Annotated in this window: 51 protein-coding genes, 1 other RNA gene and 1 other annotated feature (2 of these 53 only partly in view); of the genes, 41 read left to right on the top strand and 11 right to left on the bottom strand. The window is 36.9% G+C overall.

All coding sequences use genetic code 11. The annotated features are described in order from the left end of the window. A protein-coding gene (locus AC6I0I_RS08195; RefSeq protein WP_262953872.1) for a DUF3427 domain-containing protein crosses the window boundary here: on the top strand, nt 1-1726 show its 3' portion. Its footprint begins 1097 nt before the window's first position; the window shows 1726 of its 2823 coding nt (coding positions 1098-2823); the start codon falls outside the window, past its left edge; the stop codon is at nt 1724-1726. 390 nt (nt 1727-2116) lie between these two features. Here the strand turns inward: AC6I0I_RS08195 and AC6I0I_RS08190 are convergent, their stop codons facing one another. Then, nucleotides 2117-2509, bottom strand: coding sequence for a (deoxy)nucleoside triphosphate pyrophosphohydrolase (locus AC6I0I_RS08190; RefSeq protein ID WP_161832651.1), 393 nt, complete (start codon nt 2507-2509; stop codon nt 2117-2119). A 26-nt stretch (nt 2510-2535) separates the two neighbouring features. Further along, nucleotides 2536-3408 (bottom strand): YitT family protein, encoded by an 873-nt coding sequence (locus AC6I0I_RS08185; protein ID WP_161832652.1) that lies wholly within the window; start codon nt 3406-3408, stop codon nt 2536-2538. A gap of 492 nt (nt 3409-3900) precedes the next feature. On the opposite strand from AC6I0I_RS08185, the gene dapB reads away from it, so the two are divergent. From dapB to nth, 5 genes are all read left to right on the top strand, one after another. Continuing rightward, nucleotides 3901-4611: a 4-hydroxy-tetrahydrodipicolinate reductase gene (dapB, locus tag AC6I0I_RS08180; protein WP_161832653.1), complete on the top strand. Its 711-nt coding sequence runs from the start codon at nt 3901-3903 to the stop codon at nt 4609-4611. Nucleotides 4612-4709: 98 nt separating this feature from the next. Further along, nucleotides 4710-5867: a CCA tRNA nucleotidyltransferase gene (locus AC6I0I_RS08175; RefSeq protein WP_161832654.1), complete on the top strand. Its 1158-nt coding sequence runs from the start codon at nt 4710-4712 to the stop codon at nt 5865-5867. Further along, nucleotides 5857-6336, top strand: coding sequence for a hypothetical protein (locus tag AC6I0I_RS08170; protein WP_262950434.1), 480 nt, complete (start codon nt 5857-5859; stop codon nt 6334-6336). Before AC6I0I_RS08175 ends, AC6I0I_RS08170 begins: the two co-directional genes overlap by 11 nt. A gap of 11 nt (nt 6337-6347) precedes the next feature. Continuing rightward, nucleotides 6348-7022 carry a DnaD domain-containing protein gene (locus AC6I0I_RS08165; RefSeq protein ID WP_262950435.1) on the top strand — a complete coding sequence of 225 codons (675 nt, stop codon included), beginning with the start codon at nt 6348-6350 and terminating at the stop codon, nt 7020-7022. A 17-nt stretch (nt 7023-7039) separates the two neighbouring features. Continuing rightward, nucleotides 7040-7690, top strand: a complete 651-nt coding sequence (gene nth, locus AC6I0I_RS08160) for an endonuclease III (protein WP_161832657.1) — start codon at nt 7040-7042, stop codon at nt 7688-7690. A gap of 45 nt (nt 7691-7735) precedes the next feature. Here nth and AC6I0I_RS08155 read toward each other — a convergent pair whose 3' ends face one another. The 4 genes from AC6I0I_RS08155 to recU all read right to left on the bottom strand — a co-directional run bounded on the left by AC6I0I_RS08155 (nt 7736) and on the right by recU (nt 12856). Then, entirely contained in the window at nt 7736-8626 is an 891-nt protein-coding gene (locus tag AC6I0I_RS08155) for an IS3 family transposase (protein WP_161832944.1), read from the bottom strand. Next, nucleotides 8581-9114, bottom strand: coding sequence for a helix-turn-helix domain-containing protein (locus AC6I0I_RS08150; RefSeq protein WP_338617908.1), 534 nt, complete (start codon nt 9112-9114; stop codon nt 8581-8583). Before AC6I0I_RS08150 ends, AC6I0I_RS08155 begins: the two co-directional genes overlap by 46 nt. Nucleotides 9115-9196: 82 nt before the next feature. Then, on the bottom strand, nt 9197-12250 hold the full coding sequence (locus AC6I0I_RS08145) for a PBP1A family penicillin-binding protein (RefSeq protein WP_262953847.1): 3054 nt from the start codon (nt 12248-12250) through the stop codon (nt 9197-9199). Nucleotides 12251-12271: 21 nt separating this feature from the next. After that, nucleotides 12272-12856: a Holliday junction resolvase RecU gene (gene recU / locus AC6I0I_RS08140; RefSeq protein ID WP_161832659.1), complete on the bottom strand. Its 585-nt coding sequence runs from the start codon at nt 12854-12856 to the stop codon at nt 12272-12274. Nucleotides 12857-13014: 158 nt separating this feature from the next. Between recU and rnpB the strand changes: the two genes are divergently transcribed. The 4 genes from rnpB to recA all read left to right on the top strand — a co-directional run bounded on the left by rnpB (nt 13015) and on the right by recA (nt 16283). Next, nucleotides 13015-13393, top strand: an RNA gene (gene rnpB, locus AC6I0I_RS08135) — RNase P RNA component class B. Between the two features lie 257 nt (nt 13394-13650). Then, on the top strand, nt 13651-14517 hold the full coding sequence (locus tag AC6I0I_RS08130; protein WP_161832660.1) for a helix-turn-helix domain-containing protein: 867 nt from the start codon (nt 13651-13653) through the stop codon (nt 14515-14517). Nucleotides 14518-14525: 8 nt separating this feature from the next. Continuing rightward, on the top strand, nt 14526-15107 hold the full coding sequence (gene pgsA, locus AC6I0I_RS08125) for a CDP-diacylglycerol--glycerol-3-phosphate 3-phosphatidyltransferase (protein ID WP_161832661.1): 582 nt from the start codon (nt 14526-14528) through the stop codon (nt 15105-15107). Between the two features lie 153 nt (nt 15108-15260). Then, the gene (recA, locus tag AC6I0I_RS08120; protein WP_161832662.1) at nt 15261-16283 is read left to right on the top strand and encodes a recombinase RecA; all 1023 of its coding nucleotides are present in this window, start codon (nt 15261-15263) and stop codon (nt 16281-16283) included. A 137-nt stretch (nt 16284-16420) separates the two neighbouring features. Here the strand turns inward: recA and AC6I0I_RS08115 are convergent, their stop codons facing one another. Both AC6I0I_RS08115 and AC6I0I_RS08110 read right to left on the bottom strand, forming a co-directional pair. Further along, nucleotides 16421-17176, bottom strand: a complete 756-nt coding sequence (locus tag AC6I0I_RS08115) for an ISL3 family transposase (RefSeq protein WP_338617909.1) — start codon at nt 17174-17176, stop codon at nt 16421-16423. Nucleotides 17177-17187: 11 nt separating this feature from the next. Further along, entirely contained in the window at nt 17188-17757 is a 570-nt protein-coding gene (locus AC6I0I_RS08110) for a transposase family protein (protein WP_338617910.1), read from the bottom strand. A 338-nt stretch (nt 17758-18095) separates the two neighbouring features. Between AC6I0I_RS08110 and rny the strand changes: the two genes are divergently transcribed. The 9 genes from rny (at nt 18096) to miaA (ending at nt 29824) form a co-directional block, all read left to right on the top strand. Next, entirely contained in the window at nt 18096-19649 is a 1554-nt protein-coding gene (gene rny, locus AC6I0I_RS08105; RefSeq protein WP_161831941.1) for a ribonuclease Y, read from the top strand. A 332-nt stretch (nt 19650-19981) separates the two neighbouring features. Next, nucleotides 19982-20773, top strand: coding sequence for a TIGR00282 family metallophosphoesterase (locus AC6I0I_RS08100; protein WP_161831942.1), 792 nt, complete (start codon nt 19982-19984; stop codon nt 20771-20773). A 91-nt stretch (nt 20774-20864) separates the two neighbouring features. After that, entirely contained in the window at nt 20865-21128 is a 264-nt protein-coding gene (locus AC6I0I_RS08095) for a stage V sporulation protein S (RefSeq protein WP_006785428.1), read from the top strand. A 170-nt stretch (nt 21129-21298) separates the two neighbouring features. Beyond that, the gene (gene miaB / locus AC6I0I_RS08090; RefSeq protein WP_262953651.1) at nt 21299-22807 is read left to right on the top strand and encodes a tRNA (N6-isopentenyl adenosine(37)-C2)-methylthiotransferase MiaB; all 1509 of its coding nucleotides are present in this window, start codon (nt 21299-21301) and stop codon (nt 22805-22807) included. Continuing rightward, entirely contained in the window at nt 22791-23141 is a 351-nt protein-coding gene (locus AC6I0I_RS08085) for a YlbF family regulator (RefSeq protein WP_161831944.1), read from the top strand. The genes miaB and AC6I0I_RS08085 overlap by 17 nt, the downstream gene beginning before the upstream one ends. A 147-nt stretch (nt 23142-23288) precedes the next feature. Then, nucleotides 23289-23831, top strand: coding sequence for an outer spore coat protein CotE (cotE, locus tag AC6I0I_RS08080; RefSeq protein WP_161831945.1), 543 nt, complete (start codon nt 23289-23291; stop codon nt 23829-23831). A gap of 410 nt (nt 23832-24241) precedes the next feature. Then, the gene (gene mutS, locus AC6I0I_RS08075) at nt 24242-26974 is read left to right on the top strand and encodes a DNA mismatch repair protein MutS (protein ID WP_262953652.1); all 2733 of its coding nucleotides are present in this window, start codon (nt 24242-24244) and stop codon (nt 26972-26974) included. Between the two features lie 7 nt (nt 26975-26981). Next, nucleotides 26982-28904, top strand: a complete 1923-nt coding sequence (gene mutL / locus AC6I0I_RS08070) for a DNA mismatch repair endonuclease MutL (RefSeq protein ID WP_262953653.1) — start codon at nt 26982-26984, stop codon at nt 28902-28904. An 8-nt stretch (nt 28905-28912) separates the two neighbouring features. Beyond that, entirely contained in the window at nt 28913-29824 is a 912-nt protein-coding gene (gene miaA / locus AC6I0I_RS08065; RefSeq protein ID WP_161831948.1) for a tRNA (adenosine(37)-N6)-dimethylallyltransferase MiaA, read from the top strand. A gap of 32 nt (nt 29825-29856) precedes the next feature. On the opposite strand, the gene lexA is transcribed toward miaA, so the two are convergent. Beyond that, nucleotides 29857-30504 carry a transcriptional repressor LexA gene (gene lexA, locus AC6I0I_RS08060; protein ID WP_161831949.1) on the bottom strand — a complete coding sequence of 216 codons (648 nt, stop codon included), beginning with the start codon at nt 30502-30504 and terminating at the stop codon, nt 29857-29859. Nucleotides 30505-30734: 230 nt separating this feature from the next. On the opposite strand from lexA, the gene AC6I0I_RS08055 reads away from it, so the two are divergent. From AC6I0I_RS08055 to AC6I0I_RS08045, 3 genes are all read left to right on the top strand, one after another. Next, the gene (locus tag AC6I0I_RS08055) at nt 30735-30977 is read left to right on the top strand and encodes a DUF896 domain-containing protein (RefSeq protein WP_161831950.1); all 243 of its coding nucleotides are present in this window, start codon (nt 30735-30737) and stop codon (nt 30975-30977) included. A 254-nt stretch (nt 30978-31231) separates the two neighbouring features. Continuing rightward, on the top strand, nt 31232-33211 hold the full coding sequence (tkt, locus tag AC6I0I_RS08050) for a transketolase (RefSeq protein ID WP_262953655.1): 1980 nt from the start codon (nt 31232-31234) through the stop codon (nt 33209-33211). Between the two features lie 205 nt (nt 33212-33416). Further along, nucleotides 33417-33638, top strand: a complete 222-nt coding sequence (locus AC6I0I_RS08045) for a YneF family protein (RefSeq protein ID WP_161831952.1) — start codon at nt 33417-33419, stop codon at nt 33636-33638. Between the two features lie 143 nt (nt 33639-33781). On the opposite strand, the gene plsY is transcribed toward AC6I0I_RS08045, so the two are convergent. Beyond that, nucleotides 33782-34366 carry a glycerol-3-phosphate 1-O-acyltransferase PlsY gene (plsY, locus tag AC6I0I_RS08040; RefSeq protein WP_161831953.1) on the bottom strand — a complete coding sequence of 195 codons (585 nt, stop codon included), beginning with the start codon at nt 34364-34366 and terminating at the stop codon, nt 33782-33784. A 249-nt stretch (nt 34367-34615) separates the two neighbouring features. Between plsY and parE the strand changes: the two genes are divergently transcribed. From parE to recO, 11 genes are all read left to right on the top strand, one after another. After that, nucleotides 34616-36550 (top strand): DNA topoisomerase IV subunit B, encoded by a 1935-nt coding sequence (parE, locus tag AC6I0I_RS08035; RefSeq protein ID WP_161831954.1) that lies wholly within the window; start codon nt 34616-34618, stop codon nt 36548-36550. Between the two features lie 3 nt (nt 36551-36553). Beyond that, a complete protein-coding gene (parC, locus tag AC6I0I_RS08030; protein WP_161831955.1) occupies nt 36554-38959 on the top strand; it encodes a DNA topoisomerase IV subunit A in 2406 nt (801 codons plus the stop codon). A 171-nt stretch (nt 38960-39130) separates the two neighbouring features. Continuing rightward, nucleotides 39131-39400: a YabP/YqfC family sporulation protein gene (locus AC6I0I_RS08025; RefSeq protein WP_161831956.1), complete on the top strand. Its 270-nt coding sequence runs from the start codon at nt 39131-39133 to the stop codon at nt 39398-39400. Then, nucleotides 39393-40523, top strand: a complete 1131-nt coding sequence (locus AC6I0I_RS08020) for a sporulation protein YqfD (RefSeq protein ID WP_161831957.1) — start codon at nt 39393-39395, stop codon at nt 40521-40523. The genes AC6I0I_RS08025 and AC6I0I_RS08020 overlap by 8 nt, the downstream gene beginning before the upstream one ends. A 12-nt stretch (nt 40524-40535) precedes the next feature. After that, nucleotides 40536-41504 carry a PhoH family protein gene (locus tag AC6I0I_RS08015; RefSeq protein ID WP_161831958.1) on the top strand — a complete coding sequence of 323 codons (969 nt, stop codon included), beginning with the start codon at nt 40536-40538 and terminating at the stop codon, nt 41502-41504. Nucleotides 41505-41517: 13 nt separating this feature from the next. Then, on the top strand, nt 41518-41991 hold the full coding sequence (gene ybeY / locus AC6I0I_RS08010) for an rRNA maturation RNase YbeY (RefSeq protein WP_161831959.1): 474 nt from the start codon (nt 41518-41520) through the stop codon (nt 41989-41991). After that, entirely contained in the window at nt 41969-42358 is a 390-nt protein-coding gene (locus tag AC6I0I_RS08005; protein ID WP_262950442.1) for a diacylglycerol kinase family protein, read from the top strand. Before ybeY ends, AC6I0I_RS08005 begins: the two co-directional genes overlap by 23 nt. 11 nt (nt 42359-42369) lie before the next feature. Continuing rightward, a complete protein-coding gene (gene cdd, locus AC6I0I_RS08000; protein WP_161831975.1) occupies nt 42370-42774 on the top strand; it encodes a cytidine deaminase in 405 nt (134 codons plus the stop codon). Beyond that, nucleotides 42774-43682, top strand: a complete 909-nt coding sequence (gene era / locus AC6I0I_RS07995; protein WP_161831961.1) for a GTPase Era — start codon at nt 42774-42776, stop codon at nt 43680-43682. The genes cdd and era overlap by 1 nt, the downstream gene beginning before the upstream one ends. Nucleotides 43683-43795: 113 nt before the next feature. Continuing rightward, a complete protein-coding gene (locus AC6I0I_RS07990) occupies nt 43796-43954 on the top strand; it encodes a YqzL family protein (RefSeq protein WP_161831962.1) in 159 nt (52 codons plus the stop codon). A gap of 1 nt (nt 43955) precedes the next feature. Next, entirely contained in the window at nt 43956-44696 is a 741-nt protein-coding gene (gene recO / locus AC6I0I_RS07985) for a DNA repair protein RecO (protein ID WP_161831963.1), read from the top strand. Between the two features lie 96 nt (nt 44697-44792). Here the strand turns inward: recO and AC6I0I_RS07980 are convergent, their stop codons facing one another. Then, nucleotides 44793-46079 carry an ISL3 family transposase gene (locus AC6I0I_RS07980; RefSeq protein ID WP_497993564.1) on the bottom strand — a complete coding sequence of 429 codons (1287 nt, stop codon included), beginning with the start codon at nt 46077-46079 and terminating at the stop codon, nt 44793-44795. Between the two features lie 636 nt (nt 46080-46715). Here AC6I0I_RS07980 and AC6I0I_RS07975 point away from each other — a divergent pair. The 8 genes from AC6I0I_RS07975 to AC6I0I_RS07940 all read left to right on the top strand — a co-directional run. After that, nucleotides 46716-48089: a glycine--tRNA ligase gene (locus AC6I0I_RS07975; protein WP_161831964.1), complete on the top strand. Its 1374-nt coding sequence runs from the start codon at nt 46716-46718 to the stop codon at nt 48087-48089. 54 nt (nt 48090-48143) lie between these two features. Beyond that, nucleotides 48144-49943 carry a DNA primase gene (gene dnaG, locus AC6I0I_RS07970; RefSeq protein ID WP_161831965.1) on the top strand — a complete coding sequence of 600 codons (1800 nt, stop codon included), beginning with the start codon at nt 48144-48146 and terminating at the stop codon, nt 49941-49943. Nucleotides 49944-49956: 13 nt separating this feature from the next. Beyond that, complete coding sequence (rpoD, locus tag AC6I0I_RS07965) at nt 49957-51339, top strand: RNA polymerase sigma factor RpoD (RefSeq protein ID WP_161831966.1); 1383 nt, start codon at nt 49957-49959, stop codon at nt 51337-51339. Nucleotides 51340-51350: 11 nt separating this feature from the next. After that, the gene (locus AC6I0I_RS07960; protein ID WP_161831967.1) at nt 51351-52034 is read left to right on the top strand and encodes a tRNA (adenine(22)-N(1))-methyltransferase; all 684 of its coding nucleotides are present in this window, start codon (nt 51351-51353) and stop codon (nt 52032-52034) included. Beyond that, on the top strand, nt 52031-53137 hold the full coding sequence (locus AC6I0I_RS07955; RefSeq protein WP_161831968.1) for a Nif3-like dinuclear metal center hexameric protein: 1107 nt from the start codon (nt 52031-52033) through the stop codon (nt 53135-53137). Before AC6I0I_RS07960 ends, AC6I0I_RS07955 begins: the two co-directional genes overlap by 4 nt. 73 nt (nt 53138-53210) lie before the next feature. Beyond that, nucleotides 53211-53418 (top strand) — a binding site (T-box leader). 44 nt (nt 53419-53462) lie between these two features. Continuing rightward, complete coding sequence (pheS, locus tag AC6I0I_RS07950; RefSeq protein ID WP_161831969.1) at nt 53463-54491, top strand: phenylalanine--tRNA ligase subunit alpha; 1029 nt, start codon at nt 53463-53465, stop codon at nt 54489-54491. A gap of 23 nt (nt 54492-54514) precedes the next feature. Continuing rightward, the gene (pheT, locus tag AC6I0I_RS07945; protein WP_262953918.1) at nt 54515-56932 is read left to right on the top strand and encodes a phenylalanine--tRNA ligase subunit beta; all 2418 of its coding nucleotides are present in this window, start codon (nt 54515-54517) and stop codon (nt 56930-56932) included. Between the two features lie 115 nt (nt 56933-57047). Next, on the top strand, nt 57048-57671 hold the 5' portion of the coding sequence (locus tag AC6I0I_RS07940) for a bifunctional 3-deoxy-7-phosphoheptulonate synthase/chorismate mutase (RefSeq protein WP_161831971.1). The gene runs 438 nt beyond the window's last position; the window shows 624 of its 1062 coding nt (coding positions 1-624); its start codon is at nt 57048-57050; its stop codon lies off the right edge, out of view.

Here is a 57671-nt window from a genome sequence, read left to right as displayed (position 1 = left end):
TGCGCTTGAGCAACGTTTAATTGTACCCTTTCACTATTTTGGGATTCGTGATATCGACGGTGTTGATTTGAGTAATATTAAGGCAGACCAAATTCACGAATTAACTAAACGTTTAAAAGTAAATGAACGTGTTTCTTTTATTTTAGAGCAGATGGATTTATACGGGCATGATGGTCGCTATCGTAAGGGAATTGGTTTTTGCGCAAGTATTGAACATGCTGAGTATATGACGAAGAAATTTAATGAAGCATCAGTTCCGAGTGTCTGTTTAACGGGGAATCATTCTCCGAAAGAGCGCCAGGTGATGATGAATCGCCTAGCTTGCGATGAGGATCCTCTTGAAATGATTTTCACAGTAGATATTTTTAACGAGGGAATCGATATTCCGAGCATTAATACGGTGTTAATGCTTCGCCCAACGCAATCTCCGATTATTTTTATTCAACAGTTGGGAAGGGGACTGCGGAAAAATGAAGATAAAGAATTTTTAACGGTTCTTGATTTTATTGGAAATCATAAAAAGTCCTTTTTAATGGCAATTGCACTTAGTGGAGATCGTTTTTATGATAAGGATAGTTTAAAAGTAGCTGTGGCGACTAACTTTGCGGGACATTTAGGAGATAGTTTTGTCACTTTAGACGCAATTTCTAAAGAGCAAATCCTTAGTCAACTAGAGAACGAAAAATTTAATTCGATGATGTACCTCAAAGAAGCATATGCCGAGTTTAAGCGGATGAAACGCGGGCAGATTCCGTACATGTTATGTGATTATTTAGGGTGTGAGGGAGCCCCCGATCCGTTAGCTTTTGTCAAAAAATCTAAGACATATTTACAGTTTATTTATCAGGTAGAGAAGGATTTATTCTTAGAATCTGTACTAAGTCACGACACCTTTGTAAAGGTTTTAAAGGAGTGGTCATCTCAACTGCCATTAAAGAGACCTTATGAGTTTATTCTCATGAAATATTTGTTAAATCACCGGGAAGTGATGACATTAAACCAGGAACTAGCAACACGGGAAATTTTAAAATATGTGGATTCTGTTTCACCAACAAGTGTCACTCATGCCCTTGAATGCCTCGGACAAACCTATTATGATCTGAGTGATCAGGCTCAATATGTTCAAACATTTGATTGGATAGGTGGGACATTAGTGACCTTACCCGTTTTTAATCAATTACGATCAGTTCCGCATTTTAAAACTTACTTAGATGATGTGTTGACCTATGGTCTTGTTCGTTACCAGGAAGAATTTTCAACCGCTGATTATGGGGACCCTTTTTTAAAGCTGTATGAAACGTATTCTATGCGGGAGGTTGCTAAGGTGGCTAATTATAATAAGAAACATAGTGCCTTTCGTGGGAGCGGCTTGTTGACGTATAAGAATAATTTCTTTTTATTTGTTGAGTTGCATAAAGAAAAAGATATTAAGGAAAGCATTAATTATGATGATCGTCTGACGTCATCTCGGACATTTCAGTGGCAATCTCCAAATAAAACAACCCAGGAGTCTCCGCAAGGACAAAATTTAATTAAAAATGTAGAGCGTCAGATTCACCTGCATTTATTTGTAAGAAAATTTAAAAAACTTGATGGCGATGTTCAGCCGTATATTTATTTAGGAAAAGCCAATACCCTGTCAGCAAGTGGAAATAATCCAATTACTCTTCAACTAGAATTGGAACATGAAATTCCACCACAACTCTATCGCGAACTTAGTTATTAAATGAAATAGAGAGGATGGAGGGCTCATGAAAAATTAACGTTGCTAGCCTCAGTTATTTTGGGTGATTCCAAAAAACGAGGCTAGTGATGGATAAATAAAACGGCTTTTGTAGGTATGTAAAAAAACTAGACGTCCTTCTTATGGAAGGCATCTAGTTTTTTGTAAATTAGTTTGATGATATAAGAAAACAGAGAAAAATCTATTATTTAGGGGGGGGTTAGATTTCTCCTTGGATTGATTTTATTATAGCATATTTTCCACCATTTTCAAGCATCCTTCTACATTTTTTGAGAAAAATAGAGAGAGTTTCCAATGAAAATGATGGAGAGTGTAAGCGATGGGCTAAATGAAAAGACTCTATTCGATTTATTCGAAATAGAGTCTTTTCATTTAATTGTTTAAAAGTCGTTTTACGGCCGGAATATCGGCAGGTGCCCAACGGAGTTTTTCGAGTTGATCGACGTCTACCCACATGAGTTTAGCGTGTTCTTTGGCGATAGGGGTTCCCGAAATTAATTGGCAATCGATCGTTATGAAATGAACAATCAAATTCTCATACTCATGGAAATAGTTGTCTCTTAACTGTAAGGGTTCAATCACGCAATTTAATTCTTCTAAGATTTCACGACGAATGGCTTCATTAAAGGTTTCACCCGGTTCAACTTTACCGCCCGGAAATTCCCAATAGTTTGGGAGTGACATTTGAGGTGAACGAAGGGCGCACAAAATCTGGTTATGTTCATTTTTGATAATGGCAGCGACGACAGGTATAGTTTTTTTCAACGGTTATCAGCTCCTCTTATGCATGATTAGTCAAGGTAAGGCAATCCATTGGCATCGAAGGTAAATCCTTCTCCAAGTGTTTCATAAACATGGCTCACACTCACAAAGGCCTGAGGATCAATGGTATAAATTATTTCTTTGAGTGAATTGAGCTCACGCTTATTAATAATTGTTAAAATAATTGTTTTTTCGGTTTTATTGTAAGAACCCATTCCATGAATAAAAGTAGCTCCTCGAGACATTTTTTGATGGATGGCATCGGCAATATCTTGGTAGGCATCTGAGATAATGAGGACTTTATGTCCCGCTTGAAATCCTTCTTGAAAGCGTTCGATAATTTTTGAGGCGATATAAAGCCCAAGAATGGTATAAATAGCGTTGGTAAATGATAGAAAGATAACTAATGAAATCCCGATGACAATAGCGTCAAAGGTAAACATCGTGCGCGCCATTGGAATCCCTAATTTATCTTTTATAATTTTGGCTATAATATCGACTCCTCCCGTGGTTCCCCCAGCGTTAAAAATAATGCCAAGCCCTGTCCCAATTAGAACCCCCATTCCTATTGAGGCGATAATCATATCGTTGGGTAGTGGGGGAATAATATGCCCTAATGATTCAAATAGGCTTAAGAAGAGAGAGAGCATACATGTTCCATAAATGGTTAACCAAAAACCACGTTTTGTAAATTGACGGTAGCCAATAATGAGCATTGGAATATTTAGTAGAAGATTGCTAACTCCAGTACTAATTCCAAATAAATGATAAAGAATAATTGTAATTCCAGTAAATCCCCCTTCGGCCATTTGATTGACAATGGCGAAATTAACGACTCCTAATGCCATGAGTGCTGTTCCAATCGTAATAAAAAATAGTTGTTTTAAGAGTTTGAATGACATGTGAGCGACCCCTCCTTGAATGAATAATTTAATGATTATTATAGCAAAATTTTCTAAAATATACAATTATCGTGATTTTTAGGTCAAGGAATTTGACAATTTTTTGACGAATAGACGTGATATGGCCCAATAGACCTTAAAGATAAAGGACCTTATGTTGGCTACACAGCCGGGGGTGGTTGCAGAAGTTAAGTTTAAAAAAGAGGGCAAAGTTCGGTGAAATGAACTTCGTTTTTAAGCAGATAAATGTGTGGTCTCGTGTTAGTAAGGGGGGTGTAGTAAGCCCATCTAGTGTTGAATAATCCTTTGGTTTACGGCGAGGTTGTGTATTGAGTGGCAAATAGGAGGTGCGCTTTATTTTAGTCAGCTTATCCTTTGGATGTGGCACAACGGTTTATACGGGAATTAATATTTTTTCTTAACAACGGATGAAGTTATCACACTTTTTATGATTTGCAATACAATAAAATAGGCAAATAAAGGAGTGATAAGATGAAAAGAGTTGTTGTCGGTGGATTAGAGGGAAGAATGGGAAGTTTTCTCGTTGAGGCATTGAAAGTTGAGGAAGATATTACGTTAGTTGCCGGTGTGAGTGAAGTGGAGTGTCTAGAAGGGGAAACCCCTATTTATAACGATATAGATAAGGTCCTTGCAGAGGTGGATTTTGATGTTTATATTGATTTTACGGTTTATACCTTTGCAAAGGAAGCGGCAGAAAAGATGTTAAAGGCTGGAAAATCTATTGTTATCGGAACGACGGGCTTTAACAAAGAAGATGTAGATTATTTGAAAGAAGTGGCGAAGGAGTATGGTGGAAGGGGGGTTATTGCGCCTAACTTTTCTGTCGGTGCGATTTTAATTAATAAATTTACGGAGATTTGTTCGCATTACTTTGATAACTTTGAGATTGTGGAGTATCACCATGTGAATAAGAAGGATCAGCCTTCAGGAACGGCAACCTACATTGCAAATACCCTTGATTGTGCATTAAAACGTAAATTAGCTTCTACGCATGTTCATAGTGTACGTATGCCTGGTGTCTTGGCAAAACATCAAGTTTTGGTAAGTGATGAATATCAAACGCTTGAGTTGATTCATCAGTCGAATAGTCGTCATTCATTTGAAAAGGGAATTATTTTAGCTATTCGTAAAGTTGGTGAATTGGACGAACTTGTTTATGGATTACAACATTTATTAGATTAAACCTTCCGAGCGAAGGTTTTTTTATGATAAAAAGTTGATTATAAGCTTTAATCTTCAGTATAATAAGAAGAGTATAAATTTGAGATGGAGTGTGTGTCATGGACTTGTTAGCAGCTGGTACGAGTGTTTTAGAAACGTTGAATGGGGCGGGATATGAGGCCTATTTTGTTGGAGGAATGGTTCGGGATCGGTTAATCGGACGTCCAATCTACGATGTTGATATTACGACCTCTGCCACGCCTGATACGGTCATGTCATTATTTGATAAAACAATAGCAACTGGTTTGCAACATGGGACAGTCACAGTGATGATCGGGAAGATCCCCGTTGAGGTCACAACGTTCCGAGTGGAAAGCCACTATATTGATTATCGCCGTCCGAAGGAAGTGCGTTTTACTCGCTCATTAGATGAGGATTTGAGACGTCGCGACTTCACGATTAATGCCATTGCGATGGACCGAGAAGGTCAGCTCCTAGATCCCATTGGAGGGCGAGAGGATCTTGAAAAATCGTTAATTGTCTGCGTAGGGAAACCAACTGAGCGGTTTCAAGAGGACCCTTTAAGAATTTTACGTGGAATACGCTTTGTTTCTAAGCTTGGTTTTTCATTAGAAGCTGAAACATTAGCTGCAATGATTGAAACGAAAGAATTATTACAACAGATTTCCATGGAAAGAGTTAAAAAGGAACTAGAAGGCATGGTGAAAGGGGACTTTTTTCAAAAGGCGATGAATGATGCCTATGAAATGGATTTAATGTCAGTCATCCCGTTTTTTAATGGCTTAAATAAATATCGACAACGTTGCTATGAAGCAATCACACATCCTATTATATTGTTTGCATTGGCTGGATTAACATGCGATAATTTAGCTGAATATTTAGCGGCCTGGCCTTTTTCACGGGTAGAACGCAAATGTATTGAGGTATTATGTCATGCCCTGAATCAGGAGGTAGACCCTACTTATTTTACTTATTTATATGGGGAAGAGTGGGCAAGGTTTTACCATCAAATGAAATTATTTATCCATCAGGAAAACGTTCCGTATCAGGTGGTTGATTTACCGATTAGTGATCGCCGCGAATTGTTGATTAGTGGAAAGGTGATTGCTGAGGTGATTCAGCGTCCGAAGGGACCGTGGATTCAGGAACTATTAAGGAAAATAGAGTATTTAGTTGTAATGAATCAATTGAAAAATGAGAAAGAAACGTTAATTCAGTATATAAAGAATGAGATGGAGGAAGCTGATGATGAATAAAAAAAATAAGTGGTTAAAAAGAGCTGTCCTTTTAATTGTTGTTTTGCTTGCGATAGGTGTGATTTCGTTTGCTTCGTATGTTTTACAATATGATAAACAGTTACTGACCTATCAGGAGTCCTTATCTAAGCTACCGGAAGTTAAAAAGGTATTAGAAATATCGCAATATAACGGCGAAGAGCAGTATTATGTCGCGAAGGTTCAGTTGACATCAGGTAAGGATTATTATTATTTTATTAAAGATAATACCGTTAAGTTAAGCTGTGAGACGAAGGATTTAATGACGAAAAAGCAAGTAGAGGAAAAAGTAGCGAATGTTATCGATCAGGGTGTGATTAAACATTACTATTTAGGTGTTTATGGTGAGACACCGATTTATGAAGTTCTTGTGACGAATGATAAAGGTGATTTTTATGTCATTTTAGATGCGAAAACATCAGAGGTATTATTACAATTTAAGGCGAAATAGGAGCGGTTGTGGTGTACGGATTATGGAAAGATAATTTACTTGATTTTAATACGTTATTATTAACAACTTATAAAGAATTAGGATTGAACGAGCAGGAGTATGTGTTGTTAGTGTTGCTCGCTCGCTTACTAAAAACAAATCCTTCGGGCTGGACGTTTAGTGATATTTCAACACATATGACGATTGATGAGGCAAATTGCTCGGTGTTATTTATTAATCTTGTTGAAAGACAGTATATTACAGTGAGTAGTAAAATGGATGAGCGAGGGAAGCGGTTTGAGGAATACTCGATTGCCCCTCTGTTTGAAAAGATAGAGACGTTATTAAGACAACAAAAGACGCAAGCTACATCTACCCAACGTGAAGAAATTTTTAGTATGATTGAACAGGAGTTTGGGATTTTAAGCCCGTTAGACATTGAAACCATTCATCTTTGGATGACAGAGGATAATTTTGACCCGGAGTTAATTAAGCTAGCTATTCGGGAAATGAATTCTTATCAAATTAAATCAATCCGTTATATTGATAAAATTTTGCTGGATTGGAAGAAAAAAAATATTAAAACAGTAGAAGAGGCTAAACGACAATTAATCGCCTTTCGTCAACGTAAGCAATCATCGATGACGACAGAAACTCAAACGGTTTCTGTTGATCCCAATTTTTATTATGATTGGATGAACGAGTAAAGCTAAAGGAGTACATTATGGTATCGAAGAAAAAAGCAGCAGAAATGATAGATGTGATGGAAGAATTATTTCCAGATGCCCATTGTGAGTTGAATTTTACGAATGAATTTGAATTGGTCCTTGCTGTGTTACTATCAGCTCAAACGACGGATAAAAGTGTAAATAAACTAACGGCGCAATTATTTCAAAAATATAAGACACCTGAAGATTATTTAGAGGTGACGCTTGAAGAGCTTGAACAGGATTTAAGGACGATTGGGCTTTATCGAAGTAAAGCAAAAAATATTCAGGCGTTATGTCGTTTGTTAATTGAGGAATATCAAGGCGTTGTCCCGCATATATTTGAAGAGTTGGTAAAGTTACCGGGTGTGGGGAGAAAGACGGCTAATGTTGTACTATCTGTTGGTTTTAATGTTCCACGAATAGCGGTGGATACACATGTGGAACGGGTATCAAAGCGATTGGGATTCGCCAAAGCGGATGATACGGTATTAGAGGTGGAACATAAATTGATGAAGTTAATTAAAGAGGATCGTTGGTCTAAGTCACACCATTTAATGATCTTCTTTGGCAGATATCATTGTACGGCCAAAAATCCTAAATGTGAAACCTGCCCACTCTTTACAAATTGTAAGGAAGGGAAGAAATTAATAAAGAAGGCAAAATAAAAAGGACTCCATGAATGTAGTGAACCCCAAAAGTTGAACTTAATATTATGCAGCTAATTGGCTGGTACGAATTCGGTATTTGACTGGACTCATACCAGCCAATTTTCTTTTAATTCGTTTATGATTATAGTAGTAGATATAGTTTTCAATGGCTTCTTTTAACTCCTCATAGGTTTTAAATGTCTTTCCATAGTACATTTCTTGTTTAAGGATTCCAAAGAAGTTTTCCATCGGTGAATTATCTAGACAATTTCCTTTTCGTGACATACTTTGAAAAATTTTATGTGTTTTTAATGCTTTAACCCATTTTTGATGTTGATACTGCCAACCTTGATCGGAATGAAGGGTTATTCTATATTTTGCTTGTTTGAGAATAGGTAGGACCTGATTCAGAGATTCCATGACAAAATTCAAGTCAGGTTTATGGCTCATTGAATAGGACAAAATTTCACCGGTTGCCATGTCCATGATTGGGCTTAAATATAATTTCTTTCCTTCCTGCGTTTTAAACTCAGTCACATCTGTTGTCAATTTCTGATACGGATAAGGGGTATTAAATCGGCGGTTAATTCGATTCTTAGCCACTGTTCCAACAGTTCCTTTATACGAACGATATTTACGTGATTTATGACTAAACTTAACGCAAATAATTCCACGCTTTTTCATCAGACGATAGACTTTCTTATGGTTAACCCGATGACCTCGATGATGAAGCTCATCTGTGATTCGACGATAACCATAATTCTCATCATTTTCTTTAAAAATGCTTAAAATAAGATTTTCAAGTTCTTGATCTGGATTCTCTTGCGCCATCTTTTTAACCCAATAATGATAGGTTGATTTAGGAAATTTTGTGACCTTTAAAATATCACTTAATTTAAAATTAGCCGTTAATTCTTGGATGATTCTTGTCTCGATTTGATTCTTTGGTTCCATGGCGTAATCCCATGGGCGTGACACTTTTTTAAGTATTCATTCTCAATTCTGAGTAATTTAATTTCTTCTTCTAATTGTTGTTCACGTGTTAAAGTTTTCGGTTGTTTAGATGCTTTTAATTTTGGCATAGGGCTTTGAGACCCTCCTTTCGGTTTAAGTAATGCCTCTACACCGCCTTTTAGAAACGTTGCATTCCAATTCGCAATCGTTCCTATATCTGATATTCCAAAATGAATAGCAGTTTGGCTATATGAAGCACCTGTTGTCTTGATATAGTTTAATACATTTAATTTAAATTCTCCAGTATATACTTGTTTTTCTTTTGGTTGTAATCCGTTTTTTCCTTCTTGTTTATACTGTCTAACCCATGTTTCAATTTGTGATTGACTTGGAATCTGATATTTCTTAGCAAGCGATCGATAACCTAAAGTCCCTTGTAAATATTCATTAACAATCCTTAATTTGAATTCTGGACTATATTTAGCCATAGAAAAAACACCCCTAACGTTAGATTTTTTAGTCTAACATTTGGGGTGCACATCAGAAAGGAATCCTTTTTATTTTATTTAATTAGTCTGTTGAGTCATCATTTTCAGGAAATCCTAGAATGCCTGAGTTCTCATCATCTGGAAGGTCATCAGGTGACTGATCGGGTGATTGGTCAGGTCCAGTACTTGGTGGCGGCGTTGTTGAATCATTGCCTTTAGGTCCTTTTGAAATAGTAATGGTTAAGGTTGAACCTGGGGAAATAGCCGATCCAATTCCAGGATTTGAACCAATATAAGCTCCTTTTGGTAATGTTGCATGGAATTCTTCTTTAATTGAGACATTGACTGAATTTAATGAAGCCCACGCTTGATACTGACTAATGAAATCAGACTCATTTTTAAAGTTTGGTACAACTAATTGAGCCGACGCGATGACAACACTTAATGTTTCACCTGGGAAAATTGTACCTGTTGCCGGAGAGGTTGAAAGAACAAGACCGGCATCTACTTCATTTGATGCTGTTTCCGAGTAAGAAACATTAACTCCATTTGTTGATGCCCATTCTTCAACTTGTTGTTTTGTCCAACCTTTCATATTAGGGATGGTCACAGGTTTTGAGCAATTTTCACAGTTGATTGTAATAGAATTAGAGTTTTCACTTGTTAGGGCACCTGAATTTTCGTAACGTGCACGAATGTAGAAATCCTTGTAGCGTGCCATATCACCAATTGAAACATTATCAATTGTTAAGGCATTACTTGTGGTTGAACCTAGTAAGACTTCACTACCAGCGTAATCTCGTGCATAAACATCATAAACTGTTGCTCCGATAATCTGAATTTGTTTTAGCATCATGCGCAGTTCAGATTCGGTTGGATTTAATTTAGGCATCTGACTAATATTCGTTGCCTTTGTTGCTAAACTTGCGGCGTTAGCAATCTGAGAAGTGATTTCAGAGGTTGAAAGTGTATATCCTTTGATATGGTCCCATGAAAACTGAAGAGCTGAACCTGTATAAGAACCTGCAAAGTTTTTAGGGGTACTTAATTGTTGGAAACGAGTAGATGTTCCCTTAGGTCCATGTCCTTTAATAAATAACTCAGATGAAATATATTGACTTGGTGTAAATTTCGATGGCGATTGTACTTCACCGTCTTTATCACCACTTTCTTGCTCGATTGAATGGGATTGAATGCTGCTTGGACGCTTAGGTTCCTCATATCCTGCAGGATTTAAGTACTTCATCAATGTGTTGAAGACATACCATGGTTTAGATTGTGAGGATTGTGTAATGTATCCGTCTTTATTTTCATTAAATCCTGTCCAAATAGCGGCAGTATAGTAATTAGAATAACCAACAAACCATGAATCGCGAATGGCATTGTCAGGATATCCATATTTTGAACGTTCAGATGGATCAAGGTTTGTTGTTCCTGTTTTTCCAGATAAGTACATGCTACCGACATTAGCTGTTGTTCCTGTTCCCTCAGTCATAACGGTATGTAGCATATCTGTTAGTAAATAGGCTGTTTCCTCACTGATTGCACGATGAGATTCTTGGTCTGCCTTAATGACAGTTCCATCATTTGTAATAATTTTTTCAACTGTAATCGGCTCGTTATAGATTCCACCATTTCCAAATGTTGCATAGGCCGCTGCCATTTGAAGAGGCGAGTATCCTGTTGAAGCTCCACCGATGGCCATTGATTCATATAATGTTTCTTCATCGTTAAACTCAAATCCTAAGTTTTCAGCAAAGGCTTGAACATCTTTTGCTCCTACAGCATTAAAGGCTTTTACGGCAGGAACGTTTAATGATTTGTTAAGGGCATAACGGATTGTCATACGCCCTTGATATTCATGGTTATAGTTATGGACAATACGTCCACTTCCATCTTGATAGGTATATAATTCATCATCAAGTGTTGTCCCAGATCCCCATTTTAAATATTCGATCGCCGGTCCATATGCGAAGATGGGTTTAGCGGTTGAACCCGGTTGACGTTTTAATTGTGTCGCAAAGTTAACTCCACGCTCTACGCCTTCTTCATTAACGCCACCACCAATCGCACGAACTTGTCCGGTTTGGGTATCCATAAAAACAATTCCTGATTGAACATCTGTTGACTTAGCTAATCCAGTTGCCGACCAATCAACATACTTGTTAGAGTTTTGGATATCGTAAACAAGTGATTGCGCCTCAGGGTCTAAAGTCGTGTAGATTTGAAGACCAGAGTAAGGGTCTAAATCATATTTGTTTTCGATTTCATTTAAGACGGCATCAATGAATGACTGATACTTCGTATTATCGAATTCATCTGATTTATGATAAACGAGCATATCAGTAATCGGTTCAGCAGCAGCGAGATTTGCTAAGTCTTTTGTGATATAACCGTGCTTAACCATTAATTTTAAAACGATATCGCGACGTTTTTCTGCCGAATCGGCATAGCGGTCAGGACGGTAATTTTCAGGTGCCTGTACAAGCCCTGCCAATGTTGCGGCTTGAGAAAGGGTTAAATCATTTGCTGTTGTCCCAAAATAGTATTCTGCCGCTTTTTGAATCCCATTGATTCCACCCCCGAAAGGTGAATAATTTAAATAGGCTTCAATGATTTGTTCTTTTGTTAGTTGTTTTTCAATTTTAATAGCTAGGTATAATTCTTTGATTTTACGATCAATACTTTTTTCACTTGTTAAGTGTGTTTGCTTAATTAGCTGTTGTGTTAATGTACTTGCACCTTGATCAAAATCACCCGATTGAAGGTTTCCGATGAGGGCGACTAGGAAACGTTGCCAATCGGCACCTGAATGCTCATAGAATTTTGAATCCTCTGTTGCAATAATTGCATCAATTAACACAGGAGAGATATCTTGGTAGGAAACCCATTCACGCTTTTGGATTCCGAGCTCATCGATAATATTTCCGTCCTTATCATAAATGATTGTTGATTCTGTTGCATAAATTTTTGATACATCGAGTTCAGGAGCTGTCTCAATTGTTTTTATGAGAATAAAACTCCCGATCATCATGGCAGCAATTCCCCCTAGCAGCCCCACTAATATAAAGGATTTAAATATAGTCCCAATTGCTTGGAGCAGGGTGAAGGAAAATTTACCTTTGTTTTTCTTCATCTAAGTCACCACCTTATAGTATTATAAGAAAAGTTCTTCAACTACTTTTAAGTAATCAATTCGTGGAAAAGCTCCTTCAGGAATCATCGTTCCATATTGCGCAAATTCTTTCCGAGAAATAGAACGTCTACTACCTAATTTATATTCTTGCCAAAACGTTGCAAGGTTTTCACACGGTAGTAGATAAATTTCATTAAATTTTGCAAATTTTACGAGTAAAAAAGTTATCCCCCCATTTTTATTGACGGCCATCATATGATTTACTTGATGCTCGTGTAAATTCTGTAAAGGAAAGAGAGTAGCGTTTAAAGTTTCCTTGGCTTCAAAATCAATGTATTTCCCTTTAAAGACTCCATTGAAGTCTGTTGTAGAGGGCGTTCTAAAGTATGCCTCTGTAATGACAGCTGCTGCACGTTTAGGGTAATGAACTTTAACAATTTGAACAGGAGTCGGCTTTTTATGAATAACCGCCTTATTGGCTGCCAAATAATGTTCATTTGATTTTGTTAAATCATCTTCAAAAGACATTCCGCGCTTTCCAAATGAAATTGTTTTTTCGCTCGTACTCTTAAGTGTTGGTTTCTTTTTATGAGGATAATTTACCACAGAATTATACACCTCCTAACTCTATATCTTATCAAATAATAGGTAAAAAAGCTAATCTTTAATCAGATTTCATGTTTAATTCATACAATTTATAGACGTATTGTATTATTTTTACATTTGACAATTTCGTCTGTTTTTGACATAATGAATGTTATATAGCAATTGGGTAATTGCGCTGTCCTTTTGGATGGTGAGGAAAGTCCATGCTCGCACAATCTGAGATGATTGTAGTGTTCGTGCCTAACGAAACAATAAGTTAGGGCAGTTAATCATTAACTGACGGCTGGGAACGTACCTAAGTCTTTAGATAGGGTATTATTACCTTTAAAAGTGCCACAGTGACGATGTCGTTTGGAAACAAACGAAGTGGAACGGGTAAACCCCACGAGCGAGAAACCCAAATTTGGTAGGGGCACTCCTAAAGCAGAAATGAATGCATATGGGAGGTAAAGTGAAAACTTTACAGACAGATAATTACCGCCTGAGTACGAGGAGGCATCCGCTTGAGTACAACGGTACAGAACATGGCTTATAGATTGCTATTCATGTAAAAAGCACAACAATTAGTTGTGTTTTTTTTATTAATAAAATAGAGGGTTTATGTATGAATCGATGAATTTAACTAAACCTATGAAAAGGATTAAAGTTTAAACAGGGTCATCTGATGAACTGTTGGATAGAGAAAATAAACCATTCTTTACAAAAAAATACCTATATTTACTTTTTTATTAAATATAGGTATGCTATTATTAGTTTAGTTTGCTTATAAAAGGATGTTTGTGGGAGGTGCCAAGATGGATTTTTCAAATAAAGAAAGCAATCAACAATTAGCTGATTATTTGCGAGAACAACGACAAAATCAAAACCTTGACCTAGAAGAAGTATCTGCTAAAATTGGTGTTCCAATTCAGCATTTAAAAAGTATTGAGCAAGGTGATTTTGAACGATTTGATTCGTTTTATTTGAAAATGTATATTAAAAAGTATGCAACATATTTATCGTTGAATGTTGGGGAGTTGTATCAACAATTTTACGGAAATCAAATTCAAAAAGAGGTTGAGGTAAAAATTCATAAGCAACAGGTTGAAAGAAGAAATCAAAACCTAGGACGGATTGCGGGGGTTATTTGCGGTATTTTAGTCATCGGGCTAGGCATTTTTTATGTCGTTGATATGGTTAAAAGTGCAGAGCCGAAAGAGGATAAAAATATTGTAATTAATAATCCAAATTCTTCAACGTTACTTGAGGCTGAGAAGAAGGAAGATAAAGATCTCAGTGAAGAGAAACCATCAAAACAGGATGAAGCTCCTAAGGCTGAGGAACCTGTTGTGAATGAAACGGTGGATATAAAATTAATTTCTCAACAAAATAAAGAACTTGTTTTTGATGTGACAACCAAAAAAACTGAGGTAGATTTAAAGTTAGAATTTACCGCATCTTGTTGGTTGAGTATGACGCTAGGAACGCAGAATCTAATTCCAGGGGAAACGTATCAAGCGGGTGGAGTATTTGAGCATAAAGTAACGAATGATCAGTTTGGAACGTTAGAACTGAATGTCGGGGATGCAACAGCAGTTCGTGTTTTAGTTGATAATCAACCGCTTGAATTTCAACCATCAAGTCCGCATCAATATATAAAAATTAATCTGAAAACTGAGTAGGTGTGAGTATGAACTTAGCAAATAAGTTAACATTGTTACGTATTATTTTAATTCCATTTTTTATTGTGTGTTTCTATATTCCAAGTTTAATTGTCAACACAGTAGCTGTTAATAATTATTTAATTCCCTATGCGAACCTTTTAGGGTTAATTATCTTTTTATTAGCTGCAATTACTGATTTTATTGACGGTTATGTGGCGCGAAAATATAATATGATTACTGATTTTGGAAAATTTATGGACCCGTTAGCGGATAAACTATTAGTAACAGCAGCTCTTTTAGTTTTACTAGAAAATGGTTTGATTTCAGGATGGGTTGTCTTTGTTATTTTAGCTCGTGAGTTTATTGTAACAGGATTTAGAACCATTGCAGCTTCAAAAGGTGTTGTTATTGCAGCGGGATGGCTAGGGAAGATTAAAACGGTTGTTCAATTTATGATGATTTCCACTTTATTGTTATTAAATTATCCATTTGAGATTTTCAACTGGCCGGTGGATCGAATTTTCATTGCATTAGCTGTTGTCTTAACAGTTGCCTCAGGTGTTGAATATATCTACAAAAATTTACATATTTTCGATGAAGCGAAGTAAGATAGAACAAAAAAGCGAACAAGTTTTCGCTTTTTTGTTGCTTTTAGAGAAAAATTAGTTTATTATTAAAATAAATTAAAGGAATTTAGACCTAAAATGGGTATGTTAAAAGTAGATAGAAAAAATAAAACAGGATCTAGGAGGATATAGTTGATGAGTAATAATCGTGAAGCTGCGCTTATGCAAGCGTTGAAAAGTATTGAAAAGCAATACGGTAAAGGATCTGTCATGAAGTTAGGAGAAAAAACGGATACTCGAATAGAGGTTATTTCGTCGGGATCTTTAGCGTTAGACTCGGCCTTAGGTGTTGGTGGTTATCCTCGTGGACGTGTCATTGAAATTTATGGTCCAGAGAGTTCTGGTAAAACAACTTTTGCATTACATGCGATTGCAGAAGTACAAAAATCAGGTGGAACGGCAGCTTTTATTGATGCAGAGCATGCCCTTGATCCAGCTTATGCGGCAAAATTAGGTGTAGATACAGACGAGTTACTTGTTTCCCAACCAGATACTGGGGAACAGGCGTTAGAAATTGCCGAGGCTTTAGTTCGAAGTGGAGCTATTGATATTTTAGTTGTCGATTCAGTAGCGGCATTAGTTCCACGTGCGGAAATTGAAGGGGAGATGGGTGATTCGCATGTTGGATTACAGGCTCGCCTTATGTCACAGGCTTTACGTAAATTATCTGGAGCAATTAATACGACAAAGACAATTGCAATCTTTATTAACCAAATTCGTGAGAAAGTTGGAATTATGTTTGGTAACCCAGAAGTTACACCAGGTGGAAGAGCGTTAAAGTTCTATTCAACAATTAGACTTGAGGTGCGACGCGGTGAGGCGATTAAGCTTGGAACAGATATCGTCGGAAATGTTGCTAAGATTAAAGTTGTAAAAAATAAGGTAGCTCCTCCATTTAAAACAGTTGAGGTTGATGTGATGTACGGTGAAGGGGTATCTAAACAAGGTGAGATTCTCGATTTAGCGGTTGATTATAATATCATTGAAAAAAGCGGTTCTTGGTATTCTTATCGAGGAGAAAAGATGGGACAAGGACGTGAAAATGCTAAATTATTCCTTAAAGAAAATCCATTCATTATGGAAGAAATTGCAGACCTTATTCGAGCAGAATTGAATATTCCTACATCAGGACATGAGGAAATCATGATTGAGGAATAATAAAAAAGAGATAAATGAGTTGGGTAGACTCGTTTATCTCTTTTTCTATTGAAATTTACAGGGATTTATTGGCTCTTTGTCAAATCGTGTGGGTGAATAAAATCTATACATGTAATCAAGAGGAATTAGGCCATTCTTTAGACGGCTTGGTTCCTCTTCTTTTTTTGTTCAAAAGTGTATTTATGAATAATCAAAATTCTTGCTTTGAAATGGTAGAAACTACGGTATCCGAAGGCAATACGTTTAATGACTTTAATGTTATTGTTAATTCCTTCGAGTACTCCATTGGTATAAGGAGTTTCGATAGTATTTTTGACATAATCTTGATAATGAGTGAGTGTTTTTAAAGCTGTTTTCATTTCGTGTGAAAGCAGGTCAGAGGGGTGTTGAATGGCATGATGAAATATTTCAAGGTTACGAAGTTTAATAGCCTGTTGGACAGTTTGGTAGAAATCATAAGTCTCCTTTAGTTCAGGGTCTAGGGCTAATAAAAAGTCAATAATTTCTTGTTGAGAGATCATCTTTTTGAAGCAGTTGGAATAGAAGTAATGAGTGGCATTAAGATCTTCTTGGGCTTTTAAGAGAAGTCGCCAATAATGTTTGAATTTATTATAAAACTCTTTATTTTGATTCATGAAACGAATGCGTGTTTTATTAAGAGCACGAGAGACTAGTTGAACGATATGAAATTTATCTAAAACAATCTTAGCCTTAGGGAATACCTCTTTAATGAGTGTCATATAAGGGGCGTACATGTCAATGACGACGTGGGTTACACCTTCACGAGCTGCTTTAGAAAATCGCATAAAGTAAGTCCTTAGTGTACTTAAGCGACGGTCTTCAACGATATCAATTAGCTTTCCATTGGACGCATCACAAAAAATGAAGGACATTGCTCCGTTCCCTACCAATGGAGGATACATGCTTCGCATGGCAGGTGACCCTCGGCCGATTTAACCGACTTAAACTCGTCAAAACAAAGAACTTTTGGGAGAGAATTAAAGGGAAGCGGCTGTTCTTCATAGGAAGAATGAATGACGCGGTTAACGGTTGAATGAGAAACGTTAAGCTCACGTGCAATATCTGTTTCGGATTTCTTATGACTAGCTTCTAAAAAGATGGCTTGTTTTACGGGAGTGGAAATAAAACAATTAGGGTTAACAAGAGATGTTTCTAGGGTAAATGTTCGGACACAATGACGGCATTTATAACGTTGTTTTTTTAAGTCTAGATAAGCATCAAATCCGGAAATTTTGACTAGCTTAATACGTGAAGTTTTGAAGCCGTGTTTAATGATATTTGAGTCAAAAGAATGACCACAGTGGTAGCAATGAGTCGGTTGAAAAGAAAGAGTTCCCAAAATAAGTTTAGAACGAACATTCTTAATCTGAGTTTCGTGGATACAATTTTTTGAAAAAGTAATATTTTTATCTTTTAAATCAAGTAAAGTTGAGATACAATTAGTGTGAGACATAAACCCAATCCTTTCGTGTTGTTTTAGCCGATTACATTGTATAGGATTTTGGGGACTATGTCTCTTTTTTTGTCTTAATATTTATGGCAATCAAAAAGGTGTGAGTAATCCCACCCACACCAAATATTATAGAACCTTTATTTTTTCTTGAACAACTCCTTCACCAATTTTTGGTGTTAGTTTTGGTTAGATTGGGGTGGAATTCTTGACATGTTATTACAATAATATTAAAATAAAGAATGTAGTATTATATCATAATGCTAATTATCTTAAAACTATAGAGCCGTTAAATAGATCTATGGCGGATAATCGTATATCAAATAATTGGAGGTGGACTTATGTCACAAATTATCATCTCCATTTTGCTAGTAGGGATAGGGTTAGTTATTGGGTATTTTATGAGAAAAAAGGTGTATGAGGCTGAGTTAGAGAGAGCACAACAAACAGCTGCACATATTATCTCAAAATCTGAAAAAGAAGCGGAATCAAAGAAAAAAGAGGCACTTTTAGAAACAAAAGAAGAGGTCCAACGACTTAAAGTTGGTGCAGAACGTGACATTAAGGAGAAGAAGACGGAACTTGTACGCTTAGAGGAACGTTTAGTCCAGAGAGAGGAAACTATTGATCGCCGTATTTTGAATTTAGAGAAGCGTGAAATGGCACTTGAAAAGAAAGATGAAGCCATCGCTGAAAAACAACTCGAACTAAAAGAACTAGAAAGCAAAGTGGAAGAAACTTTAGAAGGGCAACGACAAAAGTTAATTGAAATCTCGGGATTAACCATGGATGAAGCCCGTGACATTATTTTTAAACAAGTTGAGGATGAGATGTCTCACGAGGTTGCGAAGTATATTAAAGAAGAGGAAGAGAAGGCGCGATTAGAAGCCGATAAAAAGGCGAAGGAATTAATTGTATTAGCCATTCAGAAATATGCTTCGGAACAGACAAGTGATTATAGTGTAAATGTTGTTAATTTACCTAGTGATGAAATGAAGGGACGTATTATTGGACGTGAGGGACGCAATATTCGTACGATTGAATCGTTAACAGGTGTGGATTTAATTATAGACGATACGCCAGAAGCGGTCGTTTTATCATGCTTTGATCCAATCCGACGTGAAATTGCTCGTATTACACTTGAGACCTTAGTTCAAGATGGGCGAATTCATCCAGCTCGAATTGAGGAAATCGTTGAAAAGACTCGTCGTGAAGTTGACTTGCGCATTCGCGAATATGGAGAAAATGCTGTATTTGAAGTTGGAATTGGTAAAGTTCATCCAGACTTGATGAAAATTTTAGGTCGACTTAATTACCGTACAAGTTATGGGCAAAATGTATTAAAGCACTCAATGGAGGTTGCATTTTTAGCTGGAATAATTGCTGCGGAGTTAGGGGAAGATGTTAAGTTAGCTAAACGAGCAGGATTATTGCACGATATTGGAAAAGCTGTTGACCATGAAGTTGAAGGTAGTCACGTTGAGATTGGAATAGAGTTAGCGACGCGTTATCGCGAACATCCAGTTGTCATCGATGGAATTGCATCGCATCATGGGGATCGTGAACCTCAAAGTTTAATTGCTGTCATTGTGGCAGCAGCCGATACATTATCTGCTGCTAGACCTGGAGCAAGAAGTGAATCATTAGAAAATTATGTGAAACGTTTGGAACAACTTGAAAACATTGCATGCCGTTTCGAAGGTGTTGAGAAGGCGTTTGCTATTCAAGCAGGACGTGAAGTTCGTGTCGCTGTTATTCCAGAACAATTAGATGATGTTCAAGCTCACCAAGTAGCTCGTGATATTCGTCAAACGATTGAAAATGAATTAGAATACCCTGGAAATATTAAAATAACAGTAATTCGTGAAACACGTGCTGTTGAAACCGCAAGATAACGAATAGGTATTAAATGGTGTAAGAGCTATTAATGGGGATTCATTAATAGCTCTTTACTATGTGTAAGGAAAGAATCATTTACGGTGTGTGTCTTAATCCTCGTTAGGCACACCCTAGTTAAAGAGATGTACCGATATTGGGATTTTTACTAGATGAACAGGGGACGCGGTGAACTTTAGATGATGTGGTGTCTTTTACGACCTCATGACGATGGGTTAAGATAGGGCTTTAAAATGTGGAAAGTAGCACGGGCTATTTAGAGAAATAAAAGAGTTTAACGAGTGATAGATCATTAACAACGAGTGAATTGACGACTAGAAAGGCGGATAACATGAAAATTTTATTTATTGGAGATATTTATGGATCGTTGGGACGAGAAATGATTAAGGAGAAACTACCTAAAATTAAGGAGAAATACAAACCTCATTTTATTATTGCTAATGGTGAGAATATTTGTCATGGAAAAGGGATTAATGAAAAGTACTATAAATTCTTACTTGAACAAGGGGTTAATGTTATTACGCTTGGAAATCATACATGGGATAATCGTTCGGTCTTTGATTTTATTGACGATACAGATAAATTGATTCGTCCGGCTAATTTTCCAGATTCTAACCCGGGTAAGGGGTTAACTTTTGTTAAGTTTAATGCCTACGAGGTAGCGGTAATTTCTATTCAGGGGCGTACTTTTATGCCGATGAGTAATTGTCCATTTGAAAAGGTAGATAAGTTGATTGAAGAGGCTAAAAAGCGCACGAATATTATATTTGTTGATTTTCATGCAGAGGCAACAAGTGAAAAGGTAGCGATGGGGTATTTTTTAGATGGACGTGCTAGTGCCGTTGTCGGGACGCATACCCATGTGCCAACGGCAGATGAGCGAGTTTTAGCTAAAGGAACGGCCTATATTACGGACGTTGGAATGACTGGACCTTTAGACGGAGTAATTGGGGTTGAACGTGAAAATGTTATTAATAAGTTTATAACAGGGCTTCCTATTCGTTTCAATGCTCTTGAACAAGGAGCGGCACAACTAAATGCTGTCTTAGTAGATATTAACGAAAAGACTGGGAAAGCTACTGCAATTGAGCGTATCAATTTGAAAAAAGAATCTGCTTTTTAAAAAGTAGTCATTTAATTACTTTAAAGTAGTCATTTAATTGTTTTTGCGTGCATAGAATGTCTGTGTAAAACAAAAACAGAGGGGGACTACTATGGAAGTATTAAAAGTATCATCAAAATCAAATCCAAATTCAGTTGCGGGAGCATTAGCTAATGCATTTCGTGAGAGAGGGCTTGTTGAAATTCAAGCAATTGGGGCAGGAGCATTAAATCAAGCAGTGAAGGCTATTGCTATCGCTCGAGGATATGTAGCTCCAACAGGTAAAGATTTAATTTGTATTCCAGCGTTTACGGATATCTTAATTGATGGAGAAGAACGCACGGCGATTAAATTAATTGTGGAATCACGCCAGTAGCGAAAAAGCTAGTACCTTATGAGGTGCTAGCTTTTTTTTATGTGTCAAAACGGGTGGTTTACATTAGTTGATTATTTGATAGGATGTAATGTATAATAGACAAAGTGACTCAGGTTTTGTCACATAGCGAATGAAGTTGATGAATAAATCTTTAAATATAGGTGATAAAAATGAACGAACAACAAAAGGAATTATCGTTACAAGCAAATACGCAAAAAGGGGAAAAGGACTATAGCCGTTATTTTCAACGTCCAAGCATTAAAGATGCTCGTAAGCGTAGTCGTGAACAGGCACATGTCCACCGTGATTTTGCCATTGAAGAATCAATTAAAAACATTGGACAAGGGAAAAAGTATTTAATTCAAACTTATGGATGTCAGATGAACGAACATGATTCTGAGGCTATTATTGGAATTGCAGAGGAGTTAGGATATACAAAGGCTAACTCTCATGAAGAGGCGGATTTAATTATTTTAAATACGTGTGCCATCCGTGAAAATGCTGAGAACCGTGTTTTTGGTGAGTTAGGGCGTTTAAAACCATTAAAACGAACAAATCCGGATTTAATATTAGGAGTTTGCGGATGTATGTCGCAAGAAGAAAAAGTCGTGAACCAAATCATGGAGAAACATCAACATGTCGATCTTGTTTTTGGAACACACAATATCTACCGCTTACCAGAATATATCCATAATGCCTTAATGGGGAAAGAGCGTGTCATTGAAGTGTGGTCTCAAGAAGGGGAAATCATTGAGAATATGCCACGTACTCGTCAAGGGCATACTAAGGCATGGGTAAATATTATGTATGGTTGCGATGAGTTCTGTACATACTGTATCGTTCCTTACACACGCGGTAAAGAACGAAGCCGCTTACCAGAGGATATCATTGCTGAGATTAAGCACTTAGCGGAAGAAGGATATCAAGAAGTAACCTTACTTGGACAAAATGTTAATGCCTATGGGAAAGACTTTAAAGACCATGAATACACATTTGGTGATTTATTAAATGACTTACATGAAATTGACATTCCACGTATTCGTTTTACGACATCTCATCCACGTGATTTTGATGAAAAGACGATTAATGCATTAGCAAAACGTGGAAACTTAATGGAACACATTCATTTACCTGTTCAGTCAGGAAATAATGAAGTGTTAAAACGTATGAACCGTAAATATACACGTGAGATGTACTTACAATTAGTACGCGACTTAAAAGCAGCTATTCCAGGGGTATCAATTACAACGGATATTATTGTTGGGTTCCCTGGGGAAACAGAAGAACAATTCCAAGAGACTTTATCATTAGTTGAAGAAGTAGGTTATGAAGGGGCCTTTACATTTATTTTCTCACCACGTGAAGGAACACCTGCTGCGAAAATGGAGGATAATGTTTCTGAAGCTGAGAAAAAGGATCGTTTAAACCGTTTAAATGAGGCTATTAACCGAGGATTCCGTGCAGGAAATAAACGATTCGAAGGTCAAATTGTAGAAGTTTTAGTTGAGGGAACAAGCAAAAACGATGATACAATGTTAGCAGGTTACACTCGTCATAATAAACTCGTTAACTTCAAAGGTGATGAGAAAAAGATTGGTCAAGTTGTTAAGGTTAAAATTACAGAGGCTAAAACATGGCACTTAACTGGGGAAATGGTATCGGATGATAGTATTAACTAATTTACCGTCTTTTGAGCGCTTGAGTGAAAAATTAGCGAATGATCCTGTGATTGAGCGATATGTTATGCTAACTAAAAAAGTTCATCAAAATAAAAAACTACTCGCCATGTATGACGAGTATATAAAGAAACAAAAGGAAGTTATAAAGTTTGACCATTATGGAAAATCTAATGCCAAATCTCAAAAAGAGAATGAGTTAAAAGCGTTAGAGGAGGAACTTTATAACCATCCTCTCTTTAATGAATATATTCAAATCCAAATTGAGTTAAATGAACTCTTTTCGACGATGGCTCATATAATACAGTATAAGGTTAATAAACATCTTAGTGAATAGCTAAGATGTTTTTAATTTTAGGATGAATGAGGATAGGAAGTAAGACAAATACACTTTTCCTACGAAAAAGAAAACCTTATAAAATGATTTAATTAAGTATCAAATAGGTGAAGAGCTGAATATAGTATCAGTGAGGAGGTATTCAGGATGAATGATATTCGTGAAATTGTAACAAAAGCCGTGATTGGTAAAGGGAAAAAAAGATTTAAAATCACATCACCTCTTAATGATTTAAGAAGTCCTGCAGATAGTATTTTAGGGTGCTGGATCATTAATCATAAATTTGGAGCTAGAAAATGTGATAATGCTGTTGATGTAAAAGGTATGTATGATATTAACGTATGGTACTCATTTGCGGATAATACGCAAACAGAAGTGGCGCGTCAAACTATTGAATATGATGACCAAGTTAATGTTCATCGTACAATTCGTGATTGTTTATATGAAGGTGATGAAGTCATTGCTAGAACGATTCAACAACCAACTTGTGTGGATGCAAGAATTGAAGATGGTGAAATTGTGGTTGAAGTTGAGTTCGAAATTGTGGTTGAAGTCATCGGGGAAACAAAAATGCGCGTTTCAATCTTAGGACCTGTTGAAAACGATGTTGATACAGATGATGAAGATGATGAAATCGATCAACAAATTAACCCGAACTTTTTGAAAAGTTCACCTTTTAGAGGAGAATAAGGCAGGAATGCCTTATTCTTTTTTTTTTATTTTGAGGAGTTTAGGACAATGATGATTAAAAAAACGTAAAAATGTCCATATATAAGTCTAGATAGGTTTTTTATAGAAAAAACTTGAGCTCAATGAGTAAGGTCCTGTATAGCTTGTCGATTAGATATCAGGTAAGTTTCCTAAAAGGGGAACGGAATGACAGTGATATTTATAGAGGTAGATAAATAGGTATACCGTTTTAGGGCTCGTTTGATAGGGGGAATCGTAAGTTTTTTTTAGTATAAATCGTGTTGATGAGTTTTCTCTGCCTTTTAACCCGTAATGGATGGCGATAAGCAAAATGAATAATTCTTAAAGCTATCGTTTCGACAATTTATGCTATAATATAAGAATGTGTAAAAGAAGAAGGAGTTTTTAGCATGCGCAATAAGAATGAATATACACCGATGATGCAACAATATTTAACGATAAAGGAAAACTATCAAGACGCCTTTGTTTTTTTTAGATTAGGAGATTTTTATGAATTATTTTTTGAGGATGCCCAACTTGCTTCTAAAGAACTAGAAATTGCGTTAACTGGGCGAGAAGCGGGAACGGCGGAGCGCGTCCCTATGTGTGGAGTACCTCATCATTCCGCCGATACTTATATGAACCGCCTCATTGAACGAGGGTATAAGGTTGCCGTTTGTGAACAGGTGGAGGATCCTACGAGTGCGAAGGGTGTTGTTCGTCGAGAGGTCGTTCGATTATTAACCCCTGGAACGGTGATGAATCAAACAGCTTTAAATGAGAAAGAGAATAACTTTATCCTCTCAGTTTTTTCATGTCCAGATGCCTATACGGTGGCATATTGTGATTTATCAACGGGAGAAAATTATGCCATGCGTCTGCCAAAGGAAGACCAGTTATTAGTAGGAGAATTGATTAGTTTAGGGTGTAAAGAAATTGTTGTAGGAGCCGATGTTAATATTCAAATGTTTGATAATTTAAGGGCCCTTAAACACCTTGTTCTATCTATGGAAGAATCGTGTGAAATTCCTATTGAATATCAACTTTTGGCACAGGAAATTAAAGACGAAGGATTAAGAAATGCCTTTGGGCGTTTAATTAATTATTTAACACGGACGCAAAAAGGCGCACTTGGACACTTGCAGCCGATTAGTTTAACAAAAAATGATAGCTATTTAAGCATTGATTATAATTCGCGACGAAATTTAGAGTTGACTGAAACGATTCGTTCGAAAGCACGACAAGGTTCATTACTTTGGTTATTGGATAAAACGAAAACGGCAATGGGGAGCCGACTATTGAAACAATGGATTGAACGTCCGTCTATCGATAAGGGCGTGATCGAAGAACGACTCGATGTGGTTGAAGCTTTTATGAATGATTTTATGTTAAAGGAGGAGCTAAAACAACACCTGGATGAAGTCTACGATTTAGAGCGTGTGTCAGGACGTATTGGTTTTGGAAATGCGAATGCACGAGACCTACTTCAGTTAAATTCATCGCTTTTACAAATTCCAATGATTAAAACGTTATTATCCACATTGCCGATGCCAACGATTCAACAACAATTGGATAAGCTAGAAGATTGTACAGATATAACGTCTGTACTATCGAAGGCGTTGGTCGATAATCCGCCGCTTAGTATTAAAGAAGGTGGGATTATTAAGGAAGGTTATAATGAAACGTTGGATGAATATCGATATATCGTCTCTCACGGAAAAGAATGGATCTTAGCGTTAGAGGCAGCTGAACGTGAGAAAACCGGAATTCGTTCGTTAAAAATCAAGTATAATAAAGTATTTGGTTATTATATTGAAATTAGCAAAGCCAATCTTCATTTAATTCCAGACGATGCTGGATATGAGCGTAAGCAGACGCTTGTGAATGCTGAACGTTTTATTACAAAGGAGTTAAAAGAAAAAGAAAATTTAATTTTAAATGCCGAAGAAAAATCAATCCAGTTAGAATATGAACTGTTTTTAGAATTACGTCAACTCATTAAAAATGATATTCCTAAGATTCAACAGATTGCAAAAATCATGGCATATTTTGATGTTTTACAAGCTTTTGCAACGATTAGTGAAGAAAGTCGATATGTTCGCCCTCAGTTGAATGAAAACCATACTATTGAGGTTAGAGACGGGCGCCATCCTGTGGTTGAACGTGTACTAAAGGATGCGCAATACGTTGAAAATGATTGCATCATGCCCGATGATTTATCTGTGTTATTAATCACGGGACCGAATATGTCGGGGAAATCGACGTATATGCGTCAGATGGCTTTGATTTCTGTTATGGCACAAATGGGGTGCTTTGTTCCGGCCAGCTATGCGAACCTTCCTATTTTTGATCAGATTTTCACTCGCATTGGGGCAGCCGATGACCTAGTTTCGGGACATAGTACGTTTATGGTAGAGATGATGGAAACGAATTATGCGATTGAACACGCGACAAAGAATAGTTTGATTTTATTAGATGAAATTGGACGTGGGACGGCAACCTTTGATGGGATGGCGTTAGCACAGTCAATTATTGAATATGTCCACGATGAAATTGGTGCGAAGACATTATTTTCGACGCATTATCATGAATTAACACAGCTTGAAAAGAAGTGTGCGCATCTAGAAAATCGTCATGTACGTGCTAAGGAGCATGAGGGACAATTAATTTTTATGCATAAGGTGATGGAAGGACCTTCAGATAAAAGTTACGGGATTCATGTGGCGGAAATCGCGAAGTTACCTAAACCACTCATTACGAGAGCGAAAGAGTTATTACACGCCTTAGAACAAGATAAACTATCGATTCATTCTTCGTCTAACATGCAAGATGTTGAGGAAGAAAAATGGAAGATTCAGGATCAAACTGTCAATGGAGATGACGAGGTGAAAGAAGAAGAGTCCGTCGTGAATGACGTGATGCCGAAGGTTGTGGTCCCAAATATTGAACCGGGACAACTTTCTTTATTTGAAAAGGTACAGAGACCGAAAAAAGAGGTTCCTCAAGAAATTTCAATCCCACAACCGCATCCTTATGAAGAGATTATTAAGGAGTTAGAGGCCATCGATTTATATCAATTAACACCGATGCAGGCAATGAATGTCATGTATGAATTAAAAGTGAAAATGAATCAACGAAAGTAGGTAGGTTATGGGGAAAATACAACGAATGAGCGATCAATTAGCTAATATGATTGCAGCGGGAGAAGTTATTGAACGTCCCGCTTCAGTTGTTAAAGAGTTACTCGAAAATGCGATTGATGCTCAGAGTACAAGTATTGAGGTTCATTTACAAGATTCAGGAATACGACAAATTAAGGTTATTGATAATGGTGAGGGAATGAATGAGGAAGATGCCCACCTTGCGTTTGAACGCCATGCGACAAGTAAAATTAAAACGCAATATGATATTTTTAGGATTCAAACTCTCGGCTTTCGAGGGGAAGCCTTACCGTCGATTGCCTCAGTTTCCGATGTTCATGTCAAGACGTCCGATGGGGTGCAAAGTGGCTTACATTTAAATATTAAAGGCGGGAACGTGATCACCTCTAAACCGGGGGTGATGCGTAAGGGAACAGAGATGGAGGTTAACCATTTATTTTTTAATACGCCAGCCCGGCTGAAGCATATTAAATCTTTAAATACGGAGCTGAGCCATATCACCGATTATATGAATAAAATTGCGTTATCTCATCCGAATATTGCATTTAAGTTATTTAATAATCAACGATTGTTATTTCAAACAAATGGACAAAACAATCTGCAAAGCGTGATTGCTAGTGTTTATGGATTTGATATTGCAAAGAAAATGATACCGATTAAAGCTAAAAATGATACGTATGAGATTGAAGGCTTTATTAGTGACCCTATTATTAATCGGGCCTCAAGAAATTACATCACGCTTATTGTGAATGGGCGTGCCATCCGTCATTATCCTATCACGCGTTCCATTTTGGAGGCGTACCATACGTTATTACCTAAAGATAAGTATCCGATTGTTGTCCTCCATTTAACTTTTGATCCAATGCTCGTGGATGTGAATGTCCATCCAGCAAAACTAGAGGTGCGATTTTCACAGGAGGAGTCGTTAAAGTCATTTATTTATACAGAGATTAAAAATGTGTTGCAACAAGTAGAATACATTCCGAATCCATTTGTTAAAGCGATGACAGTTGAACCAGAACCACGATTGATTCAACCGAAACTAGAGGAGTCTGTTCGAGAAGGAGAGCCTTCTTCGCCTATCACCGTCCCAAAATCAAAGACGTCTTCTTATCAAACATCGACGCCATCTGTATCGTATGTTAATAAGAGTGTGATTCGGGATGAGGAGAATGAAAGCAGTGGAGAACCCTTACCAAAATCCGGACACTCATATACTCCGAAGATGGTTGAGGCCAAAGGCGCGCTACCTTCACATCAGGGAAGGATAGAGGAAGAATCAAGGTCGAAGGAGGCGCTTCAAGTTTCTGTTCCAACGAAAACACGTGACCGAAAACTTGAGCTTTATTATATTGGGCAATTGCATGGAACCTATTTATTAGCTCAAAATGAAGAGGGATTGTTTATTGTGGACCAACATGCCGCAATGGAGCGTGTTCAGTATGAAAAAAACTATCAACTTCTCCAAGATGTTAATGGGGATTGTATAGAACTTCTTATTCCAATCGTTTTAAAATATTCATCAGATGAGTTACTGTTGCTAAAGGATCATCTATCTTCTCTTTTAAAGTTTGGATTTGAAATTGAAGAGTTTGGCGGCCAATCGTTAGTTGTCCGGACGGTTCCAGTTTGGGCACAACAACTAGATGTTAAATTAATTGCTGAAACGATTCTTCATCAGGTGATGTTAGATCGTCGAGTTGATATTGGAAAATTACGCGAATCGGTGGCGGTGATGATGAGTTGTAAGGGATCGATTAAAGCCAATCAATATATTAATGAGCATGAGATTAAGGAGCTGCTTCAAAGTCTTTGTTACTGCGAACAGCCTTATACGTGTCCGCATGGTCGTCCGATTATAGTAAAAATGACAAAATATGAAATTGAAAAAATGTTTAAACGGGTAATGTAGGTGAAAAAATGGATGTATTATGTATTGTAGGTCCAACGGCGGTTGGTAAAACGAAGATGAGTATTGAGCTTGCTAAACGCCTAAATGGTGAAATAATTAGTGGCGATTCGATGCAAATTTATCGAACAATGGACATTGGAACGGCAAAGATTTCAGTAAAAGAACGAGAAGGAATCGTTCATCATTTGATTGATGAAAAGGAACCGGAGGAGTCTTATTCAGTCGCTGATTTTCAACGGACGGTTCGGGCTAAAATTGCAGAGATTAAATCACGAGGAAAGTTACCTATTATTGTAGGTGGTACGGGACTTTATATAAAAAGTGTATTGTACGATTATGAATTTGTGCAGGATGCTGATTCTAAGGATTCAGACCCGTCAAAATATGCGCACTTAACGAATGATGAGTTACATGCGATGTTAAAAAAGGTAGATGAAGAAGGGGCCAAGGCCATTCATCCGAATAATCGTAAGCGAGTGATTCGAGCGCTTGAAATTTATACGACATCAGGAATGAAAAAGTCAGAAATGATTGAACAACAAGAACACCGACTCATTTATGATGCTTGTGTGATTGGATTAACGGATGATCGGCAAGTTTTATATGAGAGAATTAATAAACGGGTGGATCAGATGTATGAAGAAGGATTAGTTGAAGAAGTGCGTTCGCTCTTTGATCGAGGAATTCCTGAAACCACTCAATCGATTCGAGCGATTGGTTACAAGGAGCTATATGACTATTTTAAAGGGAACCTGTCCCTTGATGAGAGCAAGGAACTAATTAAAAGGAATTCTCGTCGCTATGCGAAACGTCAATATACATGGTTTAATAATCAAATGGAAGTTGTTTGGTTTCAAGTTAATGTAGCAGCATTCGAAAAAACGGTCGATGAGGTTTTAGATTATTTGAAAACGAGATAAAAAAAACTGTTCACGTCGTGTGAACAGTTTTTTTACATTGTTCTAAATAGGCCAATGACTTTACCGAGAATCGTAACATGGGTTGAAAAAATAGGTTCTAGTAAGTCATTTTCAGGTTGGAGTCGTACATATTCAGCTTCTCTAAAGAAACGTTTAACAGTGACTTCATGCCCCTCATCTAGCATCGCCACAATAATGTCACCATTATGAGCATCGCTTTGTTGTTTAACGATAATTTGGTCACCATCATAAATTCCCGCGTTAATCATGGAATCCCCGGATACGTTTAACATAAACACTTTTTGATGGGGTGGGACTAAATGGGTGGGAAGGGGAAAGAAATCATCAGGATTTTCGATGGCTTCAATCGGAGAGCCTGCCGTCACTTTTCCAATCAGCGGGATATTGATGACCGATTTTAGTTCCTGTTGGGGAGGGGAAACCTTAGATGATTCGTTTGTTGTTTCAGGCGATAAAATCATAATTCCACGTGTGGTAGATTTATCTTTCCGTATGAACCCCTTCTTTTCTAACTGATTAAGTTGATTGTGAACCGATGCTGTTGAAGATAGGCCAACGGCTAAACCAATTTCACGGACACTAGGCGGATATCCCCGTTTATCGACCTCTTGTTTGATAAAGTCTAGAATGGCTTGTTGCCTTTTTGTAATAGGTTTCATAATAGCTCTCCTCCTTCCAAATCATAGCCTTATTATATCAGTATTTTGATAACTTATCAAACGTTCGTTCTTTTTTTTGCAGTGAATTGTTAGTGTAAAATATGGAAATTGTTCAAAGAGGAAGGAGGAGAGAACCTAAAAGATTAATGAGGTTTTTAGACATTATGAGTTATCAATTGATAATAAATTTGGTATATTAATGATGGGAAGACTAATCGAGGTGATATATTATGTTAACAACAGAAAAAATGAACCGTTTAAACGAGTTAGCTAAAAAGAAAAAGGCTGGAGCACTTACTGAAGAAGAGGTGAAGGAGCAACAGGCTCTTCGTGAAGAATATTTAACAACCTTTAGAGAAAGTATGAAAAATACGATTGAAAATGTACGCGTCATTGATCCAAATGGTGAGGATGTCACCCCAGAGAAGTTAAAACAAATTCAGGCAAAACGTCAGAATGAGGAGATCCATTAAACGAGAAAGACCCTTTAATAGAAGAGGGTCTTTTTTCTTTTAATAATGAGTCAGATTAACCTAATATTTCATTTTTTTTCTTTCCCTGGAATAAAATAAAGGAAATGAAGCAACATATTAAAAATGAGAGTAGTATCGTTTTTGAGTTTGTTCTTTTTTGTAGGATGTAAGGAAAAAATATCTTTTTTTCTAATATATTGTAAAATATTTGACAATAGGGTAAGATATAGATGGTATAAAAGGAGGTCACTGATATGGAAAATAACATCTCATTACAATCAATTAATGCGATTCGTACGTTAGGAATCGACGCTATTAATAAGGCAAAATCGGGTCACCCGGGTGTTGTGTTAGGGGCAGCACCAATGGCGTATACTCTATTTACAAAGCATATGAATATTAACCCAACGAATAGTCATTGGTTTAATCGTGACCGCTTCGTCTTAGCAGCGGGACACGGGTCTATGTTACTTTACTCGCTTTTACATTTATCAGGTTATCAAGTAAGCATGGAGGATATTAAACAATTTCGTCAGTGGGACTCTAAAACACCGGGTCATCCAGAGTTTGGACATACGGATGGAGTCGATGCAACAAGCGGACCTTTAGGTCAAGGGATTCCGATGGCAATCGGGATGGCTTTAGCTGAAAAATATTTAGCGGCGCGCTACAATAAAGAGGGATACCCACTGATTGACCATTATAACTTTGTTATTTGTGGTGATGGTGATTTAATGGAGGGGGTAACAAGTGAGGCCTCTTCATTAGCAGGACATTTAGGATTAGGAAAAGTTATTGTTTTATATGATTCAAATGACATTTGTTTAGATGGTGACTTAACACAAAGTTTTACTGAGGACGTTTTAAAACGTTATGAGTCATATGGATGGCATGTTCAACGCGTGGAAGATGGAACGGATATTCAGGCGATTGATCAAGCCATCGAATGTGCAAAAAAAGAAGTAAATAAACCATCGATTATTGAGATTAAAACAGTGATTGGGTATGGTTCAAAGTTACAAGGAACAAATGCAGTTCACGGGGCTCCACTTGGTGAAGAAGATGGAGCGTATGCGAAGGAACAGTACGGTTGGAATCATGAACCTTTCGCCATCCCACAAGAGGTGTACGATCATTTTGAACAGAGCGTAAAAGTACGTGGGCAAGAATCAAATCAGGCATGGGATAAGTTATTTTCTGATTACTCAAAACAATATCCAGAATTAGCAAAAGAATTGGAAAAAGCAATCAATAATGAATTAGTTGTTGATTTAGAAACGGTGATGCCAACTTATGAGGTAGGACATTCTCAAGCGACTCGTGATACGAACCATGAGGCAATTAATGCTATTTCAGAAGTGATTCCTTATTTCTTAGGTGGGTCAGCTGACCTATCTCATTCAAATAAAACGAATATTAAAAACGGTGGAGATTTCTCAAAAGTTACACCATCTGGTCGAAATATTTATTTTGGTGTTCGTGAATTTGCAATGGCATCTATTTTAAACGGGATGATGTTACACGGTGGTGTTCGTGTATTTGGAGGAACTTTCTTTGTCTTCTGTGACTATTTAAAACCTGCTATGCGTATGGCAGCCTTAATGGGACTACCTGTCACTTATGTTTTAACGCATGATTCGATTGCTGTAGGGGAAGATGGACCAACACATGAACCAATTGAACAATTAGCTATGTTACGTACAATTCCTAATTTTTCTGTTATTCGTCCAGCGGACGCAAATGAAACAGCTGCAGCATGGCGCTTAGCGATGGAGTCTAAATCTACACCGACAGCATTAATTTTAACGCGTCAAAACTTAACAACTATGGCTAATACAACATACGAAGGTGTGAGCAAAGGGGCATATGTTGTAAGTGAAGCCCAAAAAGAAATGGATGGAATCTTAATTGCTACAGGATCAGAAGTTAACTTAGCTGTTGCCGCACAGACTGCTTTAGCAGCCGAGGGGATTCATGTTCGTGTCGTAAGTATGCCATCAATGGATTTATTTGAAAAGCAACCAAAAGAATATCGCGAATTAATTCTTCCAAAATCAGTGACTAAACGTTTAGCGATTGAAATGGGAGCGACATATGGATGGCATAAGTATGTTGGATTTGAAGGTGACGTCCTTGGAATTGATCGATTTGGGGCATCTGCACCAGCAAACAAAGTCATCGAGGCTTATGGATTTACTGTTGAGAATGTTGTTTCTTTATATAAAGCACTATAAGAGTTTTTTAAGATTGTTTTCTTTTAAGAAAACAATCTTTTTTTGTGTCTAGCTAATTGAGAGGTAAATATTTTTGAAAACGCTGTCTAATATTAGCGGTAGATAGTGATTTGGCCGAGATTTACTTGACATCTTAGCTATAATTTAGTATAAATTGAATATGATAGTGGTCTATTGAATTGTAAAATGTTTGGAGGAAATAGATATGTTTACGAGTTGGGTATTCTGGTTATGGATTGTAATTGCGTTATTAGTAGGAGCCGCTGTTGGTTTTGTTGTTGCACAACGTCAATTAAAAAAATATTTACAAAAAAATCCACCGATTAACGAAGAAGTTGTTCGTACAATGATGATGCAAATGGGTCGCACGCCTTCTCAAAAGCAAATTAATCAAGTGATGAAACAAATTAATCAAAACATGAAATAAATAAAAAGCATTAAATGAATGACTCATTTAATGCTTTTTTTTATTGAAAGGATGTCAGTTGAAAAGAAAGTTTGGGTTACTTCTTATAATTTAGAGAGTGACGTCATATATTCAAGTACAATCTAGGATAGGTAGACTGTTTTCTATAAGAAGGAAACTTTATTCTCAGTTCCATTTAAGATTCGTTTATAATTAGGAATGTGTTTAATAATGATAAAGACGGCAAAGATAGTTAACATGATTCGTGCGGTTAAATCATAATTACCAAGCCAAACAATAAACACAGCTGCGATTGAGATAATTGTTGATGAAAGGGAAACCATTTTCCAAATTTTCAGTGTAATAACAAAGATGATAAATAAGGTGATAAAGAGAAGGGGCGAGTAAAATAAAATAATCCCTGCACTTGTTGCGACCGCTTTTCCACCCTTGAAGTTAGCGAAGATGGGATAAATGTGACCAATTAGGGCAAAAACGGCGATGATTAAAGGAGAAATCGTTGCACCCGCATATTTGGCAATTAAGAAGGCAAGTCCCCCTTTTAGAATATCTAAGATAAAAACAATAGCCCCGCCTTTTTTTCCTAAGACTCGGAACGCATTTGTACTTCCTAAGTTTCCAGACCCGTAATTACGGATATCTTTGTTGTAAAAGGTTTTCCCAATCACAAGCGCTGAGGGGAAAGAACCTAATAAATAAGCGATGATCATTAATATTAAATTTCTCATTTAAATCCTCCTTTTTGTAGGAATATTATAACATATAGACCGATAATAGTAGGCCGTTTTGCAAAAAAAATATAAAAAACCTCTTTTTCGACATATTTCACACTGTTATTCGTATTCTAATTAATGTATAATACTTTTATTTTGTATAGAAATAAAAATGGGGGTTAAATAAAGTTGTGCAAATAAGCCCTTTTATTTAAAGACAAAATCTTTTAAAATGAGATAATGGAAAGAGAAAGGAGTGTCATCATGTCGACGCACTTAAATTATAACGAAGATTCGATACAGGTACTCGAGGGACTTGAGGCTGTACGAAAAAGACCAGGGATGTACATCGGGTCTACAGATGGCCGTGGATTACATCATCTCGTTTATGAAATTGTTGATAACGCCATTGATGAGGTTTTAGCCGGGTATGGAAATTATATAAAAGTAACGATTCATGAAAATAACAGTATTAGCGTTCAAGATTGTGGCCGTGGGGTTCCAACAGGAATGCATAAATCGGGGAAACCAACACCGGAGGTTATTTATACTGTCTTGCATGCTGGTGGAAAGTTTGGTGCAGGTGGCTATAAGACATCTGGTGGATTACATGGTGTTGGTGCCAGTGTTGTCAATGCATTGTCAGAATGGTTAGAAGTTGTTATTAAAAGGGACGGATCAATTTTCCGTCAACGTTTTGAAAATGGTGGACATCCAGTTACAGGATTAGAGGTTATTGGTAAAACAAAAGAGACGGGAACACTTGTAACGTTTAAACCCGACCCAGAAATTTTTTCAACGACGGTTTATTCTTATGATGTGCTAGCGGAGCGATTACGTGAATCAGCCTTTTTGCTAAAGGGATTAAAGATTGAATTAGTAGATTTACGAAACGATAAAGAAGAGATTTTTCATTATGAGGATGGAATTAAGTCTTTTGTTAGCTTCTTAAATGAAGGAAAAGATACGTTACATGAAGTAGTTTACTTTGAAGGGGAGAGTCAGGATATTGAAGTGGATTTTGCATTTCAGTACTCTGGTAGCTACTCTGAAAATATTTTATCGTTTGTTAATAACGTTCGTACAAAAGATGGGGGAACCCATGAAACAGGTGCAAAGGCCGTTCTTACACGTATTTTTAATGACTATGCTCGAAGAAATGGCCTTTTAAAAGAGAAGGACAAAAATTTAGAGGGTGCCGATATTCGAGAAGGCTTAGCCGCTATCATTTCTGTAAGAATTCCTGAACGTCTCTTACAATTTGAGGGGCAAACAAAGGCGAAACTTGGAACGCCTGAAGCTCGATCAGCGGTAGATAACGTTATTTCGGAAAAGTTAACCTTTTTCTTTAATGAAAATGGGGCAGTAGCCACGCAGCTTATTAAGAAAGCCGTGAAAGCGGCGCAGGTTCGTGAAGCGGCACGTAAGGCACGTGAGGATGCGCGTAGTGGAAAAACGAAGAAGAAAAAGGAAACAAATTTATCTGGAAAGTTAACACCGGCTCAGACAAAAAATCCGCAAAAGAATGAATTATTTTTAGTGGAGGGGGACTCAGCAGGTGGGTCTGCAAAACTCGGTCGTAATCGTGCTTTTCAAGCTATTCTTCCGCTTCGTGGAAAGGTGATTAATACAGAAAAGGCGAAAATGGAAGATATTTTTAAAAACGAAGAGATAAATACGATGATTTATACGATTGGTGCCGGTGTTGGGGCTAATTTTGAGTTGAGTGATGTTAATTATGATAAAATTATCATTATGACCGATGCCGATACGGATGGGGCTCATATTCAAGTTTTATTATTAACGTTTTTCTTCCGCTATATGAAAGAGTTAGTAGAAGCTGGAAAGGTTTATATTGCCTTACCACCTCTTTACAAGGTATCAAAAGGTCAAGGGAAAAAACAGGTGATTGAATATGCTTGGACGGATGAAGAATTAAGTGAAGTGATTGCTAAAGTTGGAAAAGGTTATACCCTTCAACGCTATAAAGGTCTCGGTGAAATGAATGCGGATCAGTTATGGGATACAACGATGAATCCAGAAACAAGAACGTTGATTCAAGTAACAATTGATGATGCCGCCGATGCCGATCACCGCGTCACAACGCTCATGGGTGATAAAGTTGAACCACGACGTGAATGGATTGAACAAAATGTGGACTTTACCATGGAAGATGATTATGACATAGAGAGGGTGTAATTTATGAATAAATCGACTCAAGAGCGTGTCCAACCGATGCGCTTAGAGGATATTATGGGCGACCGTTTTGGCCGCTACTCGAAATATATTATTCAAGATCGGGCATTACCTGATGTAAGGGATGGGTTGAAGCCCGTTCAGCGACGAATTTTATATGCAATGTATAAAGATGGAAATACTTTTGAAAAGCCGTTTCGTAAATCAGCGAAAACGGTAGGTAATGTTATCGGTAACTATCATCCTCACGGGGATTCATCTGTGTATGATGCGATGGTTCGTCTTTCACAAGATTGGAAGTTACGTGAACCACTTGTGCAAATGCACGGAAACAACGGGAGTATTGATGGCGATCCGGCTGCGGCGATGCGTTATACAGAAGCACGTTTATCGTCTATTTCTGGTTTATTATTAAGAGATATTGATAAAAACTTAGTCGATTTTATCCCTAACTTTGATGACTCGATGACAGAGCCTACGGTATTACCTGCCTTTTTTCCTAATTTATTAGTGAATGGTGCGACGGGAATTTCAGCGGGGTATGCGACGGATATTCCTCCCCACAACTTAGGTGAAATTATTAATGCAGTTATTTACCGAATGAATCATAAGCAATGTACGCTTGATGATATTTTAACGTTTGTTCAAGGCCCAGATTTTCCAACAGGGGCTATTATTCAAGGAGAACAGGAGATTAAAAAGGCGTATACTACTGGAAAAGGTAGAATTGTTATTCGTTCAAAAACCGAAATTGAACCGATTCGTGGGGGACGGGAACAAATTGTTGTGACTGAAATTCCTTATGAAGTGAACAAAGCTAATTTAGTTAAAAAAATAGATGATTTACGAATCGATAAAAAAGTTGAAGGGATCATGGAGGTTCGAGATGAAACGGACCGCAATGGGTTACGTGTGGTTATCGAACTTAAAAAAGATGTGAAATCTGATTTAGTATTGAACTATCTCTTTAAAAATACGGATTTGCAGATTTCTTATAATATTAACATGGTAGCTATTCATAATAAACGTCCGGTGTTGATGGGCTTAATGGAGTTAATTGACGCTTATATTCAACACCAAAAAGAAGTTGTGACGAATCGCTCGAACTTTGATCTTAAGCGTGCACGAGAACGTCAGCATATTGTCGAAGGGTTAATTAAAATGGTTTCGGTTTTAGATGAGGTCGTTCATCTTATTCGTCAATCAAAGGATAAGGCAGATGCAAAACAAAATTTAATTAAAGCTTTTGAATTTAGTGAGCGCCAGGCAGAGGCCATTGTGATGTTACAGTTATACCGTTTAACCAATACGGATGTGACGGCTCTTCAACAAGAAAATAGCGAATTGACTCAGCGAATTGAAGAGTTAACAGCTATTTTAAGTAGTGAAACGAGGTTATTACACGTCATTCAAGAAGAATTGGCACAAGTGAAGAAACAATTCGAGACGCCACGTCGAAGTGTCATTGAAAAGCATATCCAAGAAATTAAAATTGATGAAACAGATATGGTCGTTAAAGAAGACGTGATGGTTGCCATTACAAAAGATGGATACGTGAAGCGAACAACATTGCGTTCTTATAATGCAACGAAATCAGATGTGCAAGCCATGAAAGAGGGAGACGCACTGGTGGCTAAATTGCAACTGGATACCTTGCAGACTATTTTGATGTTTACTAACAGGGGAAGCTTTATCTATTTACCAGTCTTTAAGTTACCTGAATTTAAATGGAAGGATCTTGGGCAACATGTTTCTAACCTTGTGACGATGGATTCAGAAGAGAAGATTATTGCTGTTTACCCAGTGACGAATTTTAAAACAGAGGAATATTTCTTCTTTACAACGGCGAGTGGGATGATTAAGAAAACACGTTTAAGTGATTTTGAGGTCTCACGTTATCACCGTGCGATGGTTGCCATGTCAGTTAAAGAAGAGGACGAACTTGTTTCTGTTATTCGTGCTTCATTTATGAATGATGTGATTATGGTCACTAAGAAGGGATATTTATTGAAGTTTAGTGATACAGAGATTACACCGACGGGGCTTAAAGCGATGGGGGTAAAAGGAATTCAATTAGGAAATGATGACCAGCTCGTTAAGGTTTTATTGGCTGCAGTTAATGATGAACTCCTATTATTAACTCAAAGAGGAAATATTAAAAAGTTAAAAGTTAAAGATATTGCCTTATCTTCAAGAAATAAAAAAGGATGTTTAGGAATTAAGACATTAAAATCAAATCCGCATTATTTTGTGGATGTTATTAAAGTGATTCCTAACCAGGAAGTGTCTATTTTAACAGTAGACGGTCTGACAAAATTAAATACAGCATTTAAAGCGGTAGATTTAAATTCAGTAGGAACAAATATGGTAGATTCCCTGGCTTTAAAGTTTGTCGTTAGCGAAGTAGAGTAAAAAAACGATTCCTTTTAGGAATCGTTTTTTTATTCTAAACATAGGATGTTAGTGAGATAAATGAAAGGACAGGAGCCTAAAAGTTTTAGTAATTTACTCATATTTGGTGGCTATGTTTCATAAAATCTTATGAGCATACGAACAGTTAATAAGAAAAATGATGGTGATAAAATGGAAATGGTGAATAAGGTTGAATCATTAATCTTTAAGCAGGCGTTAAACTATCCTCTCATTCAACTCATTAAGAATAAAACCGTCATTGTAAATGATCATTGTACGGTGGAGAATTTTACGGAAACGTCTTGTATTTTAAAGACCCCAGAAAATAAGTATATTATTTCGGGAGAAAACTTAAGAATTAAAGAGTATGGTGACTTAGTTATTCGTATTGAAAGTGATCGGATAAAAAAAATAGAAATAGTCGGTGATAGGAATGAATAACAAATGGTTAGGAATATTTATAGCAAAGGTGCAAATTTTAGTTCCTGATATGACGGAAATCAATCAACTCAGGCGACAGAACGTGATGTTGTATGGAGTGAAACGAAAAAAGGAGGGTTATTTAGTAACGATTCGAAAGGATGTTGCGAAGCAATTAGACAGGGATTATCCGATTGTTCGAGAAATCTCTATCTATCCTTCGGTCCTAAAAATTATTGTTCCACTTGTCGTGTTGACTTTTATCTTGATGTCACTGATGGATAAGTACACGATTGGTTATCAAATCCATGGTAACTTAAATAAGCAAGAGACGGAAGAATTAGAAACGTTGCTAGCGCCTCATTTTAAACAGTTTGGGCCATTAGCCTTTTTGCAGGGCGATCTTGAGGCCATTGAGGCAGAATTGAAGGAACATTACAATGAGTATGCCTGGATTAATATTTACCGTAAGGGAACAGATATTGTATTTGAAGTCTATAATACTCCGGTAGAGGAGCGAGAAGACTTGGATACGTATTCGGATACGCTTTATGCTAAACGATCGGGTGTCATTCGGGATTATAAGGTTTCAAGCTGCCGGGTGTTAGTTGAACAAAATCAGCTAGTGAAGGAAGGAGACCCGCTAGTAACTTGTTATGTTGAACAACCTTATACCACAGAAATTATCCCGATTGAGGATACGGCGAAGGGGGAGGTATTTGCTGATACTTGGTACGAAGCCATCGTGACAGCGGAGAAAGTAGATGTCCAAGAAGGATTTACGGCTAATAAGGAAACGAAGTATGTACTTCATGTCGGGGGGATAGACTTAAAACTTCCAAGCAAAAAGGTAAGTTATGAAAAGTATGAAGAAGTAAAGAAATCATATAATCCCTTCTTTTTTCTAAAAAAATCACCCCTTTATTTAGAAAAAATACAATATTATGAAAAAAGTGATATAATGAGAGTAAATACTTCTGAGGAGTTAAAAGAAAATCTTCTGACTATTATTAAAAATAAATACAAACAAGAGACAGATGATGAGTTTATCATTAAAAATTTGGAGATAATATCAGAGGAAGAGACAGAGACACAGTTTATTTTTAAGTGTCATCTGACAGTATACGAAAATATTGCATATTAGAGGAGCTGGATTATGAGTAAAGACCCTATTAAAATACCTGCAGTGTTTGAAACTATTGATGAGACAATCTCAGTGGTGGGACATCATGATAAACATTTAAAAATCTTTGAAGATTATTACAATGTTGAGATTTCCCTACGTGGGGATCAGATATATTTATTTGGAGATGAGAAGAAGGCGGCTATCATTCGAGAAGTGTTAATGGCGCTTGTTGAATTACACCGCAAAGGAAAAGAAATTACAGAACGCGATGTCTTATATGCGATTAAAATGAACGAACAACATCGTCTAGGTGATTTAGAATCATTATTCGATGAGCGGTATAAAATTATTAAAACCGTTCAAGGAAAAATGATTTATGCAAAAACATTTAATCAAAAGGACTATTATCGTAAAATTCAGGACAATGACTTAGTATTTGGAATTGGACCAGCGGGAACAGGGAAAACTTATTTAGCAGTTGTAATCGGGGTTGCACTGCTTAAAAAGAATATCGTCCGCAAAATTATTTTAACGCGTCCAGTCGTTGAAGCGGGGGAAAACCTTGGGTTCTTGCCAGGGGATTTAAAAGAAAAAGTGGATCCTTATTTAAGACCGTTATATGATGCGTTATATGACGTATTAGGATTAGAACAAACCGAAAAAATGATTGAACGCGGCATTATTGAGATTGCCCCGTTAGCCTATATGCGTGGTCGTACGTTAGAAGACGCGTATATCATTTTAGATGAGGCTCAAAATACGACAAAGCAACAGATGAAAATGTTCTTAACGCGTTTAGGTTTTAATTCTAAGATGGTCGTAACGGGGGATGAAACGCAAATCGATTTACCGAAACCCGTTAAATCAGGATTAAAACATGCAAAAGAAATTTTATCAGACGTTAAGGGAATTGAATTTGTTCAATTTGAAACAGTCGATGTAGTGCGTCATACATTAGTTCAAAAAATTATTGAAAGTTATGAGTCTTCAGGTGAATAAAAGGAGTAAAAAAATGGCAGTTGATATCCAGTTTTATAATCAAACAGACGAAGCAGTGGATGTATATGAAAAAATGGTTGAAATCGTTGTAAATGAAACCATTAAGCAGGAAAAATTAGATCAGGAAACGTTAGAATGCAGCTTTATTTTTGTTGATAATGAACAAATCCGAGAGATTAATGCTAATTATCGAAATAAAGATGCCGTGACGGATGTCATTACATTTGCCATTGAAGATGAAATTCCCGGAGAAATTAAAATTCAAGGAGTGCCAATGCCAAGAATGTTAGGTGATGTCTTTATCTCATTACCGAGAACACGCGAACAGGCTGAGCGTTATGGGCATTCCTTTGAGCGGGAATTAAGTTTTCTTGCTGTGCATGGATGCCTTCATCTTCTCGGGTATGATCACTTAGAACCCGAGGAGGAAAAAATCATGTTTGGTAAACAGGAGGAGGTTTTAAATGCGCTCGGAATACAACGCTAAAGAGGAGCATTCCGTTTATGCCGTGTTAAAATCTTTTCGACCTGCCATTCGTGGTATCTTGACAGCATCTGCAATAGGGCGTAATATAAAGGTTCACTATCTAGCAGCAATAGCTGCTATGATGGGTGGCCTTTATTTTGATATTACTAAGATAGAGTTTTTAATTATTTTAGTGGTGATTATGCAAGTTATTTGCCTCGAGATGGTGAATACTGCCATTGAAAAGACGGTTGATTTGGTAACAAGTGAGTATCATCCTTATGCTAAAATTGCGAAAGATGTTGCCGCAGGAGCCGTATTAATCGCGGCCATTTTTTCAGTGATTATTGGAGGAATTATTTTTCTTCCATATTTATTAAAAATGTAGGTGAAAGTATGATAAAAGAAATGTATGCAGATTTAATCGAAGCAGCGAAAGAAGCTTACCAAAATGCTTATGTCCCTTATTCGAAATTTCCAGTAGGGGCTGCCTTAAAATTAACAGATGGAACTATTATTAATGGAGCTAATATTGAAAATGCTTCATTTGGATTAACGAACTGTGCTGAGCGCTCAGCTTTATTTACAGCCTTTACAAAAGGTTATCGTCGAGAAGATATTGAGGCGATTGCTGTTGTAGCGAATACGGATCGTCCTATCTCACCTTGTGGGGCATGCCGTCAAGTGATGAGTGAACTTATGCCGGCTGATGCAACGGTTATCCTATTAAGCAATAAAGACGAGATCAAAAGCTATCGTGTCTTTGAATTACTACCTTATTCATTTACATCGGAGGATCTATAATGACTAATGCAGCATTTAAATCAGGATTTGTTTCAATTATTGGACGCCCAAATGTCGGGAAATCAACATTTTTAAATCGCGTACTAGGGAAAAAAATCGCGATTATGAGCGATAAGCCTCAGACAACTCGAAATAAAATTCAGGGGGTTATTACAGATAGTGATTCCCAAACGATTTTTATCGATACACCGGGAATTCACAAACCGAAACATGAATTAGGGAAATTTATGACCGATTTAGCAATTGGGACCTTAAATGAAGTAGACGCAGTTATGTTTATGGTCAATGCAACTGAAAAATTAGGTCGTGGTGACCAATTTATTTTAGAGCATTTAAAGTCGGTGAAACAGCCGGTATTCCTTGTAATTAATAAAATCGATTTAATTACGAAGGAAGAATTACTCGCCGTTATTGCTACTTACCGTGAATATCATGAATTCGCTGGTATTATTCCGATTTCGGCAATGACAGGGGAAAATATTGACACGCTACTCTCTGTTATTAAGGAAGAATTACCAGAGGGACCACAATTTTATCCGTCCGATCATATTACCGATCATCCCGAACGTTTTATTATTTCAGAATTAATTCGTGAGAAGGTGTTGCATTTAACTCATGAGGAAGTTCCTCATTCTGTAGCGGTTGTGATTGATAAAATTGAGAAGGTAGAAGGTAAAAATGTGATTGATGTGATGGCAACGATTGTCGTAGAACGTCCGTCTCAAAAAGGAATCTTAATCGGTAAAGGTGGAAAAATGCTTAAAGATATTGGGACATTGGCACGAAAAGATATCGTTAAGCTATTAGGAACAAAAATTTACCTTGAATTATGGGTAAAGGTACAAAAAGATTGGCGTAATAAAAAGTTATATTTAAATGATTTTGGTTATAGCGAAAAAGAATATTAATTCGACTGATTAAGACAAAAGTTTAGGTTAATTTTTCATAATTTTTAGATTCTAGGATATACTAAAAAATAGGGACTAAAAATAATAGCGTAGCTAGTAAGAAGGGATTATACATGAATAGTCTAGAATGGGAAATCTTCAAACGTACGGGAAAAATTGATCACTATTTGTTAATGAAAGAATCAGAAGAATTAACAGTAGATAATTTAACGACCGAATTCTCAGACGAGATTGCTGATGTGAAACCTGCTAAAGTTACAGAGGAGGAGTAACGTGGCACTTGATGTAGAAGGAATTGTATTAAAGAGCTTTAATTACGGCGAACATCACAAAATTGTAAAGGTTTTAACAGAAGAAAAAGGAGTTATTGGCGTTTTCGTTCAAAACGCCAATAAAGTTAATACGAAGAAAAGTGCACTCGTTCAACCATTAACGTGTGCACGTTTTAATTTGAACTCCTCACACCAAGCAAACAGTGATCTTTACTTTGCTTATAGTGGGGATGTTATCGAATATTATTTAAATTTAAAATTGAATTATGAACACATGGCTTATTTTTATTGCATGGTTGAAATCATTCTAAAAGGGATGATTGATGAACGCTTTAGCAGATATACATATCACATGTTTAAACAGTTTCTGACAGCGGCTGAGGAAGGATACTCTCCGTATCTATTGAATCTTATTTTTCAATTAAAAATGTTACCCGCTCTTGGAATTGCCCCTGTAATGGATTGCTGTGCGGTTTGTCGAAGCACTGAAGATATTGTGACATTAAGTATCCGTCAAGGAGGACTTGTGTGTAAGAGATGTTATCAACCCGTGGAGCCTATTTTAATTGATGCACCTTTAATTCCAATGGTGCGTGCCCTGTATAAATTAGAGGTGGATGTCTTGCCAGACATCGATCTTGATGAAGATATTTTAAAACCAATTGAGCAATTCCTAGATGCTTACTATGATTCATACGCTGGATTTAAATTACAGACTAAAAAGTTTATAAATGATTTATAAGGAGCCTTAGGCTCTTTTTTTAGGTTCTTTGTCAAATAGTGTTGCTGATTAATTTGTAACCTGTTACAACGAAAATTCAAATCGAAATCCTAGTAGCTATGCTGCTAGGATTTTCGTTTTAGGCTTTGTTAGATTTTGAACCATGAGAATACGAGATTTAAAGTGATAGAAACTACGATATCCAAAGGCAATACGCTTAATGACCTTAATTTTATTATTAATTCCTTCGATGGGACCATTTGTGTAATGAGTTGAGAGTGTATTTTTAATATAGGATTGATAAGTTTTAAAGGTTTGGAAAGCCGTTTGAAACTCAGGAGAAACAAGCGGATGTTCCGTTTCGAGTAAATGATTAAATCGTTTTAAGTTTTTTGTCTGAAGAGCGAAAAGTAACTCTTGATATAAATCATAGGTTGCTTTTAATTCAGGAGATAAATCAAGTAGAAAGTTTAAGATATCAATTTCACGCATGGGTTGTTTAAAGCAGTAAACTGATCGATAAGTGGTGGTATTAAGTAAAGCGTGAGATTTTAAAAATAAGCGCCAATAACGTTTGAATTTACGACCATGCTTTTTGAACTTTTTCATGAATCGGATTCGAGTTTTGTTCAGTGCACGAGAGAGATGTTGAACGAGATGAAATTTATCAATGATAATTTGGGAATGAGGAAAAAGATCCTTAATGAGGCTGATGTAAGGAGCGTACATATCAATCACAATATTTTTTACTCGATGACGTGCTTCCTTTGTGTATCGTTTAAAATAAGCTTGAAGGGAGTTTAAACGACGATCTTCAACGATATCGATGATTTGTTTTGAGTCAGCATCGCAAAAAATAAAAGACATATGCCCCTCAGCAGACTTAACGGATTTAAATTCATCAAAACAGAGATTTTCAGGTAAATAATTAAGGTTTAAGGTTTGAGATTCATAAAAGCTATGGATGATTCGATTGACGGTTGAATGAGAGACCTGATGGCGACGTGCGATATCACATTCAGAAATTTTATTTTGGGCCTCTAAAGCAATGGCGTGTTTCGTATGATAAGAAATGTAACAGTTCTTTTCAACAATTGAAGTACTTAGTGTAAAAGTAGACTGGCAATGCCCACAATAATAACGCTGTTTTTTTAGGTCTAAGTAGGTATCGTGAAGAGAGACTTTTGGAATGACAATTCGAGAGGTTTTAAATCCATGCTTCTTAAATTTTGAATCAAATAGGGTTCCGCATTTTTGACAATGAGTCGGTTGATACGTAAGAATACCTTTAAAGATAAAGCTAGTAATTCCGTTCAACTTCACTTCCTCAAGATAATCTTCTGAAAATGTAATATTTTTATCTTTAATATTTAAAAGTTTTCTAGTAAAATATGAGTGAGACATTAAATCTTATCCTTTCAATATTGTTTTAGTCGATAACATTGTAACAGGATTGAGACTTGAAGTCTCTTTTTTTTATCCTATGAAAAAAGTGCTGCTTAATCAGCAACACTAAATATTATAGAACCTTTTTTTATCGAAAGGACGCCGCTATTGTTTTGTAAGTTTTTATTTAGAAAATGATTCGTGAGTTTATATTTTGTGAGATAGGCCATTCATCGGGTCTTAGGGAGAGAATAGGGGAAGTGGGGCCTATTGCGTAATGTTTTTTATAAATGTGTAGGCATTCGTTGAAAATATTATCTTTTTGCTGTCGTTTTTAGTATTTTTGTATATTGTCAAGCAAGGTTTGATATAATATAATGGTAGTAGTATAATGCAATATTTGTGTGAAGACGAAGAGGAGTACTTTAGATCAGGTTGGAGGATAGCGAGTCTGGGATGGTGAAAGCCAGATTTCAACGACTTTAGGAAGGGACTTCCGAGCACGATTAATAAAGTGGTAAAGTCAGTTGATTTTACAAGTAGGGTGGAACCGCGGGAAAAACTCTCGTCCCTATGCTCAGGGCATAGGTATGGGAGTTTTTATTTTCTCTATGCCTATGGCGCCTGAAGTGTCAGTGAAAAAGGAGCGATAAAATGAGTCAAGTAACAATGGAAAAAATCGTTAGTATGTGTAAAACACAGGGATTTGTCTACCAAGGAAGTGAGATTTACGGTGGTTTAGCTAATACATGGGATTACGGACCATTAGGGGTTGAATTAAAAAATAACGTAAAAAAAGCATGGTGGAAAAAATTCATTCAAGAATCACCATATAATGTAGGATTAGACAGTGCGATTTTAATGAATCCACAAACATGGGTTGCTTCAGGACACGTCGGAGGATTCAGTGATCCGTTAATGGATTGTAAAGCATGTAAAAGTCGTCACCGTGCAGATAAATTAATTGAAGACCATGGGGATGATATCATTGCCGATGGATGGTCAGAAGAACAAATGATGAACTACATTCGCGAACATCAGATTGCTTGTCCAAATTGTGGCGCTCATGATTTTACGGATATTCGCCAATTTGAATTAATGTTTAAGACACATATGGGGGTTGTATCAGACGATAAATCAGTGGTTTATTTACGCCCTGAAACAGCACAAGGAATTTTCGTCAACTTTAAAAATGTTCAACGTACAAGTCGTAAAAAAGTTCCATTTGGAATTGGACAAATCGGAAAATCTTTCCGTAACGAAATTACACCAGGAAACTTTACTTTCCGTACACGCGAGTTTGAACAAATGGAGTTAGAATTCTTCTGTAAACCTGGTGAGGATGGACAATGGTATGAATTTTGGAAACAATACTGCTGGAATTGGTTAGTGAATTTAGGAATGAATCCTGATCATATCCGTCAACGTGAACATTCACAAGAAGAGTTAAGTCACTATAGTAATGGAACGTCAGATATCGAGTATCGTTTCCCATTTGGTTGGGGAGAATTATGGGGTGTTGCTAATCGTACAGATTTTGATTTAAAAGCCCATATGAAAGAATCAGGAGTTAACTTCGAATACCAAGACCCAACAACAAATGAAAAATATGTTCCATATTGTATCGAGCCTTCAGTTGGGGCAGACCGTGTGACACTTGCTTTCTTAATTGATGCCTATCAAGAAGAAACATTAGAAAACGGTGAAACGCGTGAAGTCTTAAAATTCCACCCAGCTTTAGCACCATATAAGGTAGCAGTGTTACCACTTGTTAAAAAATTAAATGAACAAGCTTTAGAAGTTTTCTCAACATTAGCACAACATATGATGGTTGATTACGATGAGGCAGGAACAATTGGTAAACGTTATAGACGTCAAGATGCCATCGGAACGCCATACTGTGTGACATTTGATTATGATTCATTAGAGGATAAAAAGGTAACTGTTCGTCATCGCGATACAATGGAGCAAGAACGTGTTGCTATTGATGAATTAGTTGATTATTTAACAGCAAAAATTCAATTTTAATTGATTACACTTTGCTAGGTGAAGCAAAATACGAGATGGAAGAGGGTGAATGCAATGGGAAGGAATAAAATTCCTCAGGAGTTATTTGATGAAGTCATCGCAAAAAGTGATATTGTTGATGTCATTGGCGATTATGTGCAGTTAAGTAAAGCAGGTAAAAATTATAAGGGGTTATGTCCTTTCCATGGTGAAAATACCCCTTCCTTTGTCGTATCTCCTGATAAAGGAATTTATAAGTGCTTTGGTTGCGGTGAAGGGGGTAATGTTGTTTCCTTTGTTTCCTCAATTGAAGCTGTTTCATACCCTCAAGCAATTTTAAAATTAGCTCAGCGGGCGGGCATTCAAACAGACATTAGCGTGTCATCGGATTCGAGCCAAAAAGAGGCACAGTTTAAAAATGAGTTTGCGATTTTAGAGTTTGCAAAGGGATTTTATCATTACTATTTAAACCATACAAAAGACGGAAAAGAAGCATTATCCTATTTGAAAGAACGAGGGATTGATAGCGAAACGATTGATGCGTTTGGGATTGGATTAGCTCCCTCCTATTCGGATGCTCTGGTGAAAACATTAACGAACAATCAGTACCCGTTAGAATTGGCGGCCCAAGTCGGCCTACTTAATGAACACAACGGTCATTACTACGATCGCTTCAAATCCCGTATCATGTTTCCGATTTCAGATAAGCTCGGACACGTGGTTGGATTTAGTGGACGAGTCTTCTTAGATGGGGATACCCATTTAGGAAAATATGTTAATTCACCAGAATCCAATGTTTTTCAGAAAGGGAAGCTTATTTATCACTTAAATGAAGCGAAACGTTCAATTCGAAGACATAATCGCGTTTTATTATTTGAAGGCTTTTTGGATGTAATCGCCGCCGTTAAAGCCGGGTTTGATGAATCTGTAGCGACGATGGGAACGGCGTTAACTGAAGAACATAGCCGTGAATTACGTCGTTTAACGGATAAAATCATTCTTTGTTTTGATGGAGATAAGGCGGGGCTATCCGCAGCAAGTAAGGCCATTCCTATTTTAATGGCGCAAAATTTTTCAATAAGTGTCGCTGAATTTCCAAATAATATGGACCCGGACGAGTTCATTAAAACTTACGGGAGCGAGGCCTTTTCTAAACTTATTGATCAAGCGATTCCAGCTATTGATTATCAGTATCTCTCAATCAGGCGTCAATTTAATTTAGATTTTGTTAGTCATCGTGAACAATTTAAACGACAAATCTATCACTTTGCCTATACCTTACAAAGCGCAACACTAAAAGAGTTGATTTTAAAAAAATTAGCTCATGATATTTCAATCGGTGAACAGAGTATTCTTCAGGAGTTTAATTATAGCAGTAAAAGTCAAGTGTATAAAAATGTAAATATTAACAACAATAAAAACGAAAACGTACAAATACATTCAAGACAAGTACGAGATACTAAATATGAACGATCTGAAAAAATGTTAATTCACTACATGTTAAAAGAGCGACGTGTCGCTTTGAAGGTGGAAAAAGAGTTAAATGGATATTTAAACGATTCTACGCGTCGAAATATTGTGTTGTATATTCTCGATTATTACACGACGCATGAAACGATGAATTTACAATATTTTTTAAATTGGATTGATGAGGATTTAGTCAAGCCTATTACAGATATTATTTTTGAATGCGAATCATTGCCTCCACTGGGTGATGATGAAGTAATTAACGATTTAATTTCTGTTATTAAAGAATATGTTTATAGAGTACAAATGGAACAGTTGAAAAAACAAATTAGCGAAGCAACATTAGATCACCAAAAATTAGAATTACTAGGTAAAGTGAATCAACTCAAACAACAGTTTGAGAAGTAGAAGGAGTGGTTTTATGTCAAATCCGGTACTTGACGAAAGAAAAATACTAGAAATTAATAACCGGCTTATTAAATTAGGTAAAAAGCGCGGCTATTTAACATATGATGAAATCAATAATGATTTTGCACAAGTTCAATTAGACCCAGAAATGATTAGCTCTTTTTTAGACTTATATGATTCGGAAGGAATTAATATCGTGAAAGCCGAAAAGGTAACGGAACCGAAGGTAGTTAAAGCGAAGCCTGAAGAGGTTGAAGAAACACCAGCGTTGATTTTACCAGAATTTAATACGGATGAGGATGAAGAGGAAAATATTCCTGCCGATTTTAGTGCCGAAGAAGAAGTTGATTTAGAAGAAAAATTTGATGACTTTGAATTTACATCACAATTCAAAATTAATGATCCTGTCCGAATGTATTTAAAAGAAATTGGTCGTGTAGAATTACTATCGAGTCAAGAAGAAATCGGATTTGCTAAAAAGATTGAGTGTGGGGATATCTCGGCAGAAATCATGGAAATTCGCCGACAAAATGAAGAAATTCCATCTGAATTGCTTGAACGTATCGATTCATTAATTAAAAATGCGGGTGAAGCTAATGACGGAAATGAATATTTAATTGGAATTACTGAATTAACGGACGAGCAAGCGCGCCGTGTCATTCTAGAAGGTGAATACGCTAAAAAACGTCTGGTAGAGGCCAATTTACGTTTAGTTGTTAGTATTGCGAAACGTCATGTTGGGCGTGGAATGTTATTTTTAGATTTAATTCAAGAAGGAAATATGGGGCTTATTAAAGCAGTTGAAAAGTTTGACTACCGAAAAGGATTTAAATTTTCAACATATGCCACATGGTGGATTCGTCAGGCGATTACACGTGCGATTGCTGACCAAGCTCGTACCATTCGTATCCCAGTGCATATGGTCGAAACGATTAATAAACTTGTTCGCATTCAACGTCAACTTGTTCAAGAATTAGGGCGTGAACCATTACCAGAAGAAATTTCTGATAAGATGGGAATTTCCCCGGAAAAAGTGCGAGAAATTTTAAAAATTTCTCAAGAACCTGTTTCATTAGAATCTCCAGTCGGTGAAGAGGACGATTCTCACTTAGGTGACTTTATTCCAGATGCGGATGCTTTATCACCATCTGAATTCGCTTCTAATGAGATGTTAAAAAAAGAATTAGACGATGTATTAGAGACGTTAACGGATCGCGAGGAACGCGTCTTACGTTTACGTTTTGGACTTGAGGACGGACGTACTCGAACACTTGAAGAGGTAGGAAAAGAGTTCGGAGTGACACGCGAACGTATTCGCCAAATCGAGGCTAAGGCTTTACGTAAACTACGTCATCCTTCTCGTAGTCGTCGATTAAAAGACTTTATGGAAGAATAGGATTAGAGACTATGAATTGCGAATTATCGTTACGATTACAAACATGTCTGGATGCTCTTCATCCTTTACAATCAATTGCCGATATTGGAACGGACCACGCTTATTTACCTTGTGCCGGACTATTAAGAGGACAATTGAAAAGAGCCATTGCAGCCGATGTTGGGGGAGGTCCACTAGAGGCTGCTAAGGCAACTATTTCAAAATATAACTTAGACGATCTCATTGAGACGCGTTTAGGATCAGGACTGAGTGTTATAAAGCCAGGTGAAGTTGAGGGCGTGGTTATTGCTGGAATGGGAGGAAAGTTGATTACATCGATTTTAGAGGCGGATATCCCGCTGGCTAAATCTTTTAATCGACTCATTCTACAACCTAATTTGGATGCTAATGTATTACGCACCTTTTTAATGAAAAATCAATTTGAGATTGTAGATGAGAAAATTGTTCTTGATGAAAAAAAAATTTATGAGATTATTGTTGTGCAACCGAGTCAAACTCCGGTGGTGTATAACGAATTAGATCTCGAATTTGGTCCTGTTTTAAGACGTCAGTCATCTTGTAAGGTCTTCGAAGAAAGATGGCAAAAGGAATATGATAAAAACAATCAAATTATTAATCAATTACCGGCTCATCATCCAAGAATCGATGCTTTAAATCATCGTCAATCGCTTTTAAAAGAGGTATTAAAAAAATGAGTTTGACTATTAGTGCGGTTATAAAAAAACTTGAAGAATGGTTTCCAAAAAAATTAGCTTATGATAAAGATCCAATCGGACTTCATATTGGAAATGTTAATCGCCCACTGACAACGGCCTTAGTCACACTTGATGTGACATTGGCGGTTGTTGAAGAGGCAATTGAAAAGGGTTCTAATTTAATCATTGCCCATCACCCATTCATTTATCGTCCTTTAGCAACCGTTAACACGAATACGCCAAAAGGAAAAATTGTTGAACTTTGTATTAAACATGATATTTGTGTTTATTGTATGCATACAAATTTTGATATTGCTACTAATGGAATGAATGATTGTTTAGCTCATGCTTTAGGTTTAAAAAATATTAAACCCCTTATTCCAACGAAACGTGAGGAGTATGTAAAACTTATCGTTTATGTGCCTCAGACTCATGTAGAGAAGGTCCGTCAGGCGATGGGGGACCTAGGAGTCGGGCAAATTGGAAACTACTCACATTGTACATTTGTTTCTGAGGGAATAGGTTCTTTTAAACCATTAACAAATAGCAATCCTTTTATAGGTGAGGTGAATCAACTAGAGCATGTGAACGAGTCTAAGATTGAAGGCGTTGTTCAAGCTAGTGAAGTTCAGTCTGTGATTAGTAAAATAAAAGAGGTCCATCCTTATGAGGAAATGGCATACGACGTTTACCCACTGCAAGTGACGATGCCAGGAGCTCAATATGGACTCGGACGTGTTGGAAATATTTCAGAACCACTTGAAGCAGCAGCGTACATCAAACAGGTTAAACAAGCATTAAATATTTCGAATGCTCGATTTGTTGGAAATTTAAATAAAAAAATTAAAACGGTAGCTGTCATCGGTGGGAGCGGAAGTAGCTATTTTGGTCCTGTTAAGGCACGTAAGGTGGATTTATTTATTACAGGAGATGTTGGGTTTCATGATGCTCAGGATGCACAAGATATGGGGTTAAATGTCTTAGACGTCGGACACCATGCGGAATGTATGATGAAGCAACATGTAGCCAATCTGTTAAATGAATGGGTAGCAGGGATAGCGATCGATTCAAAAATTAGTACGGAGCCCTTTCAGTTTGTCTAATGAAATAGGGCCTAATTGATATAAGTTCTTGTACATTTTTGATGAAAAAGATATAATAGAGATTAAGAAAAATAAAAAAACGTTGAAAAAGGCATAGTAAAGAGGAATTGACTATTGAGGGAGAAAGTGTCCTAGACTGCAAACACTTTTATAGGTAAACTCTTGAATTCACCTTTGGAGTGATGCTAATCCCATCCGGTTTAAACCGTTATTGTTACTGAAGTGGCTAAGGATTTTGATCTTAGCAATAAAGGTGGTACCGCGTGTGAAACGTCCTTTTTAGGACGTTTTTTTATTTGAAAAGAATATAGATGGAGGAATAAAAATGCTAGATCGATTAAAAGAATTGCAAGTTCAAGCTTTAGCGGAAGTTGGACAAACAACTGATTTAAAAGAATTAAATAATCTTCGCGTCAAGTATTTAGGGAAAAAGGGACCCATTCAAGAAGTCATGAAAAATATGAAAGACATGGCCCCAGAAGAGCGCAAAAGTGCTGGTCAGGTTTCAAATGAAGTTAAAACGGCTATTTCGCAAGCGATTGAAAGTAAAAAAGTAGAACTTGAAGAGGTAGCAATTGCGATGCAATTGGCGAGTGAAACAATTGATGTGACACTTCCAGGTCGTCGAACACGTATCGGAGTTGTTCATCCATTACAAGCTGTGACAAATGAGGTTGAATCTTTATTTATTTCAATGGGGTATACTGTTGAAGAAGGTCCAGAAGTTGAGTGGGATCATTACAACTTTGAATTACTTAACTTACCTAAAGGGCATCCAGCACGTGACATGCAAGATTCATTTTATATTACAGAGGAGTCGTTATTACGTACGCATACTTCTCCTGTTCAAGCACGTGTATTAGAAGCGGCAAAAGGAAAAGGACCTGTTAAAATTATCTGTCCTGGGAAAGTCTATCGACGTGATGATGATGATGCGACGCATTCACACCAATTTACACAAATCGAGGGATTAGTGATTGATACAGATATTACAATGGCGGACTTAAAGGGGACTTTATTAGAATTAGCGCGCAAGATGTTTGGTGAGGATCGCGAAATTCGTTTACGCCCATCATTCTTCCCATTCACGGAACCATCGGTTGAGGTGGATGTTACATGTTCTAAGTGTTCGGGTCATGGATGTAATATTTGTAAGGGAACAGGATGGATTGAAATCTTAGGTGCTGGAATGGTGCATCCAAATGTGTTAGAAATGTCAGGATTTGATTCTAAGAAATATCAAGGATTTGCCTTCGGAATTGGGGCAGAACGTATTGCGATGTTAAAGTATGGCATTGAAGATATTCGAAATTTCTATATTAATGATTTAAGATTTATCAATCAATTTAAATAAGATAAAAGTGGGAGGCTATTTACATGTTAGTTTCAGTGAATTGGTTAAGCCAGTACGTTGATTTAAGCGATATAAATCCAAAAGAGTTAGCAGAGAAGATTACGCGTACAGGAATAGAGGTTGAATCGGTGAACGTTCTATCAACCGCTACAAATGTGGTGATTGGTTATGTGGAGGAACGTGTGCAACATCCAAATGCGGATAAATTATCGGTTTGTCAAGTCAATGTTGGTGGAGAAGACGGAGTTGTACAAATCGTGTGTGGTGCGAAAAATATCGCAGCTGGACAAAAAATTATTGTCGCTAAACCGGGTGCAGTTTTACCTGGAAATTTCAAAATTAAAAAATCAAAATTACGCGGTGAGGCTTCAAACGGAATGTGTTGTTCATTAAAGGAGTTAGGAATTGAACAAAAGTTAGTTCCACATGCTTATGCGGATGGAATTTTCGTTTGCGCAGATGATGCTCCAATCGGAATGGACGCCTTAGAGTACTTAAAATTCCATGATACGATTATTGAACTAGGACTAACACCTAACCGTATGGATTGCTTATCGATGTATGGGGTGGCTTACGAAGTTGCAGCTATCTTATCACGTGACGTTCATTTTGATGCGGTGAATGTGCAGGAGGTAAAAGAATCGGCAGCTGAATTAATTAAAGTGAGCTCGATGACAAACAAAGCGCCTCGCTATCTAGCTCGCGTCGTAAAAAATGTTGAGATCAAGGAATCTCCACAATGGTTACAGGCCCGCTTAATTGCAGCAGGAATGCGTCCTAAAAATAATGTTGTCGATGTCACAAACTATGTGATGTTAGAGATGGGGCAGCCTTTACACGCTTTTGACTATGATACAATTTCTTCAAAAGAGATTGTGGTAAGAGAGGCCGTATCAGGGGAAACAATGACTACTTTAGATGGGACAGATCGTGAGTTAGTTGCGGGCGACCTCGTGATTACGGATGGAGTTAAACCGATTGCGATTGCAGGAGTGATGGGAGGACTTGAGACAGAAGTAACGGATCAGACAACTAATGTCTTATTAGAGTCTGCTTTATTTGATCGTTTATCTGTTCGCCAAACATCAACACGCCTAGGATTACGTTCAGAATCATCAGCACGCTTTGAAAAAGGAATTGATCCAAATCGTACAGAATTAGCGCTTAATCGTGCTGCTGAATTGTTGGCACAATTGGCGAACGGGGAAGTTTGTCAAGGAATTGTAGCATGTGATGAGTGGGTAATGACGCCAGTTGTCATTGAAATTACAGCTGATAAAATTAACTCTGTTTTAGGAACAACGATGACAACAGATGAAGTGGCCACTATTTGGGAAAGATTAGGTTTTGCTTATACGGTAGATCAAGAGGTGTTTAAAGTTAATGTTCCTTCTCGTCGATTAGATATTACTATTGTTGAGGATTTAATTGAGGAGGCAGGACGTATTTACGGATATGATAATATTCCAATGACGCTTCCGGCGACGGATATGAAGGGCGGATATAGTCCACTTCAATTACTTCGTCATCAAGCGCATCAAACGTTAATGGCATGTGGTCTTACTCAAGTGATTACTTACTCTTTAACAGGAGCTAAGAAGGCGGAACAATGTTTATCATTGCCAAAAACTAAGAAGGAGCTTGTGAAATTGGCGATGCCAATGAGCGAAGAACGCGCTTATTTACGTCAATCGACAATTCCTCAATTGTTAGAAGTTGTTGCCTATAATAATGCACGTACGATTGAGAACGTTGCAATTTATGAAATTGGGAAGGTCTATGCTAAAGAAAATGATCGCTATTTAGAGGAAACAAAGATTTCGGGAGCAATGACGGGTCATTTAGAAACAAATAAGTGGCAATCAAAAGTTGAAAAAGTTGATTTTTATATGGTGAAAGGGTATGTGGATACACTTTTAGAAGAGATGGGTCATTTAAATGTGACTTATGTGCCTGTTGTACCTGAAGAGTATAAAGATTTTCATCCAGGACGTTCGGCAATGGTATACGTTAATGAGGTATTAGTCGGAGTTGTTGGACAAATTCATCCAGAATTACAACGTACGCTTGATTTAAATGAGACGTATGTCTTTGAATTATCATTAGATCTTTTATTTACATTAGATTCATCAAGACAATCGTATAAACCAGTGCCTAAGCATCCGGGAATGACACGCGATATTGCTTTAGTTGTGAACCGAGATGTTTTAGCGGGAGATTTAGTGCAAACGATAAAAAGAGCGGCTAATAAGCTTTTACAAAATGTAGAAGTCTTCGATGTTTACGAAGGTAAAGGTGTTGAAGATGGTAAGAAATCAGTTGCTATTTCATTGTATTATTTAGATAATGAGAAGACTTTAACTGATGAGGACTTACAACCTGTTCATCAAAAAGTATTAAATGCTTTAACAGATGAACATTCAGCTGTTTTACGCGGTTAGTAAAAAAGGGGAGCAAGTAAAACTTGTTCCTTTTTTTACCTTATTTGTGCTAATAAGTTAAAAAAAGTAATTAATCCCTATAATAACATATAAACTATAATCATGAGGTGATAACATGACAAGTGAAAATTTAACACAATTAAGAAATCGAATTGATGAAATTAACGATCAATTGTTAGATTTATTAAATGAGCGAACAGCTTTAGTAGAGGCAATTGGTCGTGAAAAGGACAAGCAAGGATTAAAAAAATATGATCCGATTCGTGAACAGCAAATTATAGAAAAGTTAAGAGAAAAAAATCAGGGACCCTTAACAGATGAGATGCTGATTCACGTATTCAAAGAAATTTTTAAAGTAAGTGTCAAACTTCAAGAAGAGAAAAGTCATAAAAAGGGATTACTCGTTTCGCGTAAAAATAAATTAGAAGATACTGTCATCGATGTTCAAGGGGATATGATTGGTGATGGTGAACCGACCTTTGTTTTCGGTCCATGTAGCGTAGAATCAAAGGAACAAATGGAGCGTGTTGCAAAAAATCTATCTGAAAAAGGATTAAAGTATATTAGAGGTGGGGCATTTAAGCCACGTACATCTCCTTATGATTTCCAAGGGCTTGGTATTGAAGGGTTAAAGATGATGTCGGAAGCAGCTAAAAAATATGGTTTACGTGTGGTGAGTGAAATCATGGATGCAGGTGATTTAGAGGCCGCCTTACCATACGTTGATGTCATCCAAATT

This window comes from Turicibacter sp. St.80E1 (genome assembly GCF_059728495.1).
The sequence above is the reverse complement of the archived record's forward strand: the minus strand, read 5'-3'. Positions and strand labels throughout refer to the sequence as shown.

Bases quoted from the DNA above. Each gene is read 5' to 3' on its own strand.
- AC6I0I_RS08110 (WP_338617910.1), bottom strand. From the start codon at position 17,757: ATGTCTCACACTAATTGTATCTCAACTTTACTTGATTTAAAAGATAAA.
- AC6I0I_RS07990 (WP_161831962.1), top strand. From the start codon at position 43,796: ATGAATAGTCTAGAATGGGAAATCTTCAAACGTACGGGAAAAATTGAT.
- mutS (WP_262953652.1), top strand. From the start codon at position 24,242: ATGCGCAATAAGAATGAATATACACCGATGATGCAACAATATTTAACG.
- AC6I0I_RS08115 (WP_338617909.1), bottom strand. From the start codon at position 17,176: ATGTCCTTCATTTTTTGTGATGCGTCCAATGGAAAGCTAATTGATATC.
- miaA (WP_161831948.1), top strand. From the start codon at position 28,913: ATGGATGTATTATGTATTGTAGGTCCAACGGCGGTTGGTAAAACGAAG.
- dapB (WP_161832653.1), top strand. From the start codon at position 3,901: ATGAAAAGAGTTGTTGTCGGTGGATTAGAGGGAAGAATGGGAAGTTTT.
- AC6I0I_RS08175 (WP_161832654.1), top strand. From the start codon at position 4,710: ATGGACTTGTTAGCAGCTGGTACGAGTGTTTTAGAAACGTTGAATGGG.
- parE (WP_161831954.1), top strand. From the start codon at position 34,616: ATGTCGACGCACTTAAATTATAACGAAGATTCGATACAGGTACTCGAG.
- plsY (WP_161831953.1), bottom strand. From the start codon at position 34,366: ATGAGAAATTTAATATTAATGATCATCGCTTATTTATTAGGTTCTTTC.
- AC6I0I_RS07960 (WP_161831967.1), top strand. From the start codon at position 51,351: ATGAATTGCGAATTATCGTTACGATTACAAACATGTCTGGATGCTCTT.
- nth (WP_161832657.1), top strand. From the start codon at position 7,040: ATGGTATCGAAGAAAAAAGCAGCAGAAATGATAGATGTGATGGAAGAA.
- AC6I0I_RS07955 (WP_161831968.1), top strand. From the start codon at position 52,031: ATGAGTTTGACTATTAGTGCGGTTATAAAAAAACTTGAAGAATGGTTT.
- AC6I0I_RS08020 (WP_161831957.1), top strand. From the start codon at position 39,393: ATGAATAACAAATGGTTAGGAATATTTATAGCAAAGGTGCAAATTTTA.
- recA (WP_161832662.1), top strand. From the start codon at position 15,261: ATGAGTAATAATCGTGAAGCTGCGCTTATGCAAGCGTTGAAAAGTATT.
- parC (WP_161831955.1), top strand. From the start codon at position 36,554: ATGAATAAATCGACTCAAGAGCGTGTCCAACCGATGCGCTTAGAGGAT.
- ybeY (WP_161831959.1), top strand. From the start codon at position 41,518: ATGGCAGTTGATATCCAGTTTTATAATCAAACAGACGAAGCAGTGGAT.
- AC6I0I_RS08145 (WP_262953847.1), bottom strand. From the start codon at position 12,250: ATGAAGAAAAACAAAGGTAAATTTTCCTTCACCCTGCTCCAAGCAATT.
- mutL (WP_262953653.1), top strand. From the start codon at position 26,982: ATGGGGAAAATACAACGAATGAGCGATCAATTAGCTAATATGATTGCA.
- pheT (WP_262953918.1), top strand. From the start codon at position 54,515: ATGTTAGTTTCAGTGAATTGGTTAAGCCAGTACGTTGATTTAAGCGAT.
- lexA (WP_161831949.1), bottom strand. From the start codon at position 30,504: ATGAAACCTATTACAAAAAGGCAACAAGCCATTCTAGACTTTATCAAA.
- cotE (WP_161831945.1), top strand. From the start codon at position 23,289: ATGAATGATATTCGTGAAATTGTAACAAAAGCCGTGATTGGTAAAGGG.
- pheS (WP_161831969.1), top strand. From the start codon at position 53,463: ATGCTAGATCGATTAAAAGAATTGCAAGTTCAAGCTTTAGCGGAAGTT.
- AC6I0I_RS08185 (WP_161832652.1), bottom strand. From the start codon at position 3,408: ATGTCATTCAAACTCTTAAAACAACTATTTTTTATTACGATTGGAACA.
- AC6I0I_RS08095 (WP_006785428.1), top strand. From the start codon at position 20,865: ATGGAAGTATTAAAAGTATCATCAAAATCAAATCCAAATTCAGTTGCG.
- pgsA (WP_161832661.1), top strand. From the start codon at position 14,526: ATGAACTTAGCAAATAAGTTAACATTGTTACGTATTATTTTAATTCCA.
- AC6I0I_RS08150 (WP_338617908.1), bottom strand. From the start codon at position 9,114: ATGGCTAAATATAGTCCAGAATTCAAATTAAGGATTGTTAATGAATAT.
- AC6I0I_RS08170 (WP_262950434.1), top strand. From the start codon at position 5,857: ATGATGAATAAAAAAAATAAGTGGTTAAAAAGAGCTGTCCTTTTAATT.
- AC6I0I_RS08045 (WP_161831952.1), top strand. From the start codon at position 33,417: ATGTTTACGAGTTGGGTATTCTGGTTATGGATTGTAATTGCGTTATTA.
- AC6I0I_RS07975 (WP_161831964.1), top strand. From the start codon at position 46,716: ATGAGTCAAGTAACAATGGAAAAAATCGTTAGTATGTGTAAAACACAG.
- era (WP_161831961.1), top strand. From the start codon at position 42,774: ATGACTAATGCAGCATTTAAATCAGGATTTGTTTCAATTATTGGACGC.
- miaB (WP_262953651.1), top strand. From the start codon at position 21,299: ATGAACGAACAACAAAAGGAATTATCGTTACAAGCAAATACGCAAAAA.
- AC6I0I_RS08005 (WP_262950442.1), top strand. From the start codon at position 41,969: ATGCGCTCGGAATACAACGCTAAAGAGGAGCATTCCGTTTATGCCGTG.
- dnaG (WP_161831965.1), top strand. From the start codon at position 48,144: ATGGGAAGGAATAAAATTCCTCAGGAGTTATTTGATGAAGTCATCGCA.
- AC6I0I_RS08025 (WP_161831956.1), top strand. From the start codon at position 39,131: ATGGAAATGGTGAATAAGGTTGAATCATTAATCTTTAAGCAGGCGTTA.
- AC6I0I_RS08085 (WP_161831944.1), top strand. From the start codon at position 22,791: ATGATAGTATTAACTAATTTACCGTCTTTTGAGCGCTTGAGTGAAAAA.
- rpoD (WP_161831966.1), top strand. From the start codon at position 49,957: ATGTCAAATCCGGTACTTGACGAAAGAAAAATACTAGAAATTAATAAC.
- AC6I0I_RS08015 (WP_161831958.1), top strand. From the start codon at position 40,536: ATGAGTAAAGACCCTATTAAAATACCTGCAGTGTTTGAAACTATTGAT.
- tkt (WP_262953655.1), top strand. From the start codon at position 31,232: ATGGAAAATAACATCTCATTACAATCAATTAATGCGATTCGTACGTTA.
- rny (WP_161831941.1), top strand. From the start codon at position 18,096: ATGTCACAAATTATCATCTCCATTTTGCTAGTAGGGATAGGGTTAGTT.
- AC6I0I_RS08155 (WP_161832944.1), bottom strand. From the start codon at position 8,626: ATGGAACCAAAGAATCAAATCGAGACAAGAATCATCCAAGAATTAACG.
- AC6I0I_RS07980 (WP_497993564.1), bottom strand. From the start codon at position 46,079: ATGTCTCACTCATATTTTACTAGAAAACTTTTAAATATTAAAGATAAA.
- AC6I0I_RS08100 (WP_161831942.1), top strand. From the start codon at position 19,982: ATGAAAATTTTATTTATTGGAGATATTTATGGATCGTTGGGACGAGAA.
- AC6I0I_RS08055 (WP_161831950.1), top strand. From the start codon at position 30,735: ATGTTAACAACAGAAAAAATGAACCGTTTAAACGAGTTAGCTAAAAAG.
- AC6I0I_RS08130 (WP_161832660.1), top strand. From the start codon at position 13,651: ATGGATTTTTCAAATAAAGAAAGCAATCAACAATTAGCTGATTATTTG.